The organism is Aeromonas sp. 600479 (genome assembly GCF_049175515.1).
GTDB lineage: Bacteria > Pseudomonadota > Gammaproteobacteria > Enterobacterales > Aeromonadaceae > Aeromonas > Aeromonas veronii_A.
Genome location: NZ_JAAKVF010000013.1, coordinates 56,193 through 113,488 on the forward strand (window position 1 = coordinate 56,193; position 57,296 = coordinate 113,488).

The 57,296-nt window shown below is 58.0% G+C and carries 53 protein-coding genes (2 of these 53 cut by a window edge); 31 read left to right on the forward strand and 22 right to left on the reverse strand.

Annotated elements, in window-relative coordinates; genetic code table 11:
* Positions 1-427, forward strand: the 3' portion of a protein-coding gene (syd, locus tag G5149_RS14265; protein ID WP_201996107.1) for a SecY-interacting protein. 122 nt of this gene lie to the left of the window's left edge; 427 of the gene's 549 nt are visible here — the last part of the coding sequence; the start codon falls outside the window, past its left edge; its stop codon occupies positions 425-427.
* A gap of 92 nt (positions 428-519) precedes the next feature.
* Here syd and G5149_RS14270 read toward each other — a convergent pair whose 3' ends face one another.
* The 5 genes from G5149_RS14270 to G5149_RS14290 all read right to left on the reverse strand — a co-directional run bounded on the left by G5149_RS14270 (position 520) and on the right by G5149_RS14290 (position 3,448).
* Positions 520-1,305, reverse strand: coding sequence for a Zn-ribbon-containing protein (locus G5149_RS14270; protein ID WP_421212718.1), 786 nt, complete (start codon positions 1,303-1,305; stop codon positions 520-522).
* Positions 1,306-1,308: 3 nt separating this feature from the next.
* Positions 1,309-1,605 carry a DNA-binding protein gene (locus tag G5149_RS14275; protein WP_421212720.1) on the reverse strand — a complete coding sequence of 99 codons (297 nt, stop codon included), beginning with the start codon at positions 1,603-1,605 and terminating at the stop codon, positions 1,309-1,311.
* An 81-nt stretch (positions 1,606-1,686) separates the two neighbouring features.
* The gene (locus G5149_RS14280) at positions 1,687-1,923 is read right to left on the reverse strand and encodes a DUF2789 family protein (RefSeq protein WP_005343756.1); all 237 of its coding nucleotides are present in this window, start codon (positions 1,921-1,923) and stop codon (positions 1,687-1,689) included.
* A 74-nt stretch (positions 1,924-1,997) separates the two neighbouring features.
* Entirely contained in the window at positions 1,998-2,297 is a 300-nt protein-coding gene (locus G5149_RS14285) for a DUF3301 domain-containing protein (protein WP_421212721.1), read from the reverse strand.
* Between the two features lie 110 nt (positions 2,298-2,407).
* Positions 2,408-3,448 carry a DUF3549 family protein gene (locus G5149_RS14290; protein ID WP_103251461.1) on the reverse strand — a complete coding sequence of 347 codons (1,041 nt, stop codon included), beginning with the start codon at positions 3,446-3,448 and terminating at the stop codon, positions 2,408-2,410.
* A 276-nt stretch (positions 3,449-3,724) separates the two neighbouring features.
* On the opposite strand from G5149_RS14290, the gene G5149_RS14295 reads away from it, so the two are divergent.
* The 6 genes from G5149_RS14295 (at position 3,725) to ptsG (ending at position 10,139) form a co-directional block, all read left to right on the forward strand.
* Positions 3,725-4,060: a YqcC family protein gene (locus tag G5149_RS14295; RefSeq protein ID WP_005338596.1), complete on the forward strand. Its 336-nt coding sequence runs from the start codon at positions 3,725-3,727 to the stop codon at positions 4,058-4,060.
* Entirely contained in the window at positions 4,057-4,830 is a 774-nt protein-coding gene (truC, locus tag G5149_RS14300; protein WP_236344962.1) for a tRNA pseudouridine(65) synthase TruC, read from the forward strand. The genes G5149_RS14295 and truC overlap by 4 nt, the downstream gene beginning before the upstream one ends.
* Positions 4,831-4,920: 90 nt before the next feature.
* A complete protein-coding gene (locus G5149_RS14305; RefSeq protein ID WP_236344960.1) occupies positions 4,921-5,361 on the forward strand; it encodes a flavodoxin in 441 nt (146 codons plus the stop codon).
* 541 nt (positions 5,362-5,902) lie between these two features.
* Positions 5,903-7,222, forward strand: a complete 1,320-nt coding sequence (locus tag G5149_RS14310) for a maltoporin (RefSeq protein WP_288728294.1) — start codon at positions 5,903-5,905, stop codon at positions 7,220-7,222.
* A 91-nt stretch (positions 7,223-7,313) separates the two neighbouring features.
* On the forward strand, positions 7,314-8,285 hold the full coding sequence (locus G5149_RS14315; RefSeq protein ID WP_216979326.1) for a MalM family protein: 972 nt from the start codon (positions 7,314-7,316) through the stop codon (positions 8,283-8,285).
* Between the two features lie 423 nt (positions 8,286-8,708).
* The gene (ptsG, locus tag G5149_RS14320) at positions 8,709-10,139 is read left to right on the forward strand and encodes a PTS glucose transporter subunit IIBC (protein ID WP_005338586.1); all 1,431 of its coding nucleotides are present in this window, start codon (positions 8,709-8,711) and stop codon (positions 10,137-10,139) included.
* Positions 10,140-10,307: 168 nt separating this feature from the next.
* Here the strand turns inward: ptsG and G5149_RS14325 are convergent, their stop codons facing one another.
* The 4 genes from G5149_RS14325 to map all read right to left on the reverse strand — a co-directional run bounded on the left by G5149_RS14325 (position 10,308) and on the right by map (position 15,331).
* Positions 10,308-10,691, reverse strand: a complete 384-nt coding sequence (locus G5149_RS14325; RefSeq protein WP_005343775.1) for a DUF3461 family protein — start codon at positions 10,689-10,691, stop codon at positions 10,308-10,310.
* Between the two features lie 128 nt (positions 10,692-10,819).
* Positions 10,820-11,647 (reverse strand): 2,3,4,5-tetrahydropyridine-2,6-dicarboxylate N-succinyltransferase, encoded by an 828-nt coding sequence (gene dapD, locus G5149_RS14330; RefSeq protein WP_033116099.1) that lies wholly within the window; start codon positions 11,645-11,647, stop codon positions 10,820-10,822.
* Positions 11,648-11,820: 173 nt separating this feature from the next.
* Positions 11,821-14,457 carry a bifunctional uridylyltransferase/uridylyl-removing protein GlnD gene (gene glnD, locus G5149_RS14335; protein ID WP_421212725.1) on the reverse strand — a complete coding sequence of 879 codons (2,637 nt, stop codon included), beginning with the start codon at positions 14,455-14,457 and terminating at the stop codon, positions 11,821-11,823.
* Between the two features lie 85 nt (positions 14,458-14,542).
* Complete coding sequence (map, locus tag G5149_RS14340; RefSeq protein ID WP_005343779.1) at positions 14,543-15,331, reverse strand: type I methionyl aminopeptidase; 789 nt, start codon at positions 15,329-15,331, stop codon at positions 14,543-14,545.
* A gap of 372 nt (positions 15,332-15,703) precedes the next feature.
* Here map and rpsB point away from each other — a divergent pair, with 372 nt between their 5' ends.
* The 17 genes from rpsB to accA all read left to right on the forward strand — a co-directional run bounded on the left by rpsB (position 15,704) and on the right by accA (position 34,969).
* Positions 15,704-16,432 (forward strand): 30S ribosomal protein S2, encoded by a 729-nt coding sequence (rpsB, locus tag G5149_RS14345; RefSeq protein ID WP_005343780.1) that lies wholly within the window; start codon positions 15,704-15,706, stop codon positions 16,430-16,432.
* Between the two features lie 104 nt (positions 16,433-16,536).
* A complete protein-coding gene (gene tsf / locus G5149_RS14350) occupies positions 16,537-17,418 on the forward strand; it encodes a translation elongation factor Ts (RefSeq protein ID WP_005343781.1) in 882 nt (293 codons plus the stop codon).
* A 71-nt stretch (positions 17,419-17,489) separates the two neighbouring features.
* The gene (gene pyrH, locus G5149_RS14355; RefSeq protein ID WP_005343782.1) at positions 17,490-18,224 is read left to right on the forward strand and encodes a UMP kinase; all 735 of its coding nucleotides are present in this window, start codon (positions 17,490-17,492) and stop codon (positions 18,222-18,224) included.
* Positions 18,225-18,272: 48 nt separating this feature from the next.
* Positions 18,273-18,830, forward strand: a complete 558-nt coding sequence (gene frr / locus G5149_RS14360; protein ID WP_005343783.1) for a ribosome recycling factor — start codon at positions 18,273-18,275, stop codon at positions 18,828-18,830.
* A gap of 72 nt (positions 18,831-18,902) precedes the next feature.
* Positions 18,903-19,679: a polyprenyl diphosphate synthase gene (gene uppS / locus G5149_RS14365; RefSeq protein ID WP_005343784.1), complete on the forward strand. Its 777-nt coding sequence runs from the start codon at positions 18,903-18,905 to the stop codon at positions 19,677-19,679.
* Positions 19,680-19,706: 27 nt separating this feature from the next.
* A complete protein-coding gene (locus G5149_RS14370; protein ID WP_337072514.1) occupies positions 19,707-20,564 on the forward strand; it encodes a phosphatidate cytidylyltransferase in 858 nt (285 codons plus the stop codon).
* Positions 20,564-21,757 (forward strand): 1-deoxy-D-xylulose-5-phosphate reductoisomerase, encoded by a 1,194-nt coding sequence (gene ispC, locus G5149_RS14375; protein WP_421212728.1) that lies wholly within the window; start codon positions 20,564-20,566, stop codon positions 21,755-21,757. The genes G5149_RS14370 and ispC overlap by 1 nt, the downstream gene beginning before the upstream one ends.
* Positions 21,757-23,109, forward strand: coding sequence for a sigma E protease regulator RseP (gene rseP, locus G5149_RS14380; protein ID WP_421212730.1), 1,353 nt, complete (start codon positions 21,757-21,759; stop codon positions 23,107-23,109). The genes ispC and rseP overlap by 1 nt, the downstream gene beginning before the upstream one ends.
* A gap of 34 nt (positions 23,110-23,143) precedes the next feature.
* Positions 23,144-25,675, forward strand: coding sequence for an outer membrane protein assembly factor BamA (gene bamA / locus G5149_RS14385; protein ID WP_337072516.1), 2,532 nt, complete (start codon positions 23,144-23,146; stop codon positions 25,673-25,675).
* 149 nt (positions 25,676-25,824) lie between these two features.
* Entirely contained in the window at positions 25,825-26,337 is a 513-nt protein-coding gene (locus tag G5149_RS14390) for an OmpH family outer membrane protein (protein ID WP_005338563.1), read from the forward strand.
* 3 nt (positions 26,338-26,340) lie between these two features.
* Entirely contained in the window at positions 26,341-27,360 is a 1,020-nt protein-coding gene (gene lpxD / locus G5149_RS14395) for a UDP-3-O-(3-hydroxymyristoyl)glucosamine N-acyltransferase (protein WP_005343790.1), read from the forward strand.
* Between the two features lie 24 nt (positions 27,361-27,384).
* A complete protein-coding gene (gene fabZ / locus G5149_RS14400; RefSeq protein ID WP_005338559.1) occupies positions 27,385-27,846 on the forward strand; it encodes a 3-hydroxyacyl-ACP dehydratase FabZ in 462 nt (153 codons plus the stop codon).
* 5 nt (positions 27,847-27,851) lie between these two features.
* Positions 27,852-28,643 (forward strand): acyl-ACP--UDP-N-acetylglucosamine O-acyltransferase, encoded by a 792-nt coding sequence (lpxA, locus tag G5149_RS14405; protein ID WP_216979323.1) that lies wholly within the window; start codon positions 27,852-27,854, stop codon positions 28,641-28,643.
* Complete coding sequence (lpxB, locus tag G5149_RS14410) at positions 28,636-29,775, forward strand: lipid-A-disaccharide synthase (protein ID WP_216979322.1); 1,140 nt, start codon at positions 28,636-28,638, stop codon at positions 29,773-29,775. Before lpxA ends, lpxB begins: the two co-directional genes overlap by 8 nt.
* A gap of 119 nt (positions 29,776-29,894) precedes the next feature.
* Positions 29,895-30,485, forward strand: coding sequence for a ribonuclease HII (rnhB, locus tag G5149_RS14415; RefSeq protein ID WP_120414974.1), 591 nt, complete (start codon positions 29,895-29,897; stop codon positions 30,483-30,485).
* A gap of 38 nt (positions 30,486-30,523) precedes the next feature.
* Positions 30,524-34,003 (forward strand): DNA polymerase III subunit alpha, encoded by a 3,480-nt coding sequence (gene dnaE / locus G5149_RS14420; RefSeq protein ID WP_421212733.1) that lies wholly within the window; start codon positions 30,524-30,526, stop codon positions 34,001-34,003.
* Between the two features lie 15 nt (positions 34,004-34,018).
* Complete coding sequence (gene accA, locus G5149_RS14425; protein WP_421212735.1) at positions 34,019-34,969, forward strand: acetyl-CoA carboxylase carboxyl transferase subunit alpha; 951 nt, start codon at positions 34,019-34,021, stop codon at positions 34,967-34,969.
* Positions 34,970-35,257: 288 nt separating this feature from the next.
* Here accA and G5149_RS14430 read toward each other — a convergent pair whose 3' ends face one another.
* Positions 35,258-35,440, reverse strand: a complete 183-nt coding sequence (locus G5149_RS14430; RefSeq protein WP_005343802.1) for a DUF3545 family protein — start codon at positions 35,438-35,440, stop codon at positions 35,258-35,260.
* Between the two features lie 159 nt (positions 35,441-35,599).
* Entirely contained in the window at positions 35,600-36,550 is a 951-nt protein-coding gene (gene tal / locus G5149_RS14435; RefSeq protein WP_005343804.1) for a transaldolase, read from the reverse strand.
* Between the two features lie 701 nt (positions 36,551-37,251).
* On the opposite strand from tal, the gene G5149_RS14440 reads away from it, so the two are divergent.
* Positions 37,252-38,682, forward strand: a complete 1,431-nt coding sequence (locus G5149_RS14440; RefSeq protein ID WP_041234090.1) for an alanine/glycine:cation symporter family protein — start codon at positions 37,252-37,254, stop codon at positions 38,680-38,682.
* Between the two features lie 61 nt (positions 38,683-38,743).
* Here G5149_RS14440 and G5149_RS14445 read toward each other — a convergent pair whose 3' ends face one another.
* From G5149_RS14445 to G5149_RS14455, 3 genes are read right to left on the reverse strand one after another with little or no spacing between them, the layout of a single operon-like run.
* Positions 38,744-40,759 carry a transglutaminase TgpA family protein gene (locus G5149_RS14445; RefSeq protein WP_421212737.1) on the reverse strand — a complete coding sequence of 672 codons (2,016 nt, stop codon included), beginning with the start codon at positions 40,757-40,759 and terminating at the stop codon, positions 38,744-38,746.
* Positions 40,746-41,741, reverse strand: a complete 996-nt coding sequence (locus tag G5149_RS14450; RefSeq protein WP_421212739.1) for a DUF58 domain-containing protein — start codon at positions 41,739-41,741, stop codon at positions 40,746-40,748. The genes G5149_RS14445 and G5149_RS14450 overlap by 14 nt, the downstream gene beginning before the upstream one ends.
* A complete protein-coding gene (locus G5149_RS14455) occupies positions 41,741-42,670 on the reverse strand; it encodes an AAA family ATPase (RefSeq protein WP_421212741.1) in 930 nt (309 codons plus the stop codon). Before G5149_RS14455 ends, G5149_RS14450 begins: the two co-directional genes overlap by 1 nt.
* A gap of 355 nt (positions 42,671-43,025) precedes the next feature.
* Between G5149_RS14455 and G5149_RS14460 the strand changes: the two genes are divergently transcribed.
* The 3 genes from G5149_RS14460 to dtpB all read left to right on the forward strand — a co-directional run bounded on the left by G5149_RS14460 (position 43,026) and on the right by dtpB (position 47,392).
* On the forward strand, positions 43,026-44,198 hold the full coding sequence (locus tag G5149_RS14460; protein WP_421212743.1) for an MFS transporter: 1,173 nt from the start codon (positions 43,026-43,028) through the stop codon (positions 44,196-44,198).
* 18 nt (positions 44,199-44,216) lie between these two features.
* Positions 44,217-45,179, forward strand: coding sequence for an HTH-type transcriptional regulator YidZ (gene yidZ / locus G5149_RS14465; protein ID WP_421212745.1), 963 nt, complete (start codon positions 44,217-44,219; stop codon positions 45,177-45,179).
* A gap of 710 nt (positions 45,180-45,889) precedes the next feature.
* Complete coding sequence (gene dtpB, locus G5149_RS14470) at positions 45,890-47,392, forward strand: dipeptide/tripeptide permease DtpB (RefSeq protein WP_421212747.1); 1,503 nt, start codon at positions 45,890-45,892, stop codon at positions 47,390-47,392.
* Positions 47,393-47,449: 57 nt separating this feature from the next.
* On the opposite strand, the gene ruvX is transcribed toward dtpB, so the two are convergent.
* The 7 genes from ruvX to metK all read right to left on the reverse strand — a co-directional run bounded on the left by ruvX (position 47,450) and on the right by metK (position 53,051).
* Entirely contained in the window at positions 47,450-47,872 is a 423-nt protein-coding gene (ruvX, locus tag G5149_RS14475; protein WP_005343821.1) for a Holliday junction resolvase RuvX, read from the reverse strand.
* Between the two features lie 43 nt (positions 47,873-47,915).
* Positions 47,916-48,470 carry a YqgE/AlgH family protein gene (locus G5149_RS14480; protein WP_421212749.1) on the reverse strand — a complete coding sequence of 185 codons (555 nt, stop codon included), beginning with the start codon at positions 48,468-48,470 and terminating at the stop codon, positions 47,916-47,918.
* Positions 48,471-48,673: 203 nt separating this feature from the next.
* Positions 48,674-49,624, reverse strand: coding sequence for a glutathione synthase (gene gshB / locus G5149_RS14485; RefSeq protein WP_421212750.1), 951 nt, complete (start codon positions 49,622-49,624; stop codon positions 48,674-48,676).
* Positions 49,625-49,675: 51 nt separating this feature from the next.
* Positions 49,676-50,407: a 16S rRNA (uracil(1498)-N(3))-methyltransferase gene (gene rsmE, locus G5149_RS14490; RefSeq protein ID WP_005343824.1), complete on the reverse strand. Its 732-nt coding sequence runs from the start codon at positions 50,405-50,407 to the stop codon at positions 49,676-49,678.
* Between the two features lie 118 nt (positions 50,408-50,525).
* Positions 50,526-51,230, reverse strand: a complete 705-nt coding sequence (locus G5149_RS14495) for an endonuclease (RefSeq protein ID WP_193859543.1) — start codon at positions 51,228-51,230, stop codon at positions 50,526-50,528.
* A 73-nt stretch (positions 51,231-51,303) separates the two neighbouring features.
* The gene (locus tag G5149_RS14500; RefSeq protein ID WP_118854213.1) at positions 51,304-51,831 is read right to left on the reverse strand and encodes a SprT family zinc-dependent metalloprotease; all 528 of its coding nucleotides are present in this window, start codon (positions 51,829-51,831) and stop codon (positions 51,304-51,306) included.
* 68 nt (positions 51,832-51,899) lie between these two features.
* On the reverse strand, positions 51,900-53,051 hold the full coding sequence (metK, locus tag G5149_RS14505) for a methionine adenosyltransferase (RefSeq protein ID WP_005343827.1): 1,152 nt from the start codon (positions 53,049-53,051) through the stop codon (positions 51,900-51,902).
* Positions 53,052-53,400: 349 nt separating this feature from the next.
* On the opposite strand from metK, the gene tkt reads away from it, so the two are divergent.
* Both tkt and G5149_RS14515 read left to right on the forward strand, forming a co-directional pair.
* Positions 53,401-55,392 carry a transketolase gene (tkt, locus tag G5149_RS14510; protein WP_421212752.1) on the forward strand — a complete coding sequence of 664 codons (1,992 nt, stop codon included), beginning with the start codon at positions 53,401-53,403 and terminating at the stop codon, positions 55,390-55,392.
* A gap of 62 nt (positions 55,393-55,454) precedes the next feature.
* Positions 55,455-55,784: a hypothetical protein gene (locus tag G5149_RS14515; protein ID WP_421212754.1), complete on the forward strand. Its 330-nt coding sequence runs from the start codon at positions 55,455-55,457 to the stop codon at positions 55,782-55,784.
* Positions 55,785-56,017: 233 nt separating this feature from the next.
* On the opposite strand, the gene G5149_RS14520 is transcribed toward G5149_RS14515, so the two are convergent.
* On the reverse strand, positions 56,018-57,037 hold the full coding sequence (locus G5149_RS14520) for an NAD(P)H-quinone oxidoreductase (RefSeq protein ID WP_421212755.1): 1,020 nt from the start codon (positions 57,035-57,037) through the stop codon (positions 56,018-56,020).
* Between the two features lie 135 nt (positions 57,038-57,172).
* On the opposite strand from G5149_RS14520, the gene G5149_RS14525 reads away from it, so the two are divergent.
* Positions 57,173-57,296, forward strand: the 5' end (the start) of a protein-coding gene (locus G5149_RS14525) for a LysR family transcriptional regulator (protein ID WP_042055160.1). The gene runs 749 nt beyond the window's last position; the window shows 124 of its 873 coding nt (coding positions 1-124); it begins with the start codon at positions 57,173-57,175; the stop codon falls past the right edge of the window.

Sequence of the window (57,296 nt, forward strand, 5' to 3'; positions counted from 1 at the left end):
TGGGGAGCCCGCCGATGGTCGGGTTGCCTGGCGTCCTCACCATCGCTCCGAGCCTGCCGACTTTACAGCCATGGCCGATGCCCTTGAGCTGACGATTCATCCCAGCGCTATCGCCCTGTTCGGGCACTGGTTCAGCCGCCCCATCCCCTGCCTTTTCAAGGGGCTGCGCCTTGAACTGATCCTGCCGTGGAACGAGGCGGATCTCGACCTGCTCAAGGAGAACCTCATCGGTCACCTGCTGATGCTGCGCAAGCTAAAACGAACCCCCTCCATCTTTATTGCCACCACCCGCAACGAGATGACGCTCATCTCGCTGGATAACGAGAGTGGTCAGGTGTGGCTGGAGTGGCTCGATTCCGGCCGTCGGCTGCCGTTGGCTCCCTCCTTACCGGCGTTTCTGGAGCGGCTGGAGACGTTGCCGCAATAGCACCTACTCGAGCCAAGGTTACCCATCGGAACGAAAAGAGCCTTGCCATGCGGCAAGGCTCTTTTTTATGGGGTTGCGTACAGGGAACGCGCTTAATCCTTGAAATCCCAGGAGAGGTTGGAGACCAGACGGCAGCTGTCGCACTTGAAGTCGAAGATCTCGTGCAGCGGCGCTGCCAGCGCCCACTCACCGCCACAGCTTGGGCAGGGGCGCGCTTTCTCGTCGGCGGCGCTCAGCCCGCCTACCCGGTAGAGGTAGTAGTAGGTGGGGATGCCGCTCAGCACTTCCAGCCGTTTGGCCAGATCGCTGCCGCGCCGGTAGAGGCGGCTGCCCACTTCGCCGATTTCGTGCAGCGCCGCATGTTCGGCGATAGAGCCGTTCATCTGCAACTGATCGCACGCCTCCCAATCCTCTTGCCACTTGATGATCTGTTTCTGATCGCCGTTGGCGACCGCGGGTAGTTGGTAGAGCGGAATGGGGGCGAAGTGGTCGCCACAGCGCAGCGGCGAGCAGGTGTGCAGGAAGCTGGTATAGAGCAGCATCCAGCTCGGCCGCTCGCCCTGCTGGCCGCAAGGGTCGGTGCTGTCGGAGAGCAGGTCCGCCCCCTGCAGCTGGAGTTTGGGCGCCAGCAGCCCGGCCTGGTTGAGCTGCTGCTCGGCCAGCTTGACCTGCTCGCTCTGGTTGTCCGGATGCAAACTATCCTGCTCTGGGCAGACCACCCGACTGACGAAATAGCCGTCGTGCATGCTGGTGAGGAACTCCCGCCCGAGGATCTGACCCTGATAACGCAACATGTCGAGGTAGTTGACGATGGCCCGCTCGGCTTCGCCAAGGGAGGTATCGCGGTAACACTCAAAGCAGAGTTCGACGATATACATGGTTCAGCTTTGCCCCTGCTGGAGGAGCAAGTCGGTCAGGCGATCCACCTTCTGTTCGATGCGCGCGAGCTGCTCGGCGAGTTGCTGCAGGGTGAGCGGCGGTGCTGGCTGGGGTGCAGCTTCGGGCAGGCTCTCGCTCTCGGAGGTCGCGACGGTCTGCTGCTTCCACTGGCTCAGCACTTTCAGCAGCTCGGCCATCGGCACGGGCTGGGTGAGGCGGGCCTTGATCATGGCGGTAGTGGGCGTCAGGCCCTTGGCGGCCAGCTCGTTGGCAATTCGGATGATCTCGTGAGAGGACATAAGCGGACTCTGGGTATTAAAGAAGGGCGGTCGGGGCGGGATCTTAACCAAAGCCGGCAGGTGAGAAAAGGGGCTGAGGGGTCAGCGAGGCTGGCGCAGCATCACATCGAGCTGGTCGATCGCTTCGCACCAGTCGGAGTCGTGCCACAGGGCGTCGCGCAGAAAGCTGGCCTGGGCGGCGTTCCAGAAACCGGCCTCCGGCAACAGGGTTTCATTGTCGAGGTGATGGTCGTGCACAAAGCGGTGCAGGCTCAGCTCGTCGTTGGCCATCCCGAGCTGGGCAAACAGGGCTGGCAGATCGTGGACAAGGGGTTCCATCTCGTCTCTCCCTTTGTTTAATCCCTGAGATTATAGACAGGCATAGCCTTCGGGCGCAGAGAGGTGATTTGGGATCAGACAGAGGGGATGCGATGGGGGGGCAGATCAACGCCCACGACGTGCAGCCCCTGCATCTTGAGGGTGCCCTGATAGTGGCTCTCGCCATCGCTGGAGAATTCAAACTGATAGTGGGTCAGCAGCCGCAGGGGATGGCGCGCCAGCTCCCGCCGGTTGCGGGCCAGCGACAGCAGTTGCAGATCATGGTGCTGGCAGTAGCGGCGCATGTATTGCCAGGCAACTTCTGCCTGTTGGCGTTGCAGCCAGAACAGGCCGGCAATCGCAATCAGCAACAAAATTCCGAGCATCTCTCCCATAGGCGGGCTTCCTTATCGTGATGTCGATAACCGGGAGTCCTGCTCGGCACTCCCGATCTCCTTTTCTATTTCCCGCCGTGTTGCTCGTAGCGTGAGGGTGAGGCGAGGGGTTAGGCCGAGGCGAACAGACGGCCGATGGCCTTGCCCAGCGCATCGCTGCGGTCGGGGTCACGCAGTCTGGCCAGCATATCATTGCGCAGGGCCGGTAAAGTGACCAACTCGGCAAAAACCTGATTGAAGAACTGGGTCGGTTGTAGCGCCAGCTGTTCCAGATAGTGGCTGAGCAGATTGGCATCTTTCAGGTCGGGCCAGAGCCGGCCGGCGATGGCGAGCAGCAGCGCAGGGCTCGGCTGGGTTTGCAACAGGGTCAGCAGCTTGTTGGTGCGCAAAGTGCTGCCGGGGCAGGAGGCCATGGCGCGGCAGAGGTAGGCCAGGGTCTCCGGGTTGGGGGCGGCGCACTCCTGCTCCTTGCCGATCCGCTCGAGCAGGGCGCCTTGTACTGCCGGCGGCAGCGGGGCGTTTTCAAGGCTCTGGCAGAGGGCGTAGAGCGGCTCTTGCGGCAGTTTGGGCAGTGCCTTGCAGATCAGCGCCAGATTGCGCTCATCATGCAGTCGCTCGGCCAGATCGGCAAAGCCCTGCAGACCCAGTGTCTGCCAACCGGTGTCGTTGGGGGCGGCCAGATAGTGGCAGAGGGCATCGTAATAGGCAGAAGGGGCCTGTTCCAGCTGGCGCGCCAGCTTGGCGTGCAGACTGGCCATCTTGGCCTCCGCCGGGCGGAAGGTGTAGGGATTGTCGGCCAAGCGCTGGGCTTTTTCCTCGTCCAGATCGCCGGTGAGTTTGTAGCCCAGGGTCTCCACCACCTGATCCATGAACAGCTTGGGGCCATTTGACATCAGCAGGCCGCGCTCATCGAGGGCAAACTTTAGGAACCAGAGGTAGTGGCGAGACTCGCTTGGTTGGAAGAAGTGCACTCCCAGCCAGGCGTGTTGTTGCAGTGGCCAGGGGTAGGGCTCCTGCTGCTGCTCGATGCGCACAAAGGTATCGCTTGCCAGTGGGCGCACCTGGCGGCCCATGTCAAATAGCTGGAACTGGGTGCCAGCCTGAGTCAGAAATTCGGTCAAGGTATTGATGGCAGTAGGTGTCGCAGACATGGTGAGATCCGGCTAATGGTGATGCGGGCCGATTATAAGGCCCTTGCCGAGGATAGCCAGTGGCAGCAGACGCGCGTTGCGGCAGATATCAACATGGCAGCCATGCGGGGGGAGGTGTATAGTATCGCCCTTTTTTAAAGGCGGCAGGCCGCGCTGGCTGCCGTGTATGTCGATGAGCCTGCTGAATCGCCGGTGCTGCGCGACCGAATGTATCGGCATTCTGGCTGACCCTGTCGGGTCGGCGGATCAATCTGTGGTTATGAGGAAGAGAGCGAGATGAATCAATATTTGCTGGTAGCTGGCCTGTTGGGGGAACTCACCGCCGAGTTGCAGCGCCTTGAGCGCTGGCAAGCTGACCATCCTGGTGACGAAGCCCTGGCAAGCACCCTGCCTTTTTGTGTCGATACCCTGAGCTTTGATCAGTGGCTGCAGTTCGTGCTGATCCCGCGTATGGAGCAGCTGGTGATGTTGCAGGCGCCGCTGCCCACCAGTGTCTCCCTCTATCCCATGGCCAGCGAAGTCTATAAAGAAGATCTGGCCGAGGCAGAAGCACTACTGCGCCTGATCGCCCGCTTCGATCTGCTGCTCTCCGGCAAAGTGATCGAACAATGATGCCAGCGCAAACCCGAGAAGAGAGTGACCTGAAGCTGACCCTGCTCTATCAGGATGAGTGGCTGGTAGCGGTCAACAAGCCGTCCGGTCTGCTGGTGCATCGCAGCTGGCTCGACAAGGGCGAGACCCGCTTTGCCATGCAGATGACTCGGGATCTCATCGGCGGTCGCCACGTCTATCCGGTGCATCGCCTCGATCGGCCCACCTCTGGCGTGCTGCTGTTTGCGCTCGATCCGGTGATTGCCCGCGCACTGACCGAAGCCTTTACCCAACGTCAGGTACACAAGGAGTATCTGGCACTGGTGCGCGGCTGGGCACCCGAACAGGGGGTGATCGACTATCCCCTCAAGGAGCAGCTGGACAAGATTGCTGATGCCATGAGCAACCCGGATCGTCCTGCACAGGATGCCGTCACCACCTTCCGTCGCCTGCATCGGGTTGAGCTGCCCCATGCGGTCTCCAAGAAGCACCCCACCAGTCGTTACAGCCTGGTCAGATTGTTCCCGAAGACCGGCCGCAAGCATCAGCTGCGCCGCCATATGGATCACCTGTTCCACCCTATTGTCGGGGACACCACCCACGGAGATGGGCGCCACAACCGTTTCTTTCGCGAGCACTTTGGCTGCGAACGGCTGCTGCTGGTGGCCCGCACCCTGAGCTTTACCCATCCGGTGCTCAAGGTGCCGATGCGGATCCAGGCGCCACTCGGTCAGGATGTGCTGCGCCTGTTTGCCGAGCTGGGCTGGCCCGCCAGCGAGAGCGACTACTAAGCGCCTGATCCTCAGCCCTGAACCGGTGGCATCTGACGCCAGCTTGCTGATAGAGTTGCTCAAAAGAGTGACTCACGCGGGGAGCAGAGAATGGCACAGATCGATATCGTGGTTGGGACTGTTTACGGCGCAGCCATGCTGGTGGCCGAGACCTTGGCAGATGAGCTGGAACGCAAGGGGCATCACTGTTCTCTGCACGAAGAAGCACGGCTGGCGGACATTGACCCCGGCCGTTTTTTATTGCTGGTCAGTGCCACCACCGGGCAGGGGGACATTCCTCCCAATTTGCAGCCCTTTGCCAGTGAGCTGGCTGACAAGGCACCCTGGCTCAAGGGACTGCGTTATGCCCTGATTGCCATGGGTGACAGCAGCTATGAAATCTTCTGCGGAGCAGGCCGTCGGCTTGATGGCCTGTTGCAAGAGCTGGGTGCCACGCGAGTGATTCCCCTGCTGGAACTGGATGCGACCGTGCACGATGAACCCGAACAGGTGGCACTCAGCTGGTTGAAAAAGTGGGATATTCAGCCCTGAATATTCTCTGAAATAGAGCCATATCAATCTCCTGTTCCTTAACCAGCAGGGGATTGTTATTGGCACAAAACCATCTCATTCAGTAAGTATATTTCCCATGTTTATTGTCGATAGTAACTGAGGGGTATTCTCCCTTTTTAGCACTTCCTCATCGTAACGGTTTCAAGCGCACCACAGACCCCTCATCCAAATAAAAGTTCAATCTTGAAAGCGATCTCAGTCATGTTTTTGTCATCCGATCGTAAAATAATGACTTTGGTTCTATCGCAAATTAATTAATGATAACGCTTTCAGGTTGGTTTGCATTGCTGGTTGTCTTTGTTTATTGGTTTTTTATTGCCTGTTTTGGCGTTTATTTACTAGTCATTGTCGCCGTGATAGCTCGCCGAGCGATTTGTCGCCATTTTGTGAGTCGCTTCATATTTGTCGCGAAATACGCTCCCTATAATCAACCTCGATTATCACCAACAGGATTACGTGGTGATAAAACGTTGAATATTCAGGATCACACTCCTCACTGCGGGAAATAAGGAATATGACAATGAAAATGAAGTGGCTCCCGATTGCAGCAGCTGTTACTGCCGCCCTGGCTTCCCAAGCCGCCTTTGCCGTAGATTTCCACGGTTACTTCCGTTCCGGTGTCGGTGTTTCCGGCGACGGCGACATGGTTAAATACAACGTCAATAAAGTTGGCCGTCTGGGTAACGAAAATGATACCTACGGTGAAGTGCAACTGGGTCAGGAAGTGTTCAACAAAGATGGCAAGACTTTCTATGTTGATTCCATGTTTGCCATGGCTTCCAACGGTTCAAATGACTGGGAAGGTACCGGTACTGTTTGTAACTTCGATGCCAAGCAGTGCAATGGTGATTCCGACTTCGCTCTGCGTCAGTTCAACGTACAAGCCAAAGGCTTGCTGAACTTTGCTCCTGAAGCAACCTTGTGGGCTGGTAAGCGTTACTATCAACGCCATGACATCCACATCTCCGACTTCTACTACTGGAACATCTCCGGTGCTGGTGCTGGTATCGAAGGCATCCAGGCTGGTCCGGGTAAAGTTTCTTTCGCATGGGTACGTAACGATCGCAGCGCTGCTGATGTGTTTGGCCAGTACACCCAAACCGGTGTGGATGCCAACGGTAACCCGACCTATCAGAAGAATGAAGATCTGAACGTCAATACTCTGGATCTGCGTTATGCCGGCATCCCGCTGTGGACCGACGCGTCCCTGGAGCTGGGTGTTGATTACGCTCTGGTCAATGAGACCAACGATCAGAAAGCACTGAAAAAGAATCCGCAAGACGGCGTGATGCTGACTGCTGAACTGACCGCAGGCATCCTCGGCGGTTTCAACAAAACCGTGCTGCAATACGGTACTGAAGGCTACTCCAAGACCATGGCTTTCTACGGTGATGGTTCCTGGTACGGTGCTGAAGCGAAAGACGGTGCCGATGGTTTCCGTATCATCAACTGGGGTGTGGTGCCGATGGGCAACTCCTGGGAGATGGGTCACCAGCTGGTCTACGGTGTAGGCAACGAAATGTGGGATGGCAACGACAAGTATGAAACTATGTCTGCTGTTATCCGTCCGATGTACAAGTGGGATGACTTCAACAAGACCATCTTTGAAGGCGGTTACTTCAAGGACAACAACAAGTCTACCAATGGCAGCGAAGACAAAGATGCTGGCTACAAGCTGACTCTGGCTCAAGCCTGGTCTGCTGGCTCCAGCTTCTGGGCCCGTCCGGAAATTCGTGTGTTCGCCTCCTACCTGGCTAACGACGAAGACAAGAAAGTCTTCGAAGGCAATACCTCCAAAGACACCTACCAGTTCGGTGTTCAAGCGGAAGCTTGGTGGTAAGCAAAAGTTTAAGTTAAGTTAGTGACTGCCCCCTTATGGGGGCAGTTTTGTTTCGCCGGATCACGGCCACCGGATTATGGAGATAAGAAAAATGAAACGGGTAAAGATGTCTATTGCAGCCGTAATCACTGCGCTATTAACCGGTTGTGCCGGAAACATGGTTGTTCCCCTGCAAGAACATGGCTCGATCTTGAGCGATGCAGATCAAGCCAAGCAAGCGTTGGCCAAAGCCTCAAGCTGCTGTGTGGCGTTTAAAGATTTCAGTTATGCCCCCTTGCCTGAAGGTGAGACCTTGCTGGCCATCGATGGCAAGCAACCCACTTTTCAGTTTGATGAGGGAATGAGTTACTTTGCGGCTTATCGCCTGCCGACCAACACCGGCAATCTGGCGATCAGCCTGGCATCACAGGTGAGCAAAACCGTGATGGTGCCCAAGGTCATTATGCTGGATGCCGAGTTCAAGGTGACTCGGGTACTGGGTGAGTCAGTATTCAGTTATCAGCCTGCTCACCTGCTCGATAACGACCGTATCGAAGGGCGTCTCTTTGTTGACCGCAGCATGCCTGGCAACCCGGCCAGCGAAACATACATGATCGTCTATGCGCCTGCGGACCAACTCTCTGGCAGCACAACAATCCTGCATCCATCAAAAGCGTTTGCCCGTGCTAATGGTACCGTTGAGCCTGATATCAAGGATCCTGTGATCCCGCACTCTCCTTGGGGTTTGGTGCAGATCAAAGTCAAAGATATGGCCCGTGGGAGTGGCCTTGAAGCGGTATTCAAACCCGAATATGCCGACAAGGTGGCCATGAGCCAGGGTCAGCAGGTTGCCGCGATAGCGACGACTGCAGCCGTTACCACAACTGCAACAGCTGCGGTCGCAGCCAAACCTGCTCCTGCCATGCTGAGTGAAACAGAAGCCTTCTACCAGAGCCAGATCGAAAAAGCGGTCAAGGCGGGGGATATCGACAAGGCGATGAAGCTGGTGAACGAGGCCGAGCGGGCTGGTTCAACCAAGGCAAAAAGCGTGTTTATTGATGCGGTCAAGCGCTCGCAAAAATAGAATAATACGCCCCTTTGCTGGTCAGATATATTTATTGAGGCCTCCCTTGTTGGAGGCCTTTTTAATCGGTAGACTGTAATAAATAAAAATCACGCCGTTACATTGAGTTACAATGGGTTTCCATCTGATATAAATGGCATTATTAAAATACAAAGTGAAACTGCTATTTATATGTTTTTATAATAGAGTAATAATGCAGATTATTAACTCACATTAGATGAGCTTTTTAGCCGCTAAACAAGTTGTGATCTTCCCTCCAAATTCAATATTCCCCCGTCTTCGAAAGCAGCAATTTATGACCCGCTGGGTTATATTCTGATGGTCAAAATAAACAAGCCCGACTCGAAGATATCTGAATGAATCAGTGCTTATTTCATCCAGATAGATCGTTCAGGGACGACAATCCATTCAGGAGCGCACACAATGTTCAAAAATGCTTTCTCTAATCTGCAAAAGGTTGGTAAGGCGCTGATGCTGCCAGTATCAGTCTTGCCAGTCGCAGGTATTCTGCTGGGGGTGGGTGCTGCCCACTTCAGCTGGATGCCGGAAATTGTCTCCCAATTGATGGAGCAAGCCGGTGGTTCTGTATTTGGCCAGATGGCCCTGCTGTTCGCAGTGGGTGTTGCTCTTGGCTTTACCAATAACGACGGTGTATCCGGTCTGTCAGCCATCGTTGGCTATGGCATCATGGTCGCAACCCTGAAGGTCATGGCACCTGTGATGGGTGTTGAAACCATCGAAACCGGCGTGCTGGGTGGTATCCTGGCCGGTGGTATCGCTGCCTGGGCGTTCAACCGTTTCTACAAGATCCAGCTGCCAGAGTACCTGGGCTTCTTCGCGGGCAAACGTGCCGTACCCATCATCACCGGTTTCCTCTCCATCGGTCTGGGTGTGATCCTGTCCGTGATTTGGCCGCCAGTGGGTGGCGCCATCGGTGCCTTCTCTGACTGGGCTGCCAACCAGAACCCGGTACTGGCCTTCGGTATCTACGGCGTGGTTGAGCGCTCCCTGATCCCGTTCGGTCTGCACCACATCTGGAACGTACCGTTCTTCTATCAGGCTGGTACCTGCGTCAACGGTGCCGGTGAAACTGTTCACGGTATCATGACCTGCTTCCTGACTGCTGATGACGCGTCCCGCGCTGCCGGTAACGGTTTTGGTCAGCTGGCTGGTGGCTACCTGTTCAAAATGTTCGGTCTGCCTGCTGCTGCGTTCGCCATTGCTCACGCTGCCAAGCCGGAAAACCGCGCCAAGATCGTTGGTATCATGGCCTCTGCAGCCCTGACCTCTTTCCTGACCGGTATCACCGAGCCGATCGAGTTCTCCTTCCTGTTCATCGCTCCGGTTCTGTACGCAATCCACGCTGTACTGGCTGGTCTGGCTTATGTGCTGACCAACTCTCTGGGTATCGTACACGGTCACACCTTCTCCAACGGCTTCATCGACTTCGTGGTGCAATCACCGCGTGCCGACAACATGCTGCTGCTGGTTGGTCTGGGTCTGGTTTACGCGGCTATCTACTACGTCGTATTCAGCTTCGTTATCCGTGCCATGAACCTGAAAACCCCGGGTCGTGAAGACGAGACTGCTGAAGAGGCTGTTGGCCAAGGCAAAGACGAGATGTCTGCTGCTCTGGTTGCCGCCTTCGGTGGTAAAGAGAACATCGCTTCTCTGGATGCCTGCATCACCCGTCTGCGTGTTGGTGTGAAAGATGTTGCCAAGGTTGACCAGGCTGGTCTGAAGAAACTGGGTGCTGCCGGTGTGGTTGTAGCAGGTTCTGGCGTACAAGCCATCTTTGGCACCAAGTCCGACAACCTGAAAACCGATATGGATATCTGGATGAAGAGCAACTAATTCAGTTGCCTGACATCAGGTTCTGGAAGAGGGAGGCGCATGCCTCCCTCTTCTTTTTGTCCGCTGGTAAATGACTTGCGTCGGAGGCGGTAACTTGGCGGCTGGTTAGTGCAGGCTGCAGTAATAAAAAGAGCGCCACCAGGGCGCTCTTTTGTCGAATCGGTGTGGCTAGAGTTTCTCGAGATCCCGCTCGATTTCGCTGATCTTGTTCTGCACCACTTTTTCCAGATGGCGCAGGTCGCGCAGGATCTTCTGTTTGATGTCCGGATCGGCTTGCAGATGGATACCCTGGGTCAGGCTGTCGAGTTCATCTACCACGTATTTGAGGTTGGCGTTGATCTCGGTGACATCCTTGTACTCATGGGTACCGGAGTCGACCAGCATGGTCTTGCGCTGGCGGGGATACTTGAATTTGACACTCTTGGCGAAGAACTCGCCCTTCTGCTTCTTGAAGTAGATCTTGAGGATGTCGTGGTTGGCCTCCTGGCGCAGGGTATAGCTGTCGACGGAGGTGGGATCCTGGATCCCCAGGCTCTTCAGATTCTCGTACATCAGGCTTCCTCGGTTTGAAACGATCCTGTCCCATCCATCTTAACCGATGCCTCATGGCTTGCATGTGACAGGGGCGCCAAAATCAAAAGGGCGCCATAAGGCGCCCTTTTTCATCACAGCAATGCTGATTACTCGTCGATGGAGCGCAGCAGGGCGTTGATGCCGACTTTGGCGCGAGTCTTGGCATCGACCTTCTTGACGATCACCGCCGCGTAGAGGCTGTATTTGCCGCATTTGGATGGCAGGGAGCCGGAGACGACTACGGAGCCAGCCGGTACGCGGCCGTAGTGGATCTCGCCGGTTTCGCGGTCATAGATTCGGGTGGACTGGCCGATGAAGACGCCCATGGAGATGACGGAACCTTCCTCGACGATCACCCCTTCAACCACTTCGGAGCGAGCACCGATAAAGCAGTTGTCTTCGATGATGGTGGGGTTTGCCTGCAGCGGCTCCAATACGCCACCAATGCCGACGCCGCCGGAAAGGTGCACGTTTTTACCGATCTGGGCGCAGGAGCCCACGGTGGCCCAGGTGTCGACCATGGTGCCTTCGTCAACGTAGGCGCCGATGTTGACGTAGGAGGGCATCAGCACAGTGTTGGGCGCGATGAAGGAGCCTTTGCGAGCGGTCGCCGGCGGTACCACGCGTACACCGGCAGCCTTGAACTGCTCTTCGGTGTAGTTGGAGAACTTGAGGGGAACCTTGTCGTAATATTGGGCGTCGTCGCCCTTGATGATGCCGTTGTCGTTGATACGGAACGAGAGCAGTACCGCCTTCTTCAGCCACTGATGAACAACCCACTCACCGGCGATCTTCTCGGCAACCCGGGCCTTGCCGGAGTCCAGCAGCTCGATGACTTGCAGGATGGCGGATTTGGTAGCGCTGTCCACAGTGCTCGGGGTAATGGTGTCGCGGCGCTCGAAGGCCGCTTCAATGATCTGTTGCAACTCGGTCATGACAGGTTTCCTTTAAAAAATTCTGTTTGTTGTATCACACTTTTCCGACTGTTTTTAAGTGGCTGACCGGAATTCTTCCGGCCAGCGACCATTTCTTTCATATTTCTTAGCCAACCATTTGTTTGGTATGGGAAAACGGAGGTGAAAACAGCCTCTTTTGAATCAGATCGCACTCACTCCATAGCAAATTGCTGCGGATTGAGCTGATGCACCAGCCGCTCTTCCAGCTGCAGTTGTTGCTCCGGTGTCAATGGCTCGCCATCGAGGCTGGTCAGACTGAAAAAGTCCTCGACCCGTTCGCCAAAGGTGGCGATCTTGGCGGCGTGCAGCGACAGGCCACACTGCTGGAATACCGCGCCGATCCGCGCCAGCAGGCCGGGAGTATCGAGGGCGGTCAGCTCCATCAGGGTGTGGCGGCTCTCCCCCTTGTGCGGCAGAAAAACGACCCGGGTCGGCACGCTGAACTGGCGGTGGCGCCGTGACAGTGGCTTGTTGCGCAGCACCAGCTTGCCCGGTTCCTGCAGCGCCTTCTCCAGCGCCTTCTTGATGGTGGCGGTGCGGTTGGGACTGATGGGTTCGCCATTGGGCTCAAGCACTACAAAGGTATCGAGCACGAAGTTGCTGCGCGAGTTCATGATCTGGGCGTCGTGGATGTTGAGGTTCTTCTGATCCAGCGCCGAGGCGACGGTGGCAAACAGGTTCGGCGTGTCGCGGCAGTAGATGAACACCTCACTGCCACCGCGGGTCGGGTGTTTGCCGATCAGCACCAACGGCGCCGGGTTGTCGCCATGCTCGATGATGTGGCGGCAGTGCCAGGCGATCTGTTCCGGGCTGTGACGCAGGAAGTAGTCGGCTTTGAAATCGGCCCAGAGCCGATTGATCGCCCCTTCCGATACATCCCGTTGCGCCAGCAGTTGCTTGGCCTGACGCTGGTTTTCGCGAATGCGCAGCCGCATGTCGGGCGGGTTCTCCAACCCCTGGCGCAGCGCCTTCTGGGTAGCGAAGTAGAGCTCGCGCAGCAGGGTGCCCTTCCAGTCGTTCCACAGGGTGTCGTTGGTGGCGCAGATATCGGCCACGGTGAGGCAGTAGAGCAGGTCGAGATGCTGCTCGTCGCGCACCTTCTGGGCAAAGTCGGTGACCACGTCAGGGTCATAGATATCGCGGCGCTGGGCGGTGACCGACATCAGCAGATGGTGGCGCACCAGCCAGGCGACCAGCCGGCTCTCGTAGCGATCGAGGCCGTGCAGCTGGCAGAACTCCAGTGCATCGACGGCGCCAAGTTCGGAGTGATCGCCACGCCGCCCCTTGGCGATATCGTGGAACAGGGCTGCGATGCTGAGCAGCTCCGGTTTGCGCAGTCGTGTGAACACCTCGTGGCAGAGCGGGTGGCTCTGGCGGTTGGCCGGGTTGGGAAAGCCGTGAATGTTCTTGAGCAGCCGGTGGGTGTGCTCATCCACCGTGTAGGCGTGGAACATGTCGAACTGCATCTGGCCGACGATGAGGTTCCATTGCGGCAGATAGGCCGCCAGAATGCCGTACTTGTGCATCAGGGTCAGCGGCAGCCCGATGCCGTTTGGGTGGCGCAGCAGCGCCATAAACAGGCGACGGCAGTCGGGCAACTCCTGCAACCAGCAGTTCAGTTTGCGGCGCGCCTCGCGCAGTTGGCGCAGGGTGGCCGAGTGGATGCCCGCAATCTCGGGATGCTGGGCCATCTGATAAAAAAGGCGCAGGATGGCGGCCGGTTCACGGGTAAACAGCTCCGCATCCACCGCATCGATGAGGCGGCCACGGAGCTGGAACTCATTGGAGAGGCGGCGTACATCCATGGCGGTGTTGCCGAGGATCGCTTCGTCAAACAGCTGCAGCAGCATCTCGTTGAGCTCGGAGACCCGCCGTACCGTCTGGTAGAAGCGCTTCATCATCTGCTCGACCGGGGTGTTGCCTTCCCCCTCGAAGCCCAACATCTGGGCTACGGTGCGCTGGCGATCGAACAGCAGGCGGTTATCCCCCTTGTTGATGGCCATATGCAGGGCAAAGCGCACCTTCCAGAGGAAATTTTGGCAGTCGAGCAGCTCGCGGTACTCGGCACGGTTGAGAAAGCCGTGACTGGTCATCTCGAACAATGTGGTGGCACCGAAGTGGCGACGGGCGACCCAGGCGAGGGTTTGAATATCGCGCAGGCCGCCCGGATTGCACTTGAGATCCGGCTCCAGCTTGTAGGCGGTACCGAGAAACTGCTGGTGCCGCTCCGCCTGCTCCTGGCGCTTGGCGCGAAAGAAGGCTTCGCTCGGCCAAAAGTGCTGGGGGCCGGTCGCCTCCTTGAGCTGCAGGAATCCCTCCTTGCGGCCGGTGATGTAGCGCGCCTCAATGAGGTTAGTGGCGACCGTGATGTCGGCCTTGCCCTGCTCGATGCACTCCGCCACGTTGCGCACCGCCTGACCCACCTCCAGCTTGAGATCCCACAACAGGGTGATGAACTCGCCAATGCGTAGTCCCAACACTTCGTCCAGTTCGTCGCCGTCATAGAGGATCAGCAGGTCGATATCGGAGTGGGGGTGCAGCTCGCCGCGGCCATAACCGCCCACCGCGATGAGGGTGAGGTCACTCTTGTCGAAGCCAAACTTCTGCCACAACCGGCAGAGCAGCTGATCCATATATTCGGAGCGGGTAGCGACCAGCTCGATGATGTTGTCACCGGCATCAAAACGGGCATGCAGCCAGCCGAGAAAGCGACTCAGGTACTCTTTGCAGTTATCGCGGGTGAGTTGGTCGTCGGGTAACAGATGAGGGGAAAGCAGGCTGGCGTCCATGGCATCTCACACACAAAGTGGCAGGCATCTGGCTGAAACAGGCAGTAAAAACCCCGGCGCTTTTCACAAGGGCCGGGGTTCGATGTTAGCTGTGTTTGATGAAGCGGTCGATAGTGTCGTCCGGGCGCAGGGTGAGCACCTCGCAACCATCCTCGGTCACCAGCAGGGTGTGTTCCCACTGGGCGGAGTCGCCGCCATCCTTGGTAGTCACGGTCCAGCCATCTTTCGGATTGACCTTGCAGTGGTACTTTTTGCTGTTGACCATCGGCTCGATAGTGAAGCACATGCCCGCTTTCAGCTCTTGCTTGCCGCTGTTGCGGTAGTGGAGGATCTGCGGCTCTTCGTGGAACTCGGCTCCGATGCCGTGACCGCAGTAGTCACGCACCACGGAGAAACCTGCCTTCTCGACGATGGGCTGGATTACGGCGCCAATCTCGGTAATACAGGCGCCCGGACGCACCTTCTTGATGGCGGCGTAGAGGCTCTCTTGCGCAACCTTGCAGAGCTGACGGCGCAGCGGGGTGGTCTCGCCCACGATGAACATGGCGGAGGTGTCGCCGTGGTAGCCATCCTTGATGACGGTGATGTCGAGGTTGATGATGTCGCCATCACGCAACTTCTTGTGGTTCGGGATGCCGTGGCAGATCACATCGTTCACCGAGGTGCAGATGGATTTCGGGAAACCGTGGTAGTTGAGTGGAGCCGGGATTGCCTGCTGCACATCGACGATGTAGTTGTGGCAAAGGGTGTTCAGTTCGTCAGTGGTGACGCCAGCTTTGACGTGGGGCGCAATCATGACCAGCACATCGGCGGCCAATTGGCCGGCAACGCGCATCTTTTCAATCTCTTCCGGTGTCTTGATTTTAATGGACATGGGATCTCTCTTGCGGCCTGCCGCTGGGCCTGCGAGGGCGGACAGGACAGGTAATGAAAAATAGATGCGTTTGCAATCAGGCCAAAATTTTATCCGCAACCCCCGCGTACTTCCAGTGTGATTGTCATCACAGCGTCAAATGGCAGTCGCAACCTCCTTTGGAGGGATCCAGATTTACACCTGTTTAGAGTGTCGGCCGGTGGTGTCCGGAACAAAGTTATGGTATAAAGCGCGCCGGAATGGGGAACTTGCGTCCACCATTTCATCACCCTTACTTAAACAACACACACACATCGACACATATGCCGGGGTGCCTTAACGGGTCGGTTATATGGGATGTGTGGAGGCCTAACCCCAATACAGAGGTATAAAATGGCTAAAGTTTCTATGCGCGACATGCTGCAAGCCGGCGTTCACTTCGGTCACCAGACTCGTTACTGGAACCCGAAAATGAAATCCTACATCTTCGGTGCCCGCAGCAAAGTTCACATCATCAACCTGGAAAAAACCGTTCCGATGTTTGACGATGCCATGAACTTCATCAGCTCCGTAGCTGCCAAGAAAGGCAAGGTACTGTTCGTAGGTACCAAGCGTGCCGCGTCTGAAGCCGTAAAAGAAGCCGCTGAGCGTTGCGACCAGTTCTATGTTAACCACCGCTGGCTGGGCGGCATGCTGACCAACTGGAAAACCGTTCGTCAGTCCATCAAGCGCCTGAAAGATCTGGAAACCCAGAGCCAGGACGGTACCTTCGACAAGCTGACCAAGAAAGAGGCGCTGATGCGTACTCGCGAAATGGAAAAGCTGGAGAAGAGCCTGGGTGGTATCAAGAACATGGGCGGCCTGCCTGACGTTCTGTTCGTTGTCGATGCAGACCACGAGCACATCGCTATCAAAGAAGCCAACAACCTGGGTATCCCGGTAGTTTCCATCGTTGATACCAACTCCAACCCGGACGGCGTTGACTATGTCATCCCGGGTAACGACGACGCTATCCGTGCCGTACAGCTGTACCTGAATGCTGCTGCTGACACCGTACTGGAAGCTCGCGAGCAGGACATCGTTGTTCAAGCCGAACAAGATGGCTTCGTTGAAGCTGAGTAATTGATAAGGTCTGCAAAGCCCTTATTAACCAAGCTGATGTAATTGGTTAGCAGGGGCCCTTGTGGCCCCTGTTTCTTGTCAATTCAAGACCGAGGATACTGGACATGGCAAACATTTCTGCCGCCCTGGTAAAAGAACTGCGCGAGCGCACCGCCGCTGGCATGATGGATTGCAAAAAAGCACTGGAAGAGGCCAACGGCGATATCGAGCTGGCCATCGAGAACATGCGTAAATCCGGTCAGGCCAAAGCTGCCAAGAAAGCTGGCCGTATCGCTGCTGAAGGTGTGATCTTCGCCCGTACCGAAGGCAACGTTGCTGTCATGATCGAGCTGAACTGCGAGACTGACTTCGTTTCCAAGGATGCCGGTTTCCTGGCCATGGGTCAGAAGATCGTCGAGATCGCTGCTACCCAGAAGATCGCTGATGTTGACGCGCTGAAAGCCGCTGATTTCGGCAACGGCGAATCCGTCGAGCTGACCATCACCAACCTGATCGCCAAGATCGGTGAGAACATGAACCTGCGTCGCGTGATGCTGGTTGAAGGTGACAACCTGGGCACCTACGTTCACGGTTCCCGCATCGGTGTTATCACCAAGCTGACCGGTGGTTCCGACGAACTGGCTAAAGATCTGGCCATGCACGTTGCTGCCAACAGCCCGCAATTCGTCAAGCCTGAAGACGTATCTGCTGAAGTCGTTGCCAAAGAGCGCGAAATCCAGATCGACATCGCCATCAACTCCGGCAAGCCGAAAGAGATCGCCGAGAAGATGGTTGAAGGTCGCATGAAGAAGTTTACCGGTGAGGTTTCCCTGACTGGTCAGCCGTTCGTGAAAGATCCTTCCATGACTGTTGCCGAGCTGCTGAAGAAAGAAGGCGCTGACGTTGTCTCCTTCACCCGTTTCGAAGTGGGCGAGGGCATCGAGAAGCAAGAGACCGATTTCGCTGCTGAAGTGGCAGCTCAAATCGCGGCCGCTCAAAAGGCCTAATCGAACCGGTTTTTCCGTTTCCCCAGACCGCGACTTATGTCGCGGTCTTTATATGACCAGGAATCAGTGACATGAGTACCAATCCCAAACCTGCATACAGACGTGTTCTTCTGAAGTTGAGTGGTGAAGCCCTGCAAGGATCCGAGGGTTTCGGCATTGATCCGGCAGTGCTGGAGCGGATGGCCCAAGAGATCAAAGAGCTGGTTGAGCTGGGTGTTCAGGTCGGTCTGGTCATCGGTGGCGGCAACCTGTTCCGTGGTGCCGGTCTTGCCAAGGCGGGCATGAACCGCGTGGTGGGCGACCACATGGGTATGCTGGCAACCGTGATGAACGGTCTGGCCATGCGTGATGCCCTGCATCGTGCTTATGTGAATGCCCGTCTGATGTCTGCTATCTCCCTCCAGGGGGTCTGTGACTCCTACAGTTGGGCCGAGGCAATCAGCCAGCTGCGTGCTGGCAAGGTAGTGATCTTCTCTGCCGGTACTGGCAATCCCTTCTTTACTACCGACTCGGCAGCCTGCCTGCGCGGGATCGAGATCGAAGCCGACGTGGTGCTGAAAGCCACCAAGGTAGATGGTGTATACAACGAGGATCCGGTCAAAAATCCGGATGCCGTCCTGTACCACGAATTGAGTTATGATGAAGTTCTTGAAAAAGAGCTCAAGGTGATGGATCTTGCTGCCTTTACTCTGGCACGTGACCACGATCTGCCGATCCGCGTGTTCAACATGAACAAGCCGGGCGCCCTGCGCCGGGTTATCATGGGTGAGCCGGAAGGTACCCTGATCCATTACGTCAGCAAATAAAATAGATGCGAGCCGCATGGCGGCTCGTTCGCCAAAAGGAAAACCGCTGTGATCAACGAGATTAAAAACGACGCCAAGGAGCGCATGGGCAAGAGTGTCGAGTCACTCAAGACCCAGATGTCCAAGATCCGTACTGGCCGTGCTCACCCGAGCCTGCTCGACGGCATCCAGGTTGAGTACTACGGTGCGGCCACTCCGCTGAAACAGTTGGCCAACGTCGTGGCTGAAGATTCTCGCACCCTCTCCATCTCCGTCTTTGACCGTTCCATGATCCAGGCGGTCGAGAAGGCGATCCTGACCTCCGATCTGGGCCTGAACCCCTCCAGCAATGGCCAGTCCCTGCGGGTGCCGCTGCCGCCGCTGACCGAAGAGCGTCGCCGTGACCTGACCAAGGTTGTGCGTGGTGAAGCAGAAAATGCCCGTGTTGCCGTGCGCAACATTCGCCGCGATGCCAACGCTGATCTGAAAGCGTTGCTGAAAGAGAAAGAGATCTCAGAAGACGATGACCGTCGCGCCCAGGAAGAGATCCAGAAACTGACTGACTCCTACATCAAGCTGGTCGATGAGGCCCTTGCTGCAAAGGAGAAGGAGCTAATGGAAATCTAAGCGCCTGAAAGGTATATTACGAGCGCCGTGTAGTGCCCCTGCACGGCGCTTTTGTCTTTGTGGGAGAAAACCATGTCGCTTTTGGCTGCGTTGGGTGATTGTGCCAACTCGTCTTTACCCCGTCACGTCGCCATCATCATGGATGGCAATGGTCGCTGGGCACAGAACCGTGGCAAGATGCGGGTTTATGGTCATAAGGCTGGCGTCAAGTCAGTGCGCGAGGCCGTTACCTTTGCTGCGCGCGCCAAAATCGAGGCATTGACCCTGTTTGCATTCTCCAGCGAGAACTGGCGCCGCCCGGAAGGGGAGGTCAGCGCTTTGATGGAACTGTTCGTTACCGTGCTGGGCCGTGAGGTGAACAAACTTCACAGTCACGGGATCCGGCTCAAGGTAATTGGCGATACAGCTCGCTTCAGTGAGCGGTTGCAGGCCAAAATTGCCAAGGCAGAAGCCTTGACCGCCAATAACAAGGGATTGACCCTGAATATTGCGGCCAACTATGGTGGCCAGTGGGATATCGCTCAGGCCGCCCGCAAGCTGGCTAAAGCAGTGGCGGCCGGTGAACTGGCCGCTGACGACATTGATGAATCCATGTTGACCCGCGAGGTTTGCATGGCCGATCTGCCACCCGTGGACCTGTTGATCCGCACCGGTGGTGACCATCGCATCAGCAACTTTGTATTATGGCAGCTCGCCTATGCCGAGCTCTACTTTACCCCGGTGTTGTGGCCCGATTTCAACGAGGCCGAGTTCAGTGAGGCCGTTGCCTCCTTTGTTGCCCGCGAACGCCGCTTCGGCTGCACGGGTGAACAGATCCGGGAATTGATCGCCGAGCAGCAGACCGGCTAAACCCCGCTCCCAAGAGAGAGGTTTCTTTTGCTAAAACAACGAATTATTACTGCTTTGATGTTGATCCCCCTGGTATTGGGGGCGCTTTTCTTTCTGCCATTGAAGTTTTTTGCCCTGTTGGCTGCGCTGGTCTTTTTGCTGGCCAGCCGTGAATGGAGCGGCTTTGTCTCTGCCGCCCCGCAACAATGGTTACCCATCCTATTCTGCCTGCTGCTCGGGGCAAGCTTGTTCTGGTTGCCGGTGGAGCAGCTCTGGACTCCCCATCTGCATCCGCTGGTGATGGGCGTGCTCTGGACCGCGGTAAGCTGGTGGCTGCTGGGTCTGCTGCTGGTGCTGCGCTATCCCCAGAGCGCCAAGCTGTGGAAAGAGTCAATCTGGCTCAAGTCCCTGTTTGGTCTGGTGACCCTGGTTCCCTTCTTCTGGTCGCTGGTCGCCATTCGTGGTTACAACTTTTACCATGACCCCATGATGGGAGCCTGGATCCTGCTCTTCGTCATGGGGCTGGTTTGGGCGGCAGATTCTGGCGCGTATTTTTTTGGCAGGGCGTTTGGTAAACACAAGCTGGCACCGGCCGTCAGTCCGGGCAAAACCATTGAAGGGATGTGCGGTGGGCTCTTTACCGCCAGCCTGCTGGCCATTGGCGTCACCTGGTGGATGGGGTTTGTTCCTGCCAAGATGGTTATCGTGCTGTTCTGCTCCTTGCTGGCGGTGCTTGCTTCGGTACTCGGCGATCTGACCGAGAGTATGTTCAAGCGTGAAGCGGGCATCAAGGACTCCGGCACCCTGCTGCCAGGTCATGGTGGGGTGCTAGATCGGATTGATAGTCTGACTGCTGCTCTGCCAGTGTTTCTCCTCAGTTATCTGCTACTCAGTCAGGAGTTTTGATGCGCAACCTGGTTATTCTGGGGGCTTCCGGCTCCATCGGTCAGAGTACCCTGAAGGTGCTGCGCCACAATCCGGGCAGTTGGCAAGTGCTGGCGTTGACCGCTGCCCGCAACGTGAATGCCATGTTGCGGGACAGCCTCGAATTCTCTCCCCGTTTTGCCGTGATGGTCGATGAGGATGCCGCCCGCGAACTGACTGTCCGCCTGAAAGCGCACGGCAGTGCCACCCGAGTGCTTTGTGGTGCTCAAGCACTGTGCGAAGTAGCCGCTCATCCCGATGCCCATAGCGTGATGGCAGCCATTGTCGGTGCGGCAGGCCTGGCCCCGACCATGGCTGCGGTGCGCGCCGGTAAGCGCATTCTGTTGGCCAACAAGGAGGCGCTGGTAATGTCCGGTGCTTTCTTCATGGAGGCCGTGCGCGAGCATGGCGCCGAGCTACTGCCCATCGACAGCGAGCACAATGCCATCTTTCAGTGTTTGCCGACCGCTGTGCAGCGTCAGCCCGGCTTTTGCGATCTGGCGGCGGCAGGGATCAGCAAGATTTTGCTGACCGGTTCCGGCGGCCCGTTCCGTTACACCGAGATCAGCGAGCTGGCCAAGGTGACGCCGGCGCAGGCCATCGCGCATCCCAACTGGTCGATGGGGGCCAAGATTTCGGTCGACTCCGCCACCATGATCAATAAGGGTCTGGAGTACATCGAGGCGCGCTGGTTGTTCAATGCGGCCCCCGAGCAGATCCAGGTGGTGATCCACCCGCAGTCTGTGATCCACTCCATGGTGCAGTATAAGGATGGCTCCGTGCTGGCCCAGCTTGGCAATCCGGATATGTGTACCCCCATCGCTCATGCGCTGGCTTATCCCAATCGCATCCCCTCCAGTGTGGAACCTTTGGATTTCTTCAGTGTCGGAGAGTTCAGCTTTATCCGGCCTGATTATGATCGCTACCCCTGTCTGGCGCTGGCCATCAATGCCTGCCAGAAGGGACAAGCGGCGACCACTGCGCTCAATGCGGCCAACGAGGAGGCGGTTGCCGCCTTCCTGGCCGGGCGCATCGGTTTTATGGATATTGCCCGGATCAACGAGGCAGTGATGCTGGCGCTGGAGAGCAGCGCCGTCGGCTCGCTCGATGATCTGTTTGCCCTGGACGGTGCGGCAAGAGCCCGTGCTCACACTTTGATTGAGGAGCTTGGCTGATGGGCGGTGTGTTGTGGAATATCGGTGCTTTTGTTGTTGCGCTGGGCCTGCTGGTCGCGGTGCACGAGTTTGGCCACTTCTGGGTGGCCCGTCGTTGTGGCGTCAAGGTTGAGCGCTTCTCCATCGGTTTTGGCAAGGCGATCTGGCGCCGGATGGGTAAAGATGGCACCGAATATGTGCTGGCGCTGATCCCGCTCGGTGGTTACGTCAAGATGCTCGATGGCCGGGTCGATGAACTCAAGCCCGGTGACGAGCAGTATGCCTTCAACCACAAGAGTGTCTGGGCGCGGATGGCGATTGTCGCCGCAGGTCCCATGGCCAACTTCGTCTTTGCCCTGTTTGCCCTCTGGCTGATGTTTATCATCGGGGTGCCGAGCGTCAAGCCGGTGATCGGTGAAGTGCGTCCGGCATCCATCGTGGCCGAGGCGGGTGTGCTGCCCGGGATGGAGATTGTCGGGGTCGGCGATGAGCTGACCGGTGACTGGGAGAGCGTCACCTACGCTCTTATAAGTCATCTGGGTGATGATGCAGTGACTCTCAAGGTGCAGGCACCCAATACCAGCTATGCCACCGATAAAACCTTGTCGCTGACCGGCTGGACCTTCGATCCGGATAAAGAGTCGCCTATCGGCAGCTTGGGGATCGTCCCCCTGAGTGGCAAAGTGCTGCCAGTCGTGGCTGCCGTGGTGGCCAAGAGTGCCAGTGAAAAGGCGGGGCTGCAGGTCGGTGACCGTATCAAACAGGTCGGCGATCAGCCTATTACCGCGTGGGCCCAGTTTGTCGAACTGGTGCAGCAGGCACCGGGCGAACCCCTGCAAGTGGTGGTTGAGCGCAACAACAGTGATCTCAACGTGACCCTGACCCCGGATAGCCGCAAGGTGCAGGGCAAGCTGGTAGGATTCGTCGGTCTCTCGCCGCAACTGGTTCCATTACCGGATGAATATCGAATTCTGTTACAGTATGGGCCTTTGCAAGCGCTGTGGCAGGGGGCCGACAAGACCTGGAGCCTGATCACGCTCACCTTTGACATGATCGGCAAGCTGGTAGCTGGCATAGTGTCGCTAGACAACCTGAGCGGCCCTATCTCGATAGCCAAGGGTGCTGGTAGCAGTGCCGACTATGGTCTGGTCTATTTCTTGAGTTTTCTGGCGCTGATCAGCGTCAACCTGGGGATCATCAATTTGTTTCCCCTACCGGTGCTGGACGGTGGCCATCTGGTCTATTTCCTTATCGAAGCAGTCACCGGCAAGCCGGTCTCAGAGAAAATACAGGAAGTGGGTTTCAGGATCGGTGCCGCCATTCTGATGTTATTGATGGGCATTGCGCTGTTTAACGATTTCGCTCGCCTCTGAGGCCAGAGCATCAACAAGGACACATAAGAACAAAATGGCTGTTAAAAAAGCATTGGTGTTGAGTTGCCTGCTGGGTGCCAGTTTCCTGGCCCAGGCGGCCCCTGCCTCTTTTGTGGTGCAAGATATCCAGGTCGACGGTTTGCAACGGGTGACCCTGGGGGCCGCACTGTTGAACCTGCCGATCCGGGTCGGTGATACTGTCGACTCCGTGGCGCTGGCCAGTGCCATCAAGAAGCTTTACGCCTCGGGCAACTTTGAGGATGTGAAGGTTTACCGTGACGGCCAGGTGCTGCAGGTGATGGTCAAGGAGCGTCCGACCATCTCCAGCATCGAATTTTCTGGCAACAAGGATATCAAGGAAGAACAACTGACCCAGAGTCTGGAGTCTTCCGGTATCCGTGTCGGCGACCCGCTGGATCGCACCGTACTGACCTCCCTCGAAAAGGGGTTGGAAGATTTCTACTATGGCGTGGGTAAATACTCTGCCAAGGTCAAGGCCATTGTCACCCCGTTGCCGCGCAACCGGGTTGATCTGAAGTTTACCTTTGTCGAAGGTCAGGCTGCAAAAATCCAGCAGATCAACATCGTCGGCAATAGCGTCTTCCCGGAAGAGAAGCTGCTGGCCCAACTCTCCCTCCGTGACGAAGTACCCTGGTGGAACTTCACCGCCGATCAGCGTTACCAGAAGCAGAAGCTGGCCGGTGATATCGAAACGCTGCGCTCCTACTACATGGATCGCGGCTACATCCGCTTCCAGCAGGAGTCCACCCAGGTCTCCATGACCCCGGACAAGAAGGGAGTCTATGTCACCCTCAACATCAAGGAAGGGGATCAGTACAAGGTCTCCGGTGTCCAGCTCAAGGGCGACCTGATTGATCGCGGTGGCGAGATGAAGGGGTTGATCCCGATCGCTGCTGGCAGCACCTACTCCGCCAGCCAGGTGACTCACACCGAAGAAGTGCTCTCCAAGTTCCTTGGTCGTTACGGCTACGCCTATCCGAAAGTGGTCACCTTCCCGCAGGTCAATGACAAGACCAAGGAAGTTGAGCTGATCGTCAACGTAGAGCCTGGCCCCCGTGTCTATGTGCGCAACATCAACTTCAGCGGTAACGCCACCACTGAGGATCAGGTGCTGCGTCGCGAGATGCGCCAGATGGAGGGCACCTGGCTCTCCTCCGACAACATCGAACAGTCCAAGAGCCGCCTCAATCGCCTTGGCTACTTCGAGAGCGTCGAAGTGGACACCAAGCGGGTGCCGGGCAACGATGACCTGGTTGATCTCGACTTCAAGGTCAAGGAGCAGCCTGCAGGTTCCATCAACGCCGGTATCGGTTACGGTACCGAATCGGGTCTAAGCCTGCAGGCCGGGATCTCTCAGAATAACTTTATGGGGACCGGGAAGACGGTCTCCATCAACGCCAGTACCAACGACTACTCCAAGAACGTTGATCTGAGCTACAACGATCCCTACTTCACTGTGGACGGCGTTAGCCTGGGTGGGCGACTCTACTACAACCAGTTCCGTGCCGATGACGCCGATATCGTCGATTACGAGAACGAAACCATCGGTTTCCGTCTCTCCAGTGGCTTCCCGGTCAACGAGTTCAATCGACTTGACTTCAGTACCGGTATCGAGAGTACCAAACTGAGCCGCCCGTCGTTCAATGCCCAGAACTATCAGGAATGTCTGAAAGACAACCCGGATACCAATGGCAACACCTACTGCTGGGATCAGTGGAACGATAATCGCCAGTCGGTGCAGATGGATCAGTTCTGGAATATTTACTCCCAGGACGGCTCCAACCTCGACTTCGTCACCGTCGATATGACCGCAGGCTGGACCCGTTCCACCCTGAACAAGGGGATGTTCCCGACCTCTGGTGATCGTCAGCGTATCAACGCCAAGGTGACCGTGCCGGGCATGGAGTTGCAGTACTACAAGCTCTCCGCCGAAGATGCCCACTACTTCCCGCTTGATGCAGATCACAGCTGGGTAGTGATCGGCAAGGGGCGGGTCTCCTACGGCAATGGTTATGGTGATGACAGCATGCTGCCGTTTTTCGAGAACTACTATGCCGGTGGTTTCGATACGGTACGTGGCTTCAAGAGCAATACCATTGGTCCCAAGGCCATCTACAAAACTTACAACAAGCCGGGCTCTGGCAGCTGTACCGGCAATCAGCCATGCGAGACCGGTTATTACGAAGGTTCCGACACCTCGGTGGGTGGTAACGCACTGGCGGTGGCCTCGTTCGAACTGGTCTTCCCGACCCCGTTCGTCTCCGAGACCTATCGTCCGCAGATCCGGACCACGGCATTTGTTGATGCGGGTACCGTCTGGAGCACCGATTTTGCCAATGGTGCCTACCCCTGTGCTGCCGGTTCGGATTGCAACTATTTGAGTCAGGACTACTCCAATCCGGGTAATATCCGTGTCTCTGCAGGTGTCTCCTTGCAGTGGCTCTCACCGATGGGACCGCTGGTGTTCGCCCTGGCCAAGCCAATCAAGAAATACGAAGGGGATCGTACCGAAGTCTTCTCCTTCAACATCGGTCGTACTTTCTAAGCAGAATATCGCCCCCACCCATGCGGTGGGGGTCTTCAATGATGGGACGCGCGGTATGCGTGCCTCACCAGGTAACAAGACGGTGTCAATGCCGCTTGCATAATCGGGTAAATCAGGTAGCCCTCGCCATGAGGGAACAAGGAGTAAGTGTGAATAAAGCGTTGAAAGTAGCTGGTTTGAGCTTTGCACTGATGGCTGCCGGCATGGGTTCTGCCTTCGCTGAGACCAAGATCGCCGTGGTTGATATGGGCGAAGTCTTCCAAAAGCTGCCCCAGCGTGAAGCCGTTGCAGCCAAGCTGAAAGGCGAATTCGAGCCGCGCATGCGTGAGCTGCAGAAGCTGGAACAGGAAGGCCAGAAGCTGGTCGAGAAGTTCCGTAAGGATGAAGCCTTCATGAGCGCCGAGCAGAAGAAGCAGAACCAGGAGAAACTGGCCAAGCTGCAGATGGAGTTCAATCAGAAGCGTCAAGCCTTTGAGCAGGACAACGGCCGCCGTCAGTCCGAAGAACGCAACAAGATCCTGACCAAAGTGCAGGCTGCCATCGATTCCATCGCCAAGAGCAATGGTTACGATCTGGTGCTGGAGCGCAATGCCGCCCCGTATGCCGCCAGCAAGCTGGACATCTCCGGCCAGGTTATTTCTCAGGTAAGCAAGAGCAACTAATTGATGGCATTCACTCTCGCACAGCTGGCCCAGCAACTGGGGGCCCAGGTCCATGGCGACGGAACCCTGGAAATCCGCAAGGTAGCGACACTGGAAAAGGCCGGGGAGGGTGAGATTACCTTCCTGTCCAACAAGAAGTACCGCTCTTATCTGGAGCAGAGCAAGGCGACTGCCGTGCTCATCACAGAGGCGGATCTCCCTTTCTGTCCCACCAATGCGCTGGTGCTCAAGGATCCCTACGTGGGTTTTGCCCGGGTAGCCCAACTGCTGGACACCACCCCGCAGCCGGCCATGGATATCCATCCGAGTGCCGTCATCGCGGCTGACGTGCAACTGGGCGAGAGAGTGGCCATCGGCGCCAATGCGGTGATCGAATCCGGTGTCGTGCTGGGTGATGATGTACGCATTGGCCCGGGCTGTTTTGTTGGCAAAAATACCCGGCTGGGAGCGCGCTCCCGGCTGTGGGCCAACGTCACCCTCTATCACAATGTTACCATGGGCACCGACTGTCTGGTTCAATCCGGCACAGTGATCGGCGCCGATGGTTTCGGTTATGCCAATGAACGTGGCGAGTGGATCAAGATCCCCCAGCTCGGCGGCGTGACCATTGGCAACCGGGTCGAGATCGGTGCCTGCACCACCATTGACCGCGGTGCGCTGGAGGATACCCGCATCGCTGACAACGTCATCATCGACAATCAGTGCCAGATCGCCCACAACGTTGAGATCGGCTACGGCACCGCCGTGGCGGGCTCCACCGTGATGGCTGGTAGTCTCAAGGTCGGCAAATACTGTATCATTGGCGGCGCTTCCGTCTTTAACGGGCATATGGAGATCTGCGACCAGGCCACCGTCACCGGTATGGCCATGGTGATGCGACCCATTACCGAGCCCGGTGTCTACTCTTCCGGCATCCCTCTGCAAACCAATAAAGAGTGGCGCAAGACCGCCGCCCGGGTGATGCGTATCGAAGAGATGCACAAGCGGTTAAGCAAGCTTGAGAAGAAGCTGGATCAAGAATAATCACGATTGGTATAGGGTACTGTTTTGACTACTGAAAAGAAGAGCCTGGGTATCCAGGAAATCATGGATCTGCTGCCCCACCGTTATCCGTTTCTGATGGTGGATCGTGTCGACGACTACGAGATCAGCGATGAGCGCAAAACCCTGCGTGCCATCAAGAACGTCTCGTTCAACGAGCCGATCTTCCAGGGGCACTTCCCGGCCAAGCCGGTGTTCCCGGGCGTACTGATCCTGGAAGCGATGGCACAGGCCACCGGTATCCTGGCCTTTACCATGGTGGGCAAGCCGTCTCCCAACGAACTCTACTATTTTGCCTCAATCGACAATGCTCGCTTCAAGCGTCCAGTCGGCCCCGGTGACCAGCTGGTGCTCGACGTGGAGTTCCTGAAAGAGCGTCGCGGTATTGCCAAGTTCACCGGAGTCGCTACCGTCGACGGTGAAGTGGTCTGTACCGCCGAGCTGATGTGCGCCAAACGCGAGGTTTAACACACGTGATCGACCAGACTGCCATCATTCACGATACTGCCATCGTCCATGAGTCTGCCGTGATCGGTAAAGGGGTTGAAATCGGCCCCTTTTCTGTCATCGGCGCCGAGGTGGAAATCGGTGACAACACCTGGGTAGGTTCCCATGTGGTGATCAAGGGCCCGACCAAGATTGGTCGTGGCAACAAGATCTTCCAGCACACCTCCATCGGTGAGGATTGTCAGGACAAGAAGTACGCCGGTGAGCGCACCTTCCTCGAAATTGGCGACAACAACGTCATTCGCGAGAACTGCACCTTCCACCGTGGCACCATTCAGGATCAATCCCTGACCAAGGTGGGCAGCGGCAACCTGTTCATGGTCAACGTCCACGTTGCCCACGACTGCATCATCGGTGACAACTGCATCTTCGCCAACAACGCCACCCTGGCGGGTCACGTGGTGATAGGTGACTTCGTGATCTTTGGGGGGCTCTCCGCCATTCACCAGTTTGGTCGCGTCGGCTCCCACGCCTTCGTCGGTGGCTGCGCCGCCCTCAACAAGGACGTGCCGCCCTATGTGATGGCCGCAGGCAACTACGCCAAGCCGTTCGGGGTCAACTCCGAAGGGCTGCGTCGCCGTGGTTTCAGCGCCGAGGCTATCTCTGCTGTCAAGCGCGCCTACAAAGAGATCTTCCGCTCTGGCAAGACCATCGAAGAGGTGCTGCCGGTGCTGATCGATATGGCGCAAGCCGAACCGGCCGTCCAGCTCTATGTTGACTTCCTCAAAGACAACGAGCGCGGGATCATCCGTGCCTGATCCGGTTCGCATCGGTATCGTCGCCGGAGAAGTATCCGGCGACATTCTGGCTGCCGGCCTGGTGCGGGAGCTGCAAGCCCGCTACCCGGACGCGCAGTTTGAAGGGATCGCCGGGCCGCGCATGCAGGCGCTGGGCGTCAAGGCGCTGTTCGAGATGGAAGAGCTCTCCGTCATGGGGATCACCGAGGTGCTTGGCCGTCTGCCGCGTATTCTCAAGGTCCGTCGCGAACTGCTGCGTCACTTTATTGCCAATCCGCCCGATATCTTCATCGGCGTGGATGCACCGGATTTCAATATCGGAGTGGAGCTGAAACTGCGCCGCGCCGGTATCAAGACGGTTCACTATGTCAGCCCCTCGGTGTGGGCCTGGCGCCAGAACCGCATTCACAAGATCAAGGCCGCTACCGACATGGTGCTCGCCTTCCTGCCCTTCGAGAAAGCTTTCTACGACCGCTTCGACGCCCCTTGCCGTTTTGTCGGTCATACCATGGCGGACGATATTCCATTGGTGCCGGATCAGGCCGCCGTGCGTCGCAATCTCGGTATCGATGCCAATCGCCGCTGGCTGGCGGTGCTGCCGGGCAGCCGCACCGCAGAAGTGGGCTTTATGTCCCCCCTGTTTCTCGAGGCCTGCAAGCACCTGACGGTGCGCTATCCGGATCTCGGTTTCATCGTGCCGCTGGTCAACCAGAAACGGCGCGAGCAATTCATGGCCATCAAGGCCGAGCTGGCGCCGGATCTCGAGATGGTGCTGCTGGAAGGGCAGGGGCGCGAGGCGATGATCGCTGCCGACGTGGTGATGCTGGCCTCTGGCACCGCGGCGCTCGAAGCCATGCTGGTGAAAAAGCCGATGGTGGTGGGCTACAAGCTCAAGCCCTTCAGCTACTGGCTGGCACAGCGACTGGTGAAGACTGAATTTGTCTCTCTGCCCAACCTGCTCGCGGGTCGCATGCTGGTGCCGGAACTGATCCAGCACGAGTGCACCCCGGAGAATCTGGTGGAAGAGGTGAGCAAGTACTTCGAGCACGACAACAGTGTGCTGGTCAACACCTTCACCGAGCTGCACCAGCTGATCCGCTGTAATGCCGACTCGCAGGCCGCCGACGCGGTGGTGGATCTGCTCGGCAGATAACACTATTTCGGACCGTCGATTGCGCCGTGCTACCCGTTAATCCGTTTTCCGAGTGGTGATGTCGCGCCAGTCGACCCCTGTCAGGCCCCACGGGGCCTGTTTTGATTCAAGGCTACAAGATGATGATCGATATTCCTGACGACAAGCTGGTTGCCGGTGTGGATGAAGTGGGTCGCGGCCCGCTGGTGGGTGACGTGGTCACCGCCGCGGTCATTCTCGATCCCGCCAACCCGATTGTCGGACTGGCTGACTCCAAGAAGCTCTCCGAGAAGAAACGGCTGGCGCTATTTGACGAGATCAAAGAGAAAGCGCTCGCTTGGGCTATCGGTCGCGCCACTCCGGAAGAGATCGACGAGCTCAACATCCTGCATGCCACCATGCTGGCGATGCAGCGCGCCGTGGCGGGGTTGAAGGTCACCCCCGAGCTGGTCTTTATCGATGGCAACCGCTGCCCGGCGCTGCCGATGGAAGCGCGCGCCGTGGTCAAGGGCGATAGTCTGGTGGCCGCCATCAGCGCCGCCTCGATCCTCGCCAAGGTGACCCGCGACGGCGAGATGACCGAGTTGGACAGCCGTCATCCCGAGTATGGTTTTGCCCGCCACAAGGGTTATCCGACTGCGGAGCACCTCGCCATTCTGGCCGAGCGTGGCCCGCTGCCCGAATATCGCAAGAGCTTCAAACCGGTGCGCCGCGCACTGGGGATCGAGTAGACCATGCCATTTAGTTTGAGCAGCGAGAGGAGATGACGATGGCTGAACCCCGTTTTATCCACCTGCGAGTCCACTCCGACTTCTCCATGGTCGATGGCCTGCAGAAGATCAACCCCATCGTCGGGGCTGCAGCGGCCAACAACATGCCGGCGTTGGCGCTGACCGATCAGATGAACATGTGCGGTCTGGTGCGCTTCTATGGTGCTGCCCACGGCAAGGGGATCAAACCCATCGTCGGTGCCGACTTCTGGGTGCAGAGCGACGAGCTTGGCGACGAGCAGTTCCGCCTCACTCTGCTCGCTATGGACAACGACGGCTACCAGAACATCACCCTGCTTATCTCTCGCGGCTACCAGCGCGGCCACGTGCAGGGGCGCCCGGTTATCGACAAAAGCTGGCTCGCCGAGCATGCCAAGGGGGTGATCGTCCTCTCCGGCGGTCGTGAAGGGGATGTGGGCAAGTTCCTGCTCAAGGGTAACCGGCAGATGACCGAGCAGTGCCTCGCCTTCTACCAGACCCATTTCCCCGATGCCTACTACCTCGAGCTGCTGCGTACCGGTCGACCCGACGAAGAGGTCTATCTGCACATGGCAGTGGCCATTGCTACCGAGTTCGAGCTGCCAGTGGTCGCCACCAACGAGGTGGTGTTCCTTAACGCCGATGACTTCGACGCCCACGAGATCCGGGTGGCCATCCACGATGGCTATACCCTGATGGACAAACGCCGTCCCCGTCGCTACAGCCCCCAGCAGTACCTGCGCAGTCAGGAGGAAATGGCGGAGCTGTTTGCCGATATCCCCGAAGCGCTGGAAAACACGGTGGAGATCGCCAAGCGCTGCAACGTGACGGTGCGTCTCGGCGAATACTTCCTGCCCAACTTCCCGACCGGCGACATGACTACCGAAGATTTTCTGGTGGCCAAGTCGAAAGAGGGTCTGGAGGAGCGTCTCGAGTTCCTGTTCCCGGATCCGGCAGTGCGGGCCGAGCGTCGTCCCGAGTATGACGAGCGTCTCGACATCGAGCTGAAAGTGATCAACCAGATGGGCTTCCCGGGTTACTTCCTCATCGTGATGGAGTTTATCCAGTGGTCCAAGGACAACGGCATTCCCGTTGGTCCGGGCCGGGGCTCGGGTGCGGGTTCTCTGGTGGCGTACGCCCTCAAGATCACCGACCTCGATCCGCTGGAATTTGACCTGCTGTTCGAACGTTTCCTGAACCCGGAGCGGGTATCCATGCCCGACTTCGACGTCGACTTCTGTATGGATCGACGGGATGAAGTGATCGAGCACGTCTCCGAGATGTATGGCCGGGAGGCGGTGTCCCAGATCATCACCTTCGGCAGCATGGCGGCCAAGGCGGTGGTGCGAGACGTTGGCCGGGTGCTGGGCCACGCTTACGGCTTTGTCGATCGCATCTCCAAGCTGATCCCGCCGGATCCGGGGATGACGCTGGCCAAGGCGTTCGAGGCCGAGCCCAAGCTACCCGAGCTTTACGAGCAGGATGAGGAGGTCAAAGACCTCATCGACATGGCCCGCCGCCTTGAAGGGGTGGTGCGCAACGCTGGTAAACACGCCGGTGGCGTGGTGATCGCGCCTACCAAGATCACCGACTTTGCGCCGCTCTACTGCGATGACGAAGGCCATCACCCGGTCACCCAGTTCGACAAGAACGATGTGGAATACGCCGGTCTGGTGAAGTTCGACTTCCTCGGTCTGCGAACGCTCACCATCATCGACTGGGCGCTCGGCATGATAAACCCGCGTCTTGCCAAAGAGGGCAAGCCGCCGGTGGACATCGCCGCCATCCCCATCGATGACAAGAAGTCGTTTGACCTGCTGCAGCGCTACGAGACCACAGCGGTATTCCAGCTGGAATCCCGCGGCATGAAGGATCTCATCAAGCGGCTGCGCCCCGACTGCTTCGAAGATATGATCGCACTGGTGGCCCTGTTCCGACCGGGCCCGCTCCAGTCAGGCATGGTGGATAACTTCATCGACCGCAAACACGGTAATGAAGCGATCTCCTATCCGGACGAGAAGTGGCAGCACGAGAGCCTGAAACCGATTCTTGAACCGACCTACGGCATCATCCTCTATCAGGAGCAGGTGATGCAGATTGCCCAGACCCTGGCAGGCTATACGCTGGGTGGCGCGGACATGTTGCGCCGGGCGATGGGTAAGAAAAAGCCCGAGGAGATGGCCAAGCAGCGGGCCGGTTTCGAGGAGGGCGCCATCAAGAATGGCGTCGACGGCGAGCTGGCGATGAAGATCTTCGATCTGGTGGAGAAGTTTGCCGGCTACGGCTTCAACAAATCCCACTCCGCCGCCTATGCGCTGGTCTCCTACCAGACCCTCTGGCTCAAGGCCCACTTCCCGGCCGAGTTCATGGCAGCGGTGATGACCGCCGATATGGACAACACCGACAAGATCGTAACCCTGGTGGACGAGTGCCAGCGGATGGGGCTGACGGTGATCCCGCCGGATGTGAACACCGGTCGCTATCGCTTCTCGGTCAACGAAGATGGTCATATCGTCTACGGCATCGGGGCGGTGAAGGGGGTCGGTGAAGGCCCCATCGATGCGATCTTGATCGCCCGGGATCAGGACGGCCCGTTCCGCGACCTGTTCGACTTCTGCAACCGGGTCGACATCAAGAAGCTTAACAAGCGGGTGATGGAGAAGCTTATTCTCTCCGGCGCCATGGACCGGCTCGGCCCACACCGTGCCGCCTTGATGGCGACGCTGGAGGAGGCGATGCGTGCCGCCGAGCAGCACGCCAAGGCGCAGGCGGTGGGGCAGGTCGACATGTTTGGCGTGCTGACCGAAGAGATTGACGACGTCAAGAAGGCGTTTGCCAACGTGCCACACTGGCCTGACAAGGTGTGGCTGGAAGGGGAGCGCGAGACCCTCGGGCTCTATCTCACCGGTCACCCCATCAACCAGTACAGCGGCGAACTGCGTCGTTATACGTCGGGCCGGTTGTGCGATCTGCACCCCACCTCCCGCGATACCGTGACCACGGCGGCTGGGCTGGTGATTGCCGCCCGCAGCATGGTGACCAAGCGTGGCAACAAAATGGGGATCTTCACCCTGGACGACCGTTCCGGTCGCCTCGATGTGACCCTGTTCAGTGAAGCGCTGGAAAAATATGAAGAATTGATGCAAAAAGACCGCATTTTGGTGGTTTCTGGACAGGTCAGCTTTGATGACTTCTCCGGTGGCCTTAAAATGTCGGCCCGGGAATTACTGGATATCAATGATGCGAGGGAGCGTTTTGCCAGAGCAATCCGCATCTCCCTCGATGAACAGCGTATCGATGATCGCTTTTTTCCGCGTTTGTGCGAGATTTTGGAGCCCGCCCGTGCCGGAGTCTGTCCGGTTCAGGTAAACTATCGTCGCCCCGGTTCCCGGGTGCGATTGACGCTCGGTACCGAGTGGCGGGTGACGCCCACCGATCAACTGTTAGATGACTTGCGCGTCCTGCTTGGACGAGAGCGGGTCGAGTTGGTTTTTGATTAGAGGTTCTAAGGCCCTATGAGTCTTTTTCTGGATTTTGAACAGCCGATTGCCGAGTTGCAGGCGCAGATTGATGAGCTCAAACATGTGAGTGAAGGCAATCACGCCGTGGATCTGAAAGACGAGATCCGCCGGCTGGAGAAGAAAAACGAAGAGCTGACCAAGAAGATCTTCGGTGATCTGGGGGCCTGGCAGGTATCCCAGATGGCGCGTCATCCCCAGCGCCCTTACACCCTCGATTATATCGAGCAGATCTTCACCGATTTCGACGAGCTGGCCGGTGATCGTGCCTATGCCGATGACAAGGCTATCGTCGGCGGTATTGCCCGTCTCGACGGCGAGCCGGTGATGGTGATTGGTCACCAGAAGGGTCGCGAGACCAAAGAGAAGATCAAGCGTAACTTCGGCATGCCGCGTCCGGAAGGGTACCGCAAGGCCCTGCGTCTGATGGAGATGGCCGAGCGTTTCAAGATGCCGATCATCACCTTTATCGACACCCCGGGCGCTTACCCCGGCGTCGGTGCCGAAGAGCGTGGCCAGTCCGAAGCGATTGCCCGCAACCTGAAAGTCATGGCCGGCCTGACCGTGCCGGTGGTCTGCACCGTAATCGGTGAAGGCGGCTCAGGTGGTGCGCTGGCTATCGGCGTGGGTGACCGCGTCAACATGCTGCAGTATTCCACCTACTCTGTCATCTCGCCGGAAGGGTGTGCCTCCATCCTGTGGAAGAGCGCCGAGAAGGCTTCTGTGGCTGCTGAAGCGATGGGTATCACTGCCCAGCGTTTGAAAGAGCTGAAACTCATCGACAACATCGTCGAAGAGCCGCTCGGCGGTGCCCACCGCGATGTGGAAAAGATGGCTAAAAACCTCAAGGCCCGCATCAAGCAGGATCTGGACGTTCTGCGTCCGCTTGATACCGAACAACTGCTGGAGCAGCGCTACCAGCGTCTGCTGGGCTACGGCTACTGCTAAGCTCGCAATCGTGAATCCCGAGATCCAGGCCCCCGTCATCGACGGGGGCTTTTTATTGCGGTTGATCTGCCATTCAGATGAGTGCCCCAACGCGCCCTGGAATGGCGCAGTTCAGTCTTCGCGAGTGAGGTGCATGGTTGGTATGCCATGCTGTTGGTGATGGCTGCCAGTAGCCTACAGCATCCTTTGGCATCGCTGGCGATGGCATGACAAGCCACGTGATCATCCGATTGCGGCATAAAAAAGCGCCCCGGATGTACGGGGCGCTTTTACAGGTATTAGGCAGTCTTACAGCTCAATGTCGTCTGTCAGACCCTCGTAGGCGATATCAATGGATTGCAGCTCCTTCTGCAAACGGTGCTTGTCTTTCAGCGCTTCGATCTCGCGCCATTTACGTTTTTTTCCCGTTGTCCCGCGGCTACGTGAACCGAGTTCAACTACCTCGTCATAATCGAAGTTGAACATTTCCATGGCTCCCTCCTTGGCTTTTATCGTTTTCACCACCCGTATAACATAACGAATCTGAAATTAAAACGTTTTCGTGACGACTCTATGACAGCGCTAAAAAAGCCCATGAAAAAAACCGGGCCCTTTGGTAGGGGCCCGGTTTTTTTCATAAAAATTAATCGATTACAGGCGGCTTGCCAGCATGGTTTCCAGCTTGCCCTGGTCGATGGCAAACATGCGGATACCTTCGCCCAGCTTCTCGTGAGCCATGGCGTCCTGGTTCAGTTCCCAGCGGAATTCGGCTTCGGTCATAGGGGTCGGTTTGGCCTTGCGCTCACCGGTGTAGTCCAGTTTGCGTACCACGGCGCCTTCGCTCTTGCTCAGCTCTTCCAGCAGGGCCGGACCAATGGTCAGGCGGTCGCAACCGGCCAGTTCCAGGATCTCGCCGGTGTTGCGGAAGCTGGCGCCCATCACCACGGTCGGGTAGTCGTGCTGCTTGTAGTAGTTGTAGATGGAGGTAACGGAGACCACGCCCGGATCTTCGCTGGCGGTGTAGTCACGGCCATTTTTGGCTTTGTACCAGTCGAGGATGCGGCCCACAAACGGGGAGATCAGGAAGGCACCGGCTTCGGCACAGGCACGGGCCTGGGCGAAGGAGAACAGCAGGGTCAGGTTGCACTGGATACCCTCTTTCTCCAGAACCTCGGCGGCACGGATCCCTTCCCAGGTGGAGGCCAGCTTGATCAGAATGCGGTCGTTGCTGATACCCGCTTCGTTGTAAAGACGGATCAGCTTGCGGGCCTTGGCGATGCTGGCTTCGGTATCGAAGGAGAGACGGGCATCCACTTCGGTAGAGATACGGCCCGGAACGATCTTCAGCACTTCCAGACCGATGTTGACGGCCAGCTTGTCGCCCGCGTCGATGATTTGCTGTGCCTTGTCCTGGCTCTGGGCTTTGGCCCACTTGATGGCGTCTTCGATCAGCGGAGCGTACTCGGGGATCTCGGAGGCCTTCAGAACCAGAGAGGGGTTGGTGGTGGCATCGATGGGCTGATAGCGTTTGATGGCTTCGATATCACCGGTGTCGGCAACAACAGTGGTCAGGGCTTTCAGCTGGGTTAATTTATCGGCCATAGCGAATATCATCTCTTAATGAGGGAGTAATCCCTGGGTTGCGGGCTTGAGACGGTGGTTCTGAAATAAAATTACAGGATCTTGGTGCCTCAGGCTCAGAAAAGCGCGATGGGGGCGGCCCATCGTCATTGCCTGCCTAATTAATACTGATGTGCTGCATCCTGCAATAGGGGCGCTTGGTTGTTAAACATTCAGGCTGTTGAGTCATCCCGTTTTATGGCGTGAAACTATATGATTAGTAAGGTTTTTTACATTTCCTTCCGACCTCGCTCCGGTTTGCTTTCAGCTGAACTTTTTTAGCCAATATCGATATTTGTGTCGTCGATCACATAAATTATCTCGCTACGCACTTGAAATTTAATTACAGCGAAAACGTTTGGCGAAATATCGCCGTTTGAAAGCTATTTCATGCAAGCGTTTGCGTTTCCGGATAGCTCATCAGGGATATATCAAAATGGTTCTCTTATGGGGCTTAATGGTGGCCTGTCTGATTGAATTATTGAGTTTGTTGAAAGTTTGCGATTTAAATGGAGCTTTATGGGCTTTTACCGTTCGTTTTTTGTGTCTCGCGTGACCGGGATCACTATTCCGGGCTCTCCCGCTGTGCTAGATTCCGCCCCTTTAGCGAAACGCTAATTAAACGACAGACAGAAAACGGTCAGCGCAGACTGGCCATGGATGTGAATAACAACGAGAGAATTATGGACACCTTGATTGCGATGCTAAACGACCTGATGTGGGGAGCCGTGCTCATCTACCTGCTCATCGGGGTCGGGATCTTTTTCACCTTCCGCCTGGGTTTTATCCAGATCCGTCACTTTGGCCACATGTTTTCCGTGCTGAAAAACAGCCGTAAATCGGACAACGCAGGCATCTCCTCCTTCCAGGCCCTCTGTACCAGCCTTGCCGCCCGAGTCGGCACCGGCAACCTGGCCGGTGTTGCTGTCGCTATCTATCTGGGTGGCCCCGGTGCCATCTTCTGGATGTGGCTGATTGCCTTTATCGGCATGGCGACCGCCTTCGTCGAAAGCACCCTGGCCCAGCTCTACAAGGTCAAGGATGAGGATGGCAACTACCGTGGTGGCCCAGCCTACTACATGGAGAAAGGCCTTGGCATGCGCTGGATGGGGGTGGTGTTCTCGCTCTGCCTGATCCTAGCATTTGGTCTGGTGTTCAACGCGGTGCAGGCCAACTCCATCAGTCTGGCGATGAAGGTGGCGTTTGGCATTCCTGACTGGGTCAGCGGTCTGGCGCTGGTGGCACTCTCCGGCCTGATTATCTTCGGCGGCATTCGTGGCATTGCCCGTTTTGCCGAGCTGGTGGTGCCCTTTATGGCGCTGGCCTACATCCTGCTGGCGCTGGTGATCGTGGCGATGAACATCACCGAGTTGCCCCATGTCTTCATGCTGATCATCAAGTCTGCCTTCGGGATTGAGCAGGCAGGCTCGGGTGCGCTGGGTTATGCCATCTCCCAGGCGATGATCAACGGTATCAAGCGCGGTCTCTTCTCCAACGAGGCGGGCATGGGCTCTGCGCCCAACGCCGCGGCGACAGCCACTCCCTATCCGCCGCACCCGGCCTCCCAGGGTTATGTGCAGATGCTGGGGGTCTTTATGGACACCATCGTAATCTGTAGCTGTACCGCCGCCATCATCCTGATGTCAGGTCAGTTTGAGCCGGGCTCCGGTGTGACCGGTGTCGAGCTGACCCAGCGTGCGCTCTCTTCCCAGATTGGCAGCGGTGGCAACATCTTTATCGCGGCAGCCATCTTCTTCTTCGCCTTCACCTCTATCGTGGCCAACTACTCCTATGCCGAAACCAATCTGGTGTTCCTCGAGCACAACCACAAGGGCGGCCTGATGCTGTTCCGGATGTTTGTGCTGGGTATGGTGATGTTCGGCTCTGTGGGCGAGTTACCCACTGTCTGGGCCATGGCGGATGTTTCCATGGGACTGATGGCCATCGTCAACCTGGTGGCGATCCTGCTGCTCTCCGGCGTCGCCATCAAGCTGGCGAAGGATTACAACGACCAGCTCAAGCTGGGCAAGGTGCCCACCTTTGATGCCAACAAGTACCCGGAGATCCGCTCCCAGCTGGAAGAGGGAATTTGGGACAATCCGACCAAAAAATAACAAGCGGTGAGTCAAACCTCTTGATTAAAACCTGAGGGGGGAGCCAGTGGCTCCCCCCTTTTTATGGCTTGCTCTTCTGCGGTTGATCCCAGAGCAGGGTGAGTTGTTTTATACGCAGTTGCAACTGGCGCCAGCAGCGCCTTTGTTGTCGGTCGCTGAAAGGGGCATAACGCCAGCGGCGATAGAGCCACGCACTCTTTAGCAGAGGATGGGCAAGGTCAGGACGCAGCCGCGCCAGTCGCTCGCACCATGCCCCCATGCTCTCGGCGGGCTGGGGTGAGTAGCCGCTGCGTTTGCCCCGTTTGAGCAGGGGCTGCCAGATGCGCCGCGCTGGCGGCAGGCGCGCGGGCAACAGCAGGGGCAGGCTCACCAGCAGGGCGACCAGCATCAGGCTCGCGAGGATCAACCAGGGAGTGTGCGCTGCCAGTGCAGGCCAGCGCAGACCGATTTGCTGCCAGAGCTGGCCCGCATCGTAACCAATCACCCAGCGACTCCACTGGTATTCGATATTGTTGCCCCACCAGCGCAGCTGATTGAGCAGGGCCCAGTTGCGATAACGTTGCAAAGCGAGGGGGTCGGCGGCGGTAAACTCGTCGCTCAGGGCCTCCCTCACGCCGTCTTCAATGCGCTCAGGTGCCACTGCCGCCGTGGGGTCGATTCGCCGCCATGAGCCCCCTTCATCGAGATACTCCACCCAGGCATGGGCATCGAACTGGTGTACCGCCAGATAGTTGCCCCTGGGATTCCATTCGCCGCCGAGATAACCGGTGACCAGTCGTGCAGGAATACCGGCAGCGCGCAGCACGAAAGCGGTCGCCATGGCGTAGTGGCCGCAAAAGCCCTGCTTTGTATCGAACAGGAATGCATCCACCCCGTCACTGCCAAGTCGTGGCGGGGTCAGGGTGTAGTAATAGGATTGGCTGCGAAACTGTGCGAGCAGGGCGGCGACCAGCTTGGCGCGTTCTGGATAGCGCACAGCCAGCCCTTGGCCGTGAGCTCGCGCTCTCGGGTTGCCCCCGGCTGGCAGTTGCAGGTTGCGCTGGGCGGCTTGGCTATCATCCTCGATCTGTGCTTCGCCGCGGCCAATGCGATAGCGTATCGCCATCTCGCTGCTCCCCTGCCGATAGAGGGTGTTGAGAGGCGTGAGCATTACCGGTCCCGCCAGCAGGTGCGGTTCGCTCAGAGCAAAGGCCCAGCGGTGGCGCTGGGGCTCGGCGATCACCTCGTAGCTCCCGGCGGGTAACGGACTATCTGCCAGTTGAGAGTTGGTCTGAGAAGAGGATGCCAGAAGGGGGAGCCCGGTTTGCACCGGCACTGTCTGCTGCCATGCCCTGACCTCGGGGCTCAGCAACCAGCGCTGGCCATCGAAAATTTCTTGGCGCATCACCGGAAAGTAGCGCTCGCGGGCCGGGGGCGGGCCATCGGCAAAGGTGACCCGAAAGGCCAGTTCCGAGGAGTTGACCAGTTCGCTGATATCGCCGGGGGCCAGCTCTTCCGAGAGCCCCGACAGGGCGCGGCTGGTGGTGGGCATCTGCCAGAGGGGCGGGAGCCTTGGCAGCAGCAGAAACAGAGTGATGAGCAGGGGAAGCGCCAGCAGCAGGGTACCACCCGCACTGCGCCAAGGCCGTTTCTGTTCGGGGGCGACGGCGGCCACCAGCGCGGTTACTGCCAGCCAGAGTGCTACTGTCATTCCGGCCGTCCAGCCGATGCTTTGGCGTTGTACCAGCGCCAGCGCGATGAGGAAGAAGGCGAGCTGTAGCACCTGCTCGATATCCCGCTCGCGCCGCACTTCGATCATCTTCAGGCTATAGCCGATCCAGAGCAGATTGATCAGGGCGGGCAGGGTGCCCAATGTGCGCCACTGCAACCCCAGCAACAGCACAGTAGTGATGGCCAGCAGCGCCAACCAGCGGGCAGGCAGGGGCGGCCAGCCGCGCCACAGCATCATGGCCCGGACGCCGAGGGTCATGGCGCCTACTGCCATCACCCAGAGCTGCAACTGTGGCCAGAGCGCCGCGACCAGCAGCAGCTGTTGCAGGGCGATGAGTGGTAACAGGCGGCGGTTATCGAGCAGCATCGGGCGTGCTCTTCGGTGGTGTTGCATCGAATTGGGCCAGTGCCAGCAGGCAGCGCTGCACAAAGGCGGCGCCGCTATCGGGTCCCAGCGTCTGGTTTGCCAGTGTTAGGGTAAAGGGGATGCCCCGCTTGCCGTAATCTGCGCACCACCAGGCCAGCACTGCCAGCCGCTGCTCCAGATCCCCACCCGCGATCCGCTGCAAGGTGAGGTGAGTGTCATCCTGCTGTGGCTCATGGAACTGTTTGGTCAGCAGGCCGCGCCCCTGGGCAAGTTGCTTCCAGGCGACCCGGCTCAGTGGTTCACCGGCCTGATGTGTTCGCAGGGTATCAAAGTCACCGAGAGTGGCCGGAGCGGGTTGGCCCTGATGCCCCTCGTTTGGGGTCGCATGTTCCCCTCTTAGCGCGCCGAATGCTGGTTTGGGAGAGAGCCAGCCTTCCAGTTGCAAGTCCAGCAGGGACCAGCAGCGAAACAGGCCGAGAGGGTAGCGGCTCTCGACCCGCAATCGACCAAGGTGCAATGGCCCGCGGCGCGAGCCCGATACGGGTAGGATAACTGTGCTGGGCACAGCGTCGACCTGTGCCAGCCAGAGGGTGCCTTCGTTGAGGCTAAACCGGAGCGCCTGCACCGGGCGCGGGCTCTGCACCAAGATACGGATAGGCAGCTGGCTACCCGCTTCCCCCAGCACCAGCGGGCCACCCAGCAGCTCCAGCCCCAGCAGGTTGCGGTGGGTGAGCCACATGGCGGCCATAAACAGGCTGCCAAGGCAGTAGGCCACCAGCAGTACCAGATTGTTCTGATAGTTGGTGCCGAGCAGATAGATGGCGAGCAGCACCAGCAGATAGAGCAGCCCCATGCGGGTGGGGAGGATAAAGAGGCTGCGGGTACCCAGCGTGATCTGGCGGGCCGGGGGAATGCGACGGTCGAGCCAGCGTCGTTGCCAGCGAGCTCGCCACAGCTGCCAACGGTCAAACAATTTGCTCATCAGGGATTGTCCGGATCGACCCGGGCCAGCAATCGCTGGCTAAGGGGACAGGCTTCGCCGTGCTGTACGCCAAAGCTGCCCCGCAGCCGATGCTCGGCCACATAGGGGAAGACTGCCTGCACATCCTCCACCGTGACAAAGCGCCGCCCCGCCACCAGCGCCCAGGCCCGGCTCACCGCCAGCAAGGTCTGGGCTGCCCGGGGGGAGAGGGGCTGTGGCAGCTCCCCATCAAAGCGGCTCTGGTGCACCAGCGCCAGCAGGTAGTCGAGGGTGGCATCGGAAACATGGATAGCATCACCTTCCGCTTGCAGGGCAGCCAGCTCGGCGGCATTCAGCATGGCGGGCAACGGGTCAGTCGGCTGGTTGCCGCGCAGCAACTGGCGCTCCGCCTCTCGTGGCGGAAAACCCAGCGAGAGTCGCACGGCGAAGCGGTCGAGCTGGGATTCCGGCAGCGGATAGGTGCCCGCCTGATCCGCCGGATTCTGGGTGGCGATGACGAAAAATGGAATGGGGAGTGGGTGCGTGTGGCCCTCGATGCTCACCTTGCCCTCGGCCATCGCCTCCAGCAGGGCGCTCTGCACCTTGGGGCTGGCACGGTTGATCTCGTCCGCCAGCAGTACCTGGGTGAAGATGGGGCCGGGGTGAAAGCGAAATGTTTGCTGCTGGGAGTCAAAGATCTGCAACCCCAGCAGGTCGGCGGGGAGCAGATCGGCGGTGAACTGCATCCGCCTGCATGCCAGCCCCAGTACCTGTGCCAGCGCGTGGGCCAGGGTGGTCTTGCCCATACCGGGCAGATCCTCGATCAGCAGATGACCGCGCGCCAGCAGGGTCACCAGCGCGATTTTTAGTTGCAGCGGCTTGCCCAGAATGACTTGCTCCAGTGTCGCCAGCAGCCCGGCAATCTGCTCTTCTCTCTTCATTCCCTTCATACACATTCCCTGTATTGCGTCGCACCTACAGCTTATACGCCCGCAAGGGTGAAGGCGGATAACTGACGGGCGGTAAAGTGCAGCGCAGGGATGGCAATGAGCGGGAGGTGACGCGGTTTATTAGTGAGTCTGCTCGATTCAATATGGCCGCCCAGGCACGTAACTCAATACAATATTTCCTGATTGGAATGTACCGATCGCCATCTCTTCACTAGGTGAGAGCGGTTGGCGCCCATATAGTTGCCCCATTGCGACGCGCTGCGTTGCTGCCTTTGTGGCCATCTTGGCCCCGCCACTGTTCGCCTGTCGCTGTCATCTTGCAGGTATCGGCAGGGCCATCTGTTATGGAGCACCCATGTCTGTTTTCCTGTTGTGCACTTTTCTGATGATTATCCTCTATCCGGTCGGGATCGATCTCTATCTGGTCGCCGTGCCCCGGATTGCCGATACCCTGCAGGCGAGCGAGGTGCAGATCCACACCGCCTTCTCCATCTATCTGTTTGGCATGGCGGCCACCGTGCTGCTGGGTGGGATGATTGCCGATCGCTTCGGGCGGCGCTGGGTGGTGCTCGGAGGCGCCCTGATTTTTGTCCTTGCCTCGCTGGTGGCGGGTCATGCCGAAGGGATCACCCAGTTCTACCTCGGCCGTTTCTGGCAGGGGGTCGGGGCCGGGGCGCTCTATATCATGACCTTTACCGTCCTGCGGGATGTGTTTAGTCAGGAGCGGCTGGCGATGGCACTTTCAATGATTAACGGGGTCATCTGCGTGATCCCGGTGCTGGCGCCGGTGCTCGGTTACCTCATCTTGTCGCATTTTGACTGGCGCGGGATCTTCGTGGCGATGGCGCTGGTGGCGGCCGTCAGCGGTCTGGTCAACCTGTTGTTACTCAAGGAGACCCGCCCGACCCGGAAAGCGGAGAGTGGCGCTGTGTCGCCTTTTTCCCTGCTGCGCTCTCCGCGCTTTATGTTGCTCTCCCTGCTGACCAGTGCCAGCGTGACCGCCATTTTGGTCTATGTCAGCGTCTCGCCGCTGATCCTGATGAAGGAGTTTGGCTTCACCACCGAGCAGTACTCGATCGTGATGATGGTTATGGCCGGGGTGAGCATGTCCACCTCCTTCCTGACGCCGCTGCTGTTGCGCTGGTTGGACAAGCAGAAGGTGCTGGGTGTATCCCATCTGGCTTATCTATTGGCGGCGTGTTTCCTGCTTGGGAGCTGGCAGTTGGGGGGCAATATCCACCTGCTGCTGCCGGGATTTGCGCTGGTCTGTGTCGGGTTTTCCTGCGGCTTCGGGGTAGCGATGGGGGAGGCGCTCGATGGTTGTCAGCGCAATGTGGCGTTTGCCAGCGCCGTGCTCTGCATCATGCAGATCAGCCTTTCCGGCCTCTACATCTGGCTGTTGGGTCAACTTGGCTTTGCTCCAACCGAGATGCTGACTTATGCCCTGTTGCTGGCACTGCTCAGTTATCTGGCGGTTAAAGGGCTGGTACCATGGCTCGCGCTTCGTGAAGCGCGGTCGCAGGGCTGATGGAAGATGAGAGGGGATATGCGCAATCTGGGTGAGCTCGATTTAAACCTGTTGGTGGTTTTCAAGTACCTGATGCAGGAGCGCAGTGTGGCAGGGGCTGCCAAAAAGCTCTGTGTCACTCCGTCGGCGGTGAGCAAGTCTCTGGCCAAATTGCGGGAGTGGTTTGACGATCCCCTGTTTGTGCGGGTGCGGCAGGGGTTGCAGCCCACCAACCTCTCCCTGACTCTGGAGGAGGAGCTGAAGGTCTGGTTCCAGCTCACCGACAGCATCACCTCGCTCAATAGCGAGGCGATCCCCGACGGTGCCCGCTTCACGTTGGTGATGGAGTCCCCCTTCTACATCAGCTTCCTGAGCGATCTGCCCATGACCATCTACCAGAAGTACCCCAACTCGGTGGTCAGGATGCTGGGGTGGGATCACCACTCCCTCAACGACATCGTCAATGGCGATGCGGATCTCGGCTTCTGCGCCCGCGAGACCCATGGCCGCTCCCAAGCCAAGGTCAATCGGTTGCCCTACTACATCGATCATGAGGAGTTGTTCACCGATCGCCCGGTGGTGTTCCTGCGCAAGGATCACCCGCTGCTGGAGCAGAAGTGGTCGCTGGAGAACTTTTTGGTCTGCCCCCAGATCAGCATGGTGTGGGAAGCGAACGATACCTGGGCCCTCGACAGTCTGCTGGAGGACGAGGGGCTGAAGCGGGAGGTGCCCATCATGGTCTCCAGCTTCGAGCAGGCGCTGCATATTGCCTCCCAGTCGAGCCATGAGCTGATTGCGGTGGCGCCCTCTTACTGTGGTGGTTATGCCTGTCGGCATCACGGCAATCTGATCGCTATGCCGCTGCCGTTACCCGAAAAGCTCTACGCCCAGCTGGAGATCGCCTTCATCCTGCTGTGGCACAAACGGCACAATCAGGATGCCAAGGTGATGTGGCTGCGCAACGAGATCCGGCGACTCTACAACGACGAATCGCCACGCTAATGTGGCCGTGACGGTGCCCATCGATCAGCCGGAGCCATCTGCTCCGGCTTTTTGTTGTCGTATCGCCCGGATGAGTGGGCTTTTGCACGACTTAAGTGCCGAGTTCGGGTTCAAGCTGTGTGCCATTCAACTCTCTTCATGCACAGATTGGCCTTGGTTGCACGTCTCGAGTGAAGCTCTTTTCACGAAAAAAATTCATGTGGTTTCATTAGAAAACTTCACTAATGGTCACTTTTAAAGTGTGATCGACCATTAAGTTCCTGTATTTGCAGTGATATAGCATGACCCACCTTGGAATGGCGGGGTTAGATAGCGCCTGCGTAGGGGGACTGCCAGTGGAGCACGGAGTTAGCCAGCCCCACAGGTCGTCTGTGGCCGTATCATGCTCCGGCTATCTGGCCACCAGCCATGAGTGACGGAGCAGAGGGGAATAAGCATCAAGGTTGATAAACCGGCTTGAGTGAAGGGATGCAGCAAAAGTAGCGCCTGGCGCCGGTAATCGCATAGCGCGATGTTGTTCACCATCCCCCGATAACCCGTAATTGAAACCGGCTAGATGAAAAACACCTTCATCGAACGGGTTGCGTACGCCCGAAAATAGCCAGATTGGCAGGCTGATTGCGCTTACCGTTATGGCAATGACGGACAAAAAATAGTGCGGTAGCTACCACCAGATGAATAAAAATAAATCTCAGCAAAGGCAGCTTAATATGCATCCAGCAACAGCATCCACAGGGTTGTTACAACAACCAAAACCCTTCTTCATGATATTTTTCGTCGAACTCTGGGAGCGCTTCGGTTATTACGGCGTGCAGGGGATCCTGGCGGTCTTCTTTGTACAGCAACTGGGATTTTCCCAAGAGCAATCCTTTATTACCTTCGGCGCCTTCTCGGCACTGGTATATGGTTTGATTTCGGTCGGTGGCTATGTCGGCGACCATGTGCTCGGCACCAAGCGCACCATGGTGCTCGGGGCTATCGTGTTGGTGGTCGGTTATTTTATGACCGGTCTGTCGATCTACAATCCCGACCTGATTTTCTATGCGCTGGGCACCATTGCAGTTGGTAACTGTCTGTTCAAGGCCAATCCGGCCAGCCTGCTGTCAAAATGCTACCAGCCAAAAGATCCGCGGCTGGATGGGGCTTTTACCCTGTTCTATATGTCGATCAATATAGGCTCCCTTATTTCCCTCTCGCTCGCGCCAGTGATTGCCGATCACTACGGCTATACCGTGACCTATAACCTGTGCGGGGTGGGGTTGATTATTGCGCTGCTCACCTTCTTTGCCTGCCGCAATATGGTCAAGGATATTGGCTCCGAGCCGGATCACCTGCCGCTCAATTACAGCAAGTTGCTGCTGGTAATCGCAGGCTCGGTGGTTATGGTCTTCTTCTGTGCCTGGCTGATGCACCACGTGGTGATCGCCAACATGGTGTTGATGACGGTGACCATCGCCGTGGTGATTTTCTTCTTCCGCGAGGCATTCAGGCTTGACACAGTGGGTCGCAACAAGATGTATGTGGCCTTCGTGCTAATGCTGGAGGCGGTGCTCTTCTATGTGCTTTACGCCCAGATGCCGACTTCACTGAACTTCTTTGCCATCAACAACATGCATCACGAGATGCTGGGCATGAGCGTCAACCCGGTCAGCTTCCAGGCGCTCAACCCCTTCTGGGTGGTGGTGGGCAGTCCGGTACTCGCGATGATTTATACCCGGATGGGCAGCAAGGGGCGGGATCTCACCATGCCGCTCAAGTTCACCCTCGGGATGTTCTTCTGCTCGCTGGGATTTCTGACGGCGGCGGCATCCGGCTGGTGGTTTGCCGATGAGCAGGGGCTGACCTCCCCCTGGTTTATGGTGCTTATCTACCTGTTCCAGAGTCTGGGAGAGCTGATGATCAGTGCGCTGGGACTGGCGATGGTCGCCGCGCTGGTGCCACAACGCCTGATGGGCTTCATTCTCGGAATGTGGTTCCTGACTCAGGCGATGGCGTCCCTGCTGGGGGGCTATGTGGCGACCTTTACCGCCGTGCCGCAAGGGATGACGGATCCGCTGCAAACCTTACCGATCTACACCGGCGTGTTTGGCAAGATCGGGATGGCGACCCTGCTGATTGCGGTGGTGATGGGGCTGATGGTGCCCTGGCTGAACCGGATGATGAATGCGAGCCCTGAGGCCGAAGGGCTGGTTGCGGGACAATCACAAGCGTAATGAGGGGATAGTGCGAGACAAGGCAAGGGCGGCGACCCTTGCCTTGCTGTTGATGGCTTAGTTGTACTGCTCTTCCATCCAGGCTTCGACGATCAGCTGCGCCGATACGCCGTCCACGCTGCCTTTTTCCAGTGCGCGATAGCCGCCTCGCTCAAACAGCCGGGCGCGGGCATCAGTGGTGGTGAGCCGCTCATCCTTGAACTCCACCGGCTTGCCGAAACGGCCATGCAGCCGGTTGCCGAATTTGCGGGCCCGTACCGTGATCTCCTGATCGGTGCCATCCATGTTCAGCGGCAGACCGACCACCAGCAGGTCCGGTTGCCACTCCTTGAGCAGCTTCTCGATTTCGTCCCAGTTGGGGATGCCGTCGTTGGCCTTGAGGGCGCGCAGAGGCTGGGCTGTGCCAGTCAGCTCCTGACCGATGGCGACGCCAATGCTCTTGGTGCCATAGTCAAAGCCCATGATGCTGCGTGATGACATAACTGATAAATCCTCGAAATAGAGAGCGGAGCGGGCCAGCCGATCAGCTGTGGCCGATATCGCTGGAGAGGTGAACCGGGTTCACCCCTATGCTGGCGGCAGCTTGCTGCCAACGTTTGTGAATGGGGGTCTTGAACACCAGAGCCGGATTGGGAGGGATCACCAGCCAGGCGCCATCCACCAGCTCCTGCTCCAGCTGCCCGGCGCTCCAGCCGGCATAGCCAAGGGCCACCAGCCAATGGGCAGGAGCCTCGCTCGTACCCAGGGTTTCCAGAATATCCTTGGAGGTGGTCACCATCATCTCATCCCCCACCTGCAGGGTGGAGTTGAAACCGGGGCGGAAGCTGTGCAGCACGAAGCCGCGATCGGCATGAACCGGCCCTCCTTGCAACACCGGTTGCTTGAGCTCCGGACTGGCGGGTGGGTTCAGTTTGAGCTGGGTCAGCATGGTTTCCAGCGACATCTCGACCGGAATGTTGACCACCAGCCCCATGGCGCCCTCTTCGTTGTGCTCGCACAGATAGACCAGCGAGCGCTCGAAATAGGGATCCGTCAGGCTTGGCATGGCAAGCAGGAAGTGATTTTGCAGTGTTTGCATAGAGGCCAAATAGTGCAAAGGTATTTGAGGTCAATTATGGCAGTTGATCCCCATGGGAAAAACCGCTTTTTGGGGCTGGGTGAGATCCCGCCCCTTGCCGGATTGCCTTGAAACAGAGAGGGGGGCGCCAGCCCTCCCTCTCTGTTTCCGGGCTTGTCAGGGGCTGGTTACCCCCTGAACAGGCCGGTTAGCCTGCCCAGCGATTATTTGCCCAGCCGACGCTCGATGGCATCCATCAACATGCCGGTGATGTGCACATCGAAGGCCGCTTCAATCTCGCGAATGCAGGTCGGGCTGGTGACGTTAATCTCGGTCAGCCGATCGCCGATGATGTCTAGGCCGACGAAGATGAGGCCTTTCTCTTTGAGGGTCGGGCCTACCGCGCGGGCGATGGCCCAGTCCGCTTCGCTCAGGGGACGGGCTTCACCACGGCCACCGGCCGCCAGATTGCCACGGGTCTCCCCTTGCGCCGGAATACGGGCGAGGCAGTAGGGAACCGGTTCACCGTCCACCACCAGTACCCGCTTGTCGCCATCCTTGATGGCGGGCAGATAGGTCTGGGCCATGCAGTATTGGCTGCCGTGGGCAGTCAGGGTCTCGATAATCACGCCGACGTTGGCGTCATCTTCCTTCATGCGGAAGATGGAGGCGCCGCCCATGCCGTCCAAGGGCTTCAAGATCACGTCTTTGTGCTTGGCGTGGAAGGCGCGCAGCTTGTCGGCGCGGCGGGTCACCAGCGTGGTCGGGGTGTGCTCGGCAAACCAGGCGGTGTAGAGCTTCTCGTTGGCGTCACGCAGGCTCTGCGGCTTGTTGATGATAAGGCAACCCTCATCCTCGGCCCGCTCCAGCATGTAGGTGGCGTAGATAAATTCGGTGTCGAACGGCGGATCCTTGCGCATCAGGATCACATCGAGGTTGGAGAGGGGCTGATCCACCACCTCGCCCAGCGTGTACCAGTCGGCATAGTCATATTTGACGGTGAGCGGGCGCATGGTGCCAAAGGCGCGACCAGCTTCCATGTAGAGATCCTTCATCTCCAGATAGAAGAGCTCATAGCCGCGCTTTTGCGCCTCTTCGAGCATGGCAAAGCTGGAATCTTTCTTGATGTTGATGGCCGAGATGGGGTCCATCACGATGCCGAGTTTAATGGTCATCCGAATATCCTTCTTGTGGCTCGATTGCTAGTGAGATTCTTAAAACCTGCTTCAGGCCAGATCGCCAAAGCGGCACTGCAGCGCAGTTATCGCCGTCAGGGCGGCGGTTTCGGTGCGCAGCACCCGCGGCCCCAGCAGCATCTCTTTGAAATCTTCCTGCACGGTACGGGCGATCTCGTCGCTCGACAAGCCCCCTTCCGGGCCAATCAGCAGGCGCACGCCGTGCTCGGGAACGGGCAGGGTGTTGATGCTGTACTCGGCGCGCGGGTGCAGGTTGAGCTTGAGCTCCTTGGTCTCTTCCGCCAGCCAGGCGTCCAGCTCCATCGGCATGCGCACCTCTGGTACTACGTTGCGGCCGCACTGTTCGCAGGCGCTGATCACCACCTTCTGCCACTGTTCACGCTTCTTCTCCAGTCGATCGGCTGGCAGCTTGACGCCGCAGCGCTCGGAGAAGAGCGGGGTGATGCAGGTGACGCCCAGCTCCACCGATTTCTGGATGGTGAAGTCCATCTTGTCGCCACGGCTGATCACTTGACCGAGGTGAATGGCCAGCGGTGACTCCACTGATTGGACGTCGCAGCTGTCGATGGTCACTTCCACCGACTTCTTGCCAACGCTGGCGATGGTGGCGGGATATTGATTGCCATCGCCGTTGAACAGCTCGAGCTGCTGGCCTGGCTGCATGCGCAGTACCCGGCCGATATGGTTGGCGCCGTCTTCCGACAGGGCGATGGTCTGGCCAACTTGCAGGGTGGCCGGTTCATAGATACGTGGAATGCGCATGGCTGCTTGTCAGTCTCTTGCTTGGAAACCCTTTATATCCTGCGGCAAGCAAGGCTCACGCGGCAATAGGGAAGGGCTTCATGATAGGAGGGGTGATCCCCTCCCTGGTCAAATGGGGTTATTGGCACTGCTTTTCAATAAAGGGATTGGTATTGCCCTGCAGCTTGCCGATGCGGCGGTTGCGCTCGCACTCCCAGCCCTCTGCCGGGTACTGGCGATCCCAAGCTTCGAACAGTTTACGCTGTTGCGCTGCCAGACGCAGCCCATACTGCTGGCTCATGTAGAGGTAGGCGCGGGCAATCTGACCCCGCACCGGCCCCTTGGGCGGCTGCACCCTACGATCCTTGAAATCCACCAGCATCTGGCACTGGCCGTACTGATCCGGCTTGCCGTTCCAGTCGGAGAAGCGGTAGTTGGCCCGATCGCCGTTCACCTCGCCAATGGCGGGGAAGAGATTGTGCATGTCCCCCTCCATCTTGTTGAACTCCGGGCTCACCTTCTCGCAGTTCTTGCGACCGCCATCCTGCCAGCATTGCAGCTGGTGGCCGAACTCCCAGGCCGGGACCACGTGTTCCCACTCGATGCGGGCGGCGCGTTTGGCCTGCTTGCGCGGCTCATAGCCGCAGCTGGCGAGATCCGGGCTCATTTTCTTGCCCTGATAGTCGATGTCGCAGCCGCAGTAGAAGGTGGTGACCGCAGGCTGGCTGCGATAGAGCTTCACCAGATCCTGCTTGGCTTCGCGAAAGGTCTGGGCGTGCAGGGGGGCGCTGAGCAGCGGCAAACCGGCCAGCAGGGTCAGGGCGAGGGAGGAGATGAAACGCATGGAATTCCTTGCAAACGGGGTGATTGACGAACGATGGTGGGCACCCTACCACAGGGGCGCGACACAAGCTGGCTTACTGCTCTGGCTCCGGCCGTTCCCGCTCCAGCGGCTGTTTGCAGCGGCGGCAGTGGTAGCGGGCCTCGCCGCGCACCACCTTGTTGTGGCGGCGTATCGACAGTTGATGCTGCTGGCAGTGACAGCGATAGGGCACGGTGCGCTGGGCCAAAACCGCCAGATCGAAGCTGTGGGTGGTTCTGGGCTCAAGGCCGAATACCTCCCGCATCACCGATTGCCACTGGCGGCCGTGGGGCAAGACCCGGTTTTTGCCGCGACCTTCACCCCACAGGGCATAGACCAGCAGATGGGCCACCTCGTGGGGCACCACCTCATCCAGAAACGCCTGCTGGTTGGCCTGATAGAGGGCGGGATTGAAGCGCAGCTCCCAGGTTTGCAGCCGCGCCGATCCTGCCGCCCGGCCCCGCATATTGCAGTAGATCCGCGGGCGGGGGAAGGTGCGGCCAAGGCGCGCCTCGGCCTGCACAAAGCAGGCTTCTACGCGTTGTTGCAGCAGGGCGACAAGCTGGGCAGGGGTGGCAGACATCAACATCTCGTCAGATAGCGGATAAGCAAAAGGGGAGCCAGGCTCCCCTTTTATCACAACAGCGAGCCTTACAGGCCAGCGGCGGAACGCAGCAGCTCGGCCTTGTCAGTCTGCTCCCACGGGAACTCGTCGCGACCGAAGTGACCGTAGGCAGCGGTGGCCTGATAGATTGGGCGCTTCAGATCCAGCATTTCGATCAGGCCATACGGGCGCAGTTCGAAGTGCTCGCGTACCAGCTTGACCAGCAGATCCTCGGCAACCTTGGCAGTGCCGAAGGTCTCGACGCTGATGGAGGTCGGCTCGGCCACACCGATGGCGTAGGAGATCTGGATTTCACAGCGATCGGCCAGACCGGCGGCCACGATGTTTTTGGCAACGTAGCGGGCGGCGTAGGCAGCGGAGCGGTCAACCTTGGACGGATCCTTACCGGAGAAGGCGCCACCACCGTGACGAGCCATGCCGCCGTAGGTGTCGACGATGATCTTGCGACCGGTCAGACCGCAGTCACCCATCGGGCCGCCGATAACGAAACGGCCGGTCGGGTTGATGAAGTATTTGGTGTCCTTGTTGACCCACTCGGCCGGCAGCACCGGCTTGATGATCTCTTCGCGTACCGCTTCAACCAGATCCTTGTGGCTGATGGATTCAGCGTGCTGGGTAGACAGTACAACGGCATCGACACCGATGATCTTGCCTGCGTCGTCGTAGGCAAAGGTCAGCTGGCTCTTGGCATCCGGACGCAGCCACGGCAGGGTGCCGTTCTTGCGCACTTCAGCCTGACGCTTCACCAGCAGGTGAGAGTAGGTGATGGGGGCCGGCATCAGCACGTCGGTTTCGTTGGTGGCGTAGCCGAACATCAGGCCTTGGTCGCCAGCGCCCTGCTCCAGCGGATCGCTGCGGTCAACACCCTGGTTGATATCCGGGGACTGCTTGCCGATGGCGTTCAGCACGGCGCAGGAGTCAGCATCGAAGCCCATGTCGGAGTGGGTGTAGCCGATTTCACGTACGGTATCACGCACGATCTCTTCGATATCAACCCAGGCAGAGGTGGTTACTTCGCCGGCCACCATGACCATACCGGTCTTGACCAGGGTCTCGCAGGCGACACGGGCCTTGGTATCTTGCTTGAGGATGGCGTCCAGTACCGCATCGGAGATCTGGTCCGCAATCTTGTCGGGATGGCCTTCGGAGACCGACTCGGAAGTAAACAGCTTTGCCATGATAAGAGTCTCAGCTTGTCTGGGTTATCGCCACAGCAATAACCGGATGAATAGGATGGTGTAGAGGTATCTACATCTGGACGTCTATTTTAATTAGCGCCCCCCCCGATTGCCAGCACTATTTTGTCGCGCAGTGTCCAATGGGTCACAAGCGGTGCTCTCCTATCCCGAAAGGGATGGAAATCAAACGTTTTTCTCTGATTGCTTTGGTCAATAGAGGGCAAGAAAAGCGATTGTCCTCCCAAAGCCACTTTATTCATCCAGATAATATTTGCACGCCGCGCGCCCTGCTGGGACAATAACGCGCCTTAATCTTGGCCATCAAATGAAGCAATCGCAGGAGATTCAGATGCCTTCTCGTAAAGAGCTTGCCAATGCCATTCGTGCATTGAGTATGGATGCCGTTCAAAAAGCCAACTCCGGTCACCCGGGCGCCCCCATGGGAATGGCGGATATCGCCGAAGTGCTGTGGCGTAGCCACCTCAGACATAACCCGAACAACCCCAAGTGGGCCGACCGCGACCGTTTCATTCTCTCCAACGGCCACGGCTCCATGCTGCTGTACTCCCTGCTGCACCTCTCCGGTTATGACCTCTCCATCGACGATCTGAAAAACTTCCGCCAACTGCACTCTCGCACCCCGGGTCACCCGGAGTACGGCTATGCACCGGGCGTTGAAACCACCACTGGCCCGCTGGGTCAGGGCATCACCAACGCCGTTGGTATGGCGATCGCCGAGAAAGCCATGGCTGAGCAGTTCAACCAGCCGGGCCACGACATCGTTGACCACTACACCTATGCCTTTATGGGCGACGGCTGCCTGATGGAAGGTATCTCCCACGAAGCGTGCTCCCTGGCAGGTACCCTGCAACTGGGCAAACTGATCGCGTTCTGGGATGACAACGGTATCTCCATCGACGGTCACGTAGAAGGCTGGTTCACCGACGACACCGTCAAGCGCTTCGAAGCCTACGGCTGGCACGTTATCCCGGCTGTTGACGGCCACAACCCGGAAGCGATCAACGCTGCCATCGAAGCCGCCAAGGCCGAGACCGGCAAGCCGACCCTGATCTGCTGCCGCACCATCATCGGTTACGGCTCCCCGAACAAATCCGGTTCTCACGACTGCCACGGCTCACCGCTGGGCAACGACGAGATCGCCGCTGCTCGCGCCTTCCTGAAGTGGGACCACGCCCCGTTCGTTATCCCGGCCGACATCGCTGCCGAGTGGAACGGTCAGGAGAAGGGCGCCAAACTGGAAGCCGACTGGGCTGCCAAGTTCGCTGCCTATGAAGCCGCTCACCCGACTCTGGCTGCCGAATTCAAGCGCCGCACCGCAGGCGAACTGCCGGCCAACTGGGCTGCTGAATCCGCCAAGATCATCGAAACCCTGCAAGCCAACCCGGCCAAGATCGCAACCCGTAAAGCGTCCCAAAACGCACTGGAAGCGTTCGGCAAGCTGCTGCCGGAATTCATGGGTGGCTCCGCTGACCTGGCGCCGTCCAACCTGACCATGTGGTCCGGCTCCAAGTCCCTGACCAACGACGACGCCTCCGGCAACTACATCCACTACGGTGTCCGCGAGTTCGGCATGTCCGCCATCATGAACGGTATCGCCCTGCACGGTGGTTTCATCCCCTACGGCGCTACCTTCCTGATGTTCATGGAGTATGCCCGCAACGCCCTGCGCATGGCCGCCCTGATGAAGCAGCGTTCCATCTTCGTTTATACCCACGACTCCATCGGTCTGGGTGAAGATGGCCCGACTCACCAGCCGGTTGAGCAGATCGCCTCCCTGCGTCTGACTCCGAACATGAGCACCTGGCGTCCGTGTGACCAGGTTGAATCTGCCATCGCCTGGAAACACGCCATCGAGCGTACCGACGGCCCGACCTCTCTGATCTTCTCTCGTCAGAACCTGGCCCAGATGGATCGTACTGCCCAGCAGCTGGCTGACACCGCCAAGGGTGGCTACGTGCTGAAGGATTGCGCCGGTACTCCGGAGCTGATCCTGATCGCCACCGGTTCCGAAGTGGAACTGGCCGTTGCCGCCTATGAGCAGCTGACTGCCAAGGGCCGTGCCGTGCGCGTGGTCTCTCTGCCGTCTACCGACGTGTTCGACGCCCAGTCTGCCGAGTACAAAGAGTCCGTCCTGCCGGCCTCCGTCACCAAGCGTGTGGCCATCGAAGCCGGCATCGCTGACTACTGGTACAAGTACGTCGGTTTCGGCGGCAAGATCATCGGTATGACCACCTTCGGTGAGTCCGCACCGGCCGAGCTGCTGTTCAAGGAATTTGGCTTTACCGTGGAAAACGTGGTTGCGACCGCAGAGTCCCTGTAATCGCTGAATATTGGGTCAATCTGACTCAATAGCCGGAACGATAAAACGCCCTCCATCGCAAGATGGGGGGCGTTTTTGCAACTAAGCCGAAACTATTAAGTGGCTTATATCGAGATATTGGTCTTTATAAAGGTCAAGAAATTCAATTTAAAAATACATGTCAGCAACACTACTCATCAATATATAAAAGTGGAAAATATAGTAATTATCTAATGCATTTTGTTGATGATTTAATAAATAACTGGCCATCTTATCCTATTGCAGAAACGGCTGAAATAATAAGTTATTTTGAAAGTAAAAGTAGTAAGTCAATGGAGTTGGTAATTATCTTCTTAGCTTCTGTTTTTGGTGGTGCAGTCGGTGCTGGCATTACAGTTATCTTTGGGAGTTAACTATTGTTCTTGGGTTGGTGATGTGCGGTGTGATGTGATTGTAATTAATAAAGATCTCGCCCCTCTGCATTTATTTAAAAATGAAAATCATAAACATGTAAAAAGAGACCAGCCATCATCCGGTCTCTTTTTTATTATTCAGAGCATGCCTTACATCTGCGGCGGGGTACTTTCCGCGTTGGACATCACCGCATCCACCTCGGCCTGCTTCACTATGGGCTTTATCAATCTGACTACAACGGCGCCATGGTTAACACCAGCTTGCCGATATGGCGGCCTGAATCCAGCAAATGGTGAGCGGCCGCCGCCTCATGCAGCGGGAAGGTCTGGTAAACCTGGGGTTTGACCTCGCCACGTTCGATAAATGGCCAGACATGAGTTTGCAGCTGGGCAATCAGCTCGGCTTTTGCCTGCGGAGTACGCGAGCGCAGGGTGGAGCCGATATGGGTCAGCCGCTTTTGCAGCATGGGAAACAGATCCAGATTGGGGGCGGCGCCCGCAATAATGCCGATCTGGACTATGCGGCCATTGATGGCGGCCGCCGCATAGTTGCGCGCGACATACTCCCCGCCAATGATATCGAGAATGATGTCGGCGCCATGGCCATCGGTGGCGGCATGCACGGCCTCGACAAAATCCTCCTCCTTGTAGAGCACGGCCACATCCGCGCCCAGCTTGATGCTGGCGGCCTGCTGCTCGGGTGAGCCGACCGTGGTGATGATTTTTGCGGCGCCAAATGCCTTGGCCAGCATGGTGGCGGTCGTGCCGATACCGGAGGCGCCGCCATGGATCAAGATAATGTCGCCTTTTTTGAACTGGCCCCGTTCAAACATATTTGACCAGACCGCCATAAAGGTTTCCGGCAGTGCCGCGGCTTCGACAAAGCTTAATCCGGGCGGCAGGGGCAGGACATTGCTCTGGTGGGCGACGCTGTACTCGGCATAGCCGCCACCCGAAATCAGCGCGGCGACTTTGTCGCCAACCTTGAGATGCTCCACCTGCTCCCCCTTGGCGACCACGACCCCGGCGACCTCCAGCCCGGGAATATCCGATGCCCCTGCCGGAGGCGGGTAGAGTCCTTTGCGCTGCATCACATCCGGCCCATTGATGCCGGTCGCATAGTGCCGGATCAAGACCTCATCGGGCTTGGGCGTTGGTGTGGCGCGGGTGGTCAGTTGCAAGACATCGGGGCCACCGGGCTGGGTAATCTCTACCGCGCTCATGGTGGCGGGAATGGAATAGGCGTTATGCATCAGCGGCTCCTTGTAACGAGGTGATATGAGGTTCCCCGAGTGGGATGAGCACCAAGATAGTGGAGATTACTGATGAATAAACGCAGTATTATCCCTCACCTGTAATGCAAAAATGCATTTAAACCGGGAGTCGTGATGAACTGGGATGATGCGAAAATTTTTCTGGCGTTGCATCGCGAGGGGAGCCTGAGGGGCGCTGCCCGTGTGGTCGGGGTTGATCAGGCCACCATTGGCAGGCGGATTGCCGCACTGGAGCATC

Excerpts from the sequence above, each read along its gene's own strand:
- rpsB (WP_005343780.1), top strand. The coding sequence starts at position 15,704 with ATGGCTAAAGTTTCTATGCGCGACATGCTGCAAGCCGGCGTTCACTTC.
- bamA (WP_337072516.1), top strand. The coding sequence starts at position 23,144 with ATGGCTGTTAAAAAAGCATTGGTGTTGAGTTGCCTGCTGGGTGCCAGT.
- G5149_RS14305 (WP_236344960.1), top strand. The coding sequence starts at position 4,921 with ATGGCACAGATCGATATCGTGGTTGGGACTGTTTACGGCGCAGCCATG.
- G5149_RS14520 (WP_421212755.1), bottom strand. The coding sequence starts at position 57,037 with ATGCATAACGCCTATTCCATTCCCGCCACCATGAGCGCGGTAGAGATT.
- G5149_RS14280 (WP_005343756.1), bottom strand. The coding sequence starts at position 1,923 with ATGGAACCCCTTGTCCACGATCTGCCAGCCCTGTTTGCCCAGCTCGGG.
- tkt (WP_421212752.1), top strand. The coding sequence starts at position 53,401 with ATGCCTTCTCGTAAAGAGCTTGCCAATGCCATTCGTGCATTGAGTATG.
- G5149_RS14315 (WP_216979326.1), top strand. The coding sequence starts at position 7,314 with ATGAAACGGGTAAAGATGTCTATTGCAGCCGTAATCACTGCGCTATTA.
- G5149_RS14460 (WP_421212743.1), top strand. The coding sequence starts at position 43,026 with ATGTCTGTTTTCCTGTTGTGCACTTTTCTGATGATTATCCTCTATCCG.
- G5149_RS14440 (WP_041234090.1), top strand. The coding sequence starts at position 37,252 with ATGGACACCTTGATTGCGATGCTAAACGACCTGATGTGGGGAGCCGTG.
- uppS (WP_005343784.1), top strand. The coding sequence starts at position 18,903 with ATGTCGCTTTTGGCTGCGTTGGGTGATTGTGCCAACTCGTCTTTACCC.
- G5149_RS14450 (WP_421212739.1), bottom strand. The coding sequence starts at position 41,741 with ATGAGCAAATTGTTTGACCGTTGGCAGCTGTGGCGAGCTCGCTGGCAA.
- G5149_RS14325 (WP_005343775.1), bottom strand. The coding sequence starts at position 10,691 with ATGTACGAGAATCTGAAGAGCCTGGGGATCCAGGATCCCACCTCCGTC.
- rnhB (WP_120414974.1), top strand. The coding sequence starts at position 29,895 with ATGATGATCGATATTCCTGACGACAAGCTGGTTGCCGGTGTGGATGAA.
- truC (WP_236344962.1), top strand. The coding sequence starts at position 4,057 with ATGATGCCAGCGCAAACCCGAGAAGAGAGTGACCTGAAGCTGACCCTG.
- G5149_RS14295 (WP_005338596.1), top strand. The coding sequence starts at position 3,725 with ATGAATCAATATTTGCTGGTAGCTGGCCTGTTGGGGGAACTCACCGCC.
- dtpB (WP_421212747.1), top strand. The coding sequence starts at position 45,890 with ATGCATCCAGCAACAGCATCCACAGGGTTGTTACAACAACCAAAACCC.
- dapD (WP_033116099.1), bottom strand. The coding sequence starts at position 11,647 with ATGACCGAGTTGCAACAGATCATTGAAGCGGCCTTCGAGCGCCGCGAC.
- rseP (WP_421212730.1), top strand. The coding sequence starts at position 21,757 with ATGGGCGGTGTGTTGTGGAATATCGGTGCTTTTGTTGTTGCGCTGGGC.
- ptsG (WP_005338586.1), top strand. The coding sequence starts at position 8,709 with ATGTTCAAAAATGCTTTCTCTAATCTGCAAAAGGTTGGTAAGGCGCTG.
- G5149_RS14430 (WP_005343802.1), bottom strand. The coding sequence starts at position 35,440 with ATGGAAATGTTCAACTTCGATTATGACGAGGTAGTTGAACTCGGTTCA.
- tal (WP_005343804.1), bottom strand. The coding sequence starts at position 36,550 with ATGGCCGATAAATTAACCCAGCTGAAAGCCCTGACCACTGTTGTTGCC.
- gshB (WP_421212750.1), bottom strand. The coding sequence starts at position 49,624 with ATGACCATTAAACTCGGCATCGTGATGGACCCCATCTCGGCCATCAAC.
- accA (WP_421212735.1), top strand. The coding sequence starts at position 34,019 with ATGAGTCTTTTTCTGGATTTTGAACAGCCGATTGCCGAGTTGCAGGCG.
- G5149_RS14285 (WP_421212721.1), bottom strand. The coding sequence starts at position 2,297 with ATGGGAGAGATGCTCGGAATTTTGTTGCTGATTGCGATTGCCGGCCTG.
- G5149_RS14515 (WP_421212754.1), top strand. The coding sequence starts at position 55,455 with ATGGGGGGCGTTTTTGCAACTAAGCCGAAACTATTAAGTGGCTTATAT.
- pyrH (WP_005343782.1), top strand. The coding sequence starts at position 17,490 with ATGAGTACCAATCCCAAACCTGCATACAGACGTGTTCTTCTGAAGTTG.
- metK (WP_005343827.1), bottom strand. The coding sequence starts at position 53,051 with ATGGCAAAGCTGTTTACTTCCGAGTCGGTCTCCGAAGGCCATCCCGAC.
- G5149_RS14310 (WP_288728294.1), top strand. The coding sequence starts at position 5,903 with ATGAAAATGAAGTGGCTCCCGATTGCAGCAGCTGTTACTGCCGCCCTG.
- G5149_RS14495 (WP_193859543.1), bottom strand. The coding sequence starts at position 51,230 with ATGCGTTTCATCTCCTCCCTCGCCCTGACCCTGCTGGCCGGTTTGCCG.
- glnD (WP_421212725.1), bottom strand. The coding sequence starts at position 14,457 with ATGGACGCCAGCCTGCTTTCCCCTCATCTGTTACCCGACGACCAACTC.
- ruvX (WP_005343821.1), bottom strand. The coding sequence starts at position 47,872 with ATGTCATCACGCAGCATCATGGGCTTTGACTATGGCACCAAGAGCATT.
- tsf (WP_005343781.1), top strand. The coding sequence starts at position 16,537 with ATGGCAAACATTTCTGCCGCCCTGGTAAAAGAACTGCGCGAGCGCACC.
- rsmE (WP_005343824.1), bottom strand. The coding sequence starts at position 50,407 with ATGCGCATTCCACGTATCTATGAACCGGCCACCCTGCAAGTTGGCCAG.
- dnaE (WP_421212733.1), top strand. The coding sequence starts at position 30,524 with ATGGCTGAACCCCGTTTTATCCACCTGCGAGTCCACTCCGACTTCTCC.
- lpxD (WP_005343790.1), top strand. The coding sequence starts at position 26,341 with ATGGCATTCACTCTCGCACAGCTGGCCCAGCAACTGGGGGCCCAGGTC.
- G5149_RS14445 (WP_421212737.1), bottom strand. The coding sequence starts at position 40,759 with ATGCTGCTCGATAACCGCCGCCTGTTACCACTCATCGCCCTGCAACAG.
- ispC (WP_421212728.1), top strand. The coding sequence starts at position 20,564 with ATGCGCAACCTGGTTATTCTGGGGGCTTCCGGCTCCATCGGTCAGAGT.
- G5149_RS14480 (WP_421212749.1), bottom strand. The coding sequence starts at position 48,470 with ATGCAAACACTGCAAAATCACTTCCTGCTTGCCATGCCAAGCCTGACG.
- G5149_RS14455 (WP_421212741.1), bottom strand. The coding sequence starts at position 42,670 with ATGAAGGGAATGAAGAGAGAAGAGCAGATTGCCGGGCTGCTGGCGACA.
- map (WP_005343779.1), bottom strand. The coding sequence starts at position 15,331 with ATGTCCATTAAAATCAAGACACCGGAAGAGATTGAAAAGATGCGCGTT.
- yidZ (WP_421212745.1), top strand. The coding sequence starts at position 44,217 with ATGCGCAATCTGGGTGAGCTCGATTTAAACCTGTTGGTGGTTTTCAAG.
- G5149_RS14500 (WP_118854213.1), bottom strand. The coding sequence starts at position 51,831 with ATGTCTGCCACCCCTGCCCAGCTTGTCGCCCTGCTGCAACAACGCGTA.
- G5149_RS14275 (WP_421212720.1), bottom strand. The coding sequence starts at position 1,605 with ATGTCCTCTCACGAGATCATCCGAATTGCCAACGAGCTGGCCGCCAAG.
- G5149_RS14290 (WP_103251461.1), bottom strand. The coding sequence starts at position 3,448 with ATGTCTGCGACACCTACTGCCATCAATACCTTGACCGAATTTCTGACT.
- G5149_RS14270 (WP_421212718.1), bottom strand. The coding sequence starts at position 1,305 with ATGTATATCGTCGAACTCTGCTTTGAGTGTTACCGCGATACCTCCCTT.